The following is a 54,623-nucleotide window of genomic DNA, read 5'->3' as shown; positions in this document are numbered from 1 at the left end:
TCGCAGCCCAGGGCCGTGGCCAGCTCCAGTTGCGGGGTGAAGCCGTAGCCGACCGCGACCGCGTCCACCACGACCGTGCGGGTCGACGCGACCGTCCAGTCCGGACGGAGCTTCGCGACGGTGGCGGCCTCCACCCGGTCGGTGCCGTGCACGGCGACGATGGCCTGCCCGTAGCGGACGAGGGTGCCGTGCCGGGCCAGGACGGCGTTGTAGCGCGCCGCCTCGGCCAGCTTCGCGGGGACCCGCAGGAGATCGGCCGGCCGCCGCAGCCAGCCGCCGGCGATCCGGTTGGCCTCCAGAACCCCTTCGAGGTGTACGCCGGCGGCCAGCAGCCCCGCCGCGACCGGCAACAGGAACGGCCCCGTCCCGCCGACGAGCATCCGCGCGCCCGGCCGGACCCGCTGCCCCTTGACCAGCGCCTGGGCGGCCCCGGCGGTGTACACCCCGGGCAGGTCCCAGCCGGGGAACGGCACGGCCCGGTCGTACGCGCCCGTCGCGAGCACCACCGTGGGCGCGGTGACCGCGCCGCCGGACCGGCCGTCGGTGAGCAGGTGCAGCACGTGTCCGGGGTGCCCGTCCGGCCGGCCGGACGCGGGCTCGGCGGCCCAGACCGTGGTGTTCGTCCGGTGCTCGATCCGGCTGTGCGCGACGATCCGGGCGATCAGGTCGGCGGCGGCCCGCTGGTCGGGGTGCGCCCGTTCGGGGTGCGCGGCCCGGAAGCTCCCCGGCAACTGCCGGTGGTACTGCCCACCGGGCCGGGCGTGGGCGTCCAGCAGCAGGACGCGGGCCCCGGCGTCGGCGGCGGCGAGCGCGGCGTGCAGCCCGGCCGGCCCGGCCCCGACCACGACGACGGTGTGGCCGAGCGCGGGGGAGCCGCTCGACGCCGTGTCCGGTCCGACCGCGGTCGACACGGCAGGAGGGGCTGCGCTGTCGGAGTGCGAGGGGGCAGAGGCCGCCGGGGTGCCGGCGACCTGCGGAGTGGTGGCCTGGCCGGAGTGGGTCCGGATCGCGTCGCCGTCGGAGACCGAGCGCAGGCAGGCCCGCACGTCCGGTTCGTCGTTCACGGTGACCAGGCAGTCGAAGCACGCCCCGATCCCGCAGAACACGCCCCGGGGCCTCCCGCCGAACCGGGTGCTCCGCCAGGCGGCCCGACCGTCGGCGATCAGGGTCGCGGCGACGGACTCGCCGTCCCGGGCGACCACGGGCGCACCGTCCACGGTGACGGTCACCGCCGCGGCGTCCACCCCGACGGGATCGTTCGGGATCCGTGTCACGCGAACCTCCCGGGGGCGAAGGGGGCCGGGTCGACGGTCGGGGTGCCGCCGGTCATCAGGGCCGCGAGCAGCGCGCCGGTGGCCGGGGCCAGGCCGATGCCCGCGCCCTCGTGCCCGGTCGCGTACCACAGCCCCGGGTGCCGGGGGTCCTCGCCGATCACGGGCAGGTGGTCGGGGGCGTACGGCCGGAAGCCGCCGTAGGCGCGCATCACGCGTACCCCCGAAAGGGTCGGGAAAAGGGAGACCGCGCCCTGGGCGAGCACCCGCAGCGCCGCCACCCGGATGGTCGCGTCGAAGCCGATCCGTTCGCGGGTGGAGCCGATCAGGATCGGGCCGGCCGGGGTGCCCTCGACGACCGCCGACGCCTGGAGCCCCGCGTCGTCGCTGGCGACGGCGGCGAGGTAGCTGGCGTCGTAGACCTTGTGGCGCACGAGCGCGGGCACCGGGGCGGTGACCAGGACCATGCCGCGCCGGGGCTGGATGGGCAGGTCGGCCCCCGCGAGCGCGGCGACGGCGCCCGACCAGGGGCCGGCGGCGACGACGACCCGCGCGGTGGAGAGCGTGCCGAGGGTGGTGTGCACCGCGCGCCCCGGCTCGATCCCGGTGACCGCGGCCCCGGTCAGCAGGACCGCGCCGAGGCGGCGGGCGGCGGTGAGCAGGGCGGCCGTGGCGAGCACGGGCTGGACCTGGCAGTCCTGCGGGTAGTGCGCGGCGCCGGCGACGTCGCGGGTGAGGTGCGGTTCACGGTCGGCGAGTTCGTCGGCGGTGATGTCGCGGGCGTCGACCCCGACCTCGCGGTGGGTCTTCGTCAGGTGTCCGAGCGCGGTGGCGGCCTCGGGGGTGCGGGCGACGAGGATGCCGCCCTTGTCCTCGAGTTCGACCTCCGGGCCGAGGTCGAGGGCGTGCCAGCGGGTCAGGGAGTCGCGGGCCAGGTCCAGCTCCGGGCCGGGCGGCTTGTCGGAGACGAGGAGGTTGCCCTCGCCGCCGGACGTGGTGCCCCCGGCGAGCGCGCCCCGGTCGACGACGGTGACGGACAGCCCGAGCCGGGCCAGCTCATACGCCGTCGCGGCGCCGATGATGCCGGCCCCGATGATGACGACGTCGCTGTTCACCGTTCTCCTGTTCGCTACACCGAACGCTGCGTTCGACACAGTATGCCTGTCACATGTACTACGTCAAATATTACCGGCCGACGGGCGTCCGGTCACCCGTGCGCGCGGGCGACGGCCATACGCCAACTTATGGGACGCGGGGACCACCCGGACGCGCAAAGCGACAACTTCGCCCTCAGGGCCTGGGATCGCTTCTGTTCTTGATCTGACGTCTTGGCCCGCTGAGGGCCGGGAGCCGAAGGCGGAGGTGCGTCCGCATACCGGACGTGCCGACAACGCGCGGATCGTCGCCCTCAGCGGGCCCCACCCACTAAGAGGAGTGCTGGAGGATCAAGGTCGACAGCACGGGCCCGTCCACCGCCTCGTAGCTGTGCGGAATGCTCGCAGAAAAGCACACATAGTCACCGGCCCGCAGCTCGAACGGATCGTTCGGCGGCCCCACCCGCAGCACCCCGGACACCACGTGGATGTGCTCCAGCCCCGGGTGCCCCTCCGAGTGCTGGACGGCCCCGGGGCGCACCCGCTGCTCGTACACCTCGATGATCGTTCTTCCGGCGTCGAGCCGGTGCAGCAGCCGCAGCTCGACCGCCGCCCCGCTGATCTTCGTGCCCTCACCGGCCCTGACCAGGGCGATCGCGCTGCGCTCGGCCTCGCTGACCAGTGCCGAAACCGGGACGTCCAGGGCGCGCGACAACGAGAACAGGGTCTCGATCGTCGGGTTCCCGCCGGGCCCCTCCAGCTGGGACAGCGTCGCCTTGCCGATGCCGGAGCGTCTGCTCAGCTCCGACAGGGAGATGTTGCGGGCGGCGCGCAGGGTGCGCAGGTTCGCGGCGAGGACGGCTTGCATCGTGGACACGCTCAGCAGCGTAGCGGGACGCCGTGACAGGATAGGGAGCATGTGTGGACTGCTCACCTTCGTCAGCGCTCTCGGAGCGGCACCCCTGCAGCAGGCGGCGTTCACCGCGGCCCTGGACACGATTCAGCACCGTGGCCCGGACGAGACCGAGGTCACCCGGGCCGGGCACGACGTCCTGCTCGGCTTCCAGCGCCTGTCGATCATCGACGTGGAGAAGAGCCACCAGCCGATCTGGTACGACCACGACCGGTACGTGATGACCTTCAACGGCGAGATCTACAACTACATCGAGCTGCGCGAGGAGCTGGTCAAGCAGTTCGGCGCGGAGTTCCGCACGGACGGCGACTCGGAGACCATCGTCGCGGCGTACCACTACTGGGGCCCGCAGGCCGTCAAGAAGCTCCGCGGCATGTTCGCGTTCCTGATCTGGGACACCCAGTCGAAGACGGCGTTCGGCGCGCGCGACCCGTTCGGCATCAAGCCGCTGTTCTACACCCTCACCGAGGACGGGCTGTACGCGGCGAGTGAGAAGAAGGCGCTCATGCCCTTCTCGGCCGCCGCCCGCAACGGGGACGCGGGCATCGACGGGGCGAACCTGTCGCACTACCTGACCCTGCAGTACGTGCCGGAGCCCGGCACCATGACGAAGGGCATCTCCCGGCTCGGCTCGGGCGAGTGCTTCACGTACCAGCCGGGCGGCTCGATGGAGGTCATGCGGTACTGGAAGGCGGAGTTCCGCCCGACCCCGGTCACCGACACCGAGCGCAAGTACGCGCAGATCCGCGAGGCCCTGCGGGAGAGCGTCCGGATCCACATGCGCTCGGACGTGCCGGTCGGCGCGTTCCTGTCCAGCGGCATCGACTCCACGGCCGTCGTCGCGCTGGCCCGGGAGTTCAACCCGAACATCCTGACCTTCACCGCGGCGCTCGACGTCGAGGGCTACTCGGAGCTCGACGTCGCGCAGGACTCCGCCCGGCACCTGGGCGTGAAGACCTACCCGGTGGTCGTGACCGCCCAGATGATGATGGACGCGCTGCCGAAGATCGTCTGGCACCTCGACGACCCGGTCGCCGACCCCGCGCTCGTCCCGCTCTACTACGTCGCCAAGCTCGCCAGCGAGCACGTCACGGTGTCCCTGTCCGGCGAGGGCTCCGACGAGTTCTTCGGCGGCTACACGATCTACCGCGAGCCGCTGTCCCTGCGCTCCATCACGGGCCTGCCCGACGGGGTGCAGAAGGGCCTGCGCGCCGTCTCGAAGGTGATCCCCGAGGGCGTGAAGGGCAAGAGCTTCCTGGAGCGGGGTACGACGCCCCTGACCGAGCGGTACTACGGCAACGCGAAGATCTTCACCGAGGACGAGAAGCGCGACCTGATGCGCCGCTACGACCCGGCCGTGCGCTACACCGACGTCACCGACGGGATCTACACCGAGGCCGCGCACCTCGACGACGTGACGAAGATGCAGTACATCGACCTGTACACCTGGCTGCGCGGCGACATCCTCGTCAAGGCGGACCGGATGTCGATGGCCAACTCGCTGGAGGTCCGCGTCCCGTTCCTCGACTACGAGGTGTTCGCCGCCGCCGCCGACCTGCCGGTGGACCTGAAGCTCCCGCCGCGCTCCACCGACACGAAGTACGCGCTCCGCCAGGCCCTGCGCGGGGTCGTCCCGCCGGAGATCGTCAACCGGGTCAAGCTCGGCTTCCCCACCCCGATCCGGGTCTGGCTGAAGACCGAGATGTACCAGTGGGCCAAGGACATCTTCGCGTCCTCGGGCGCCGGCAGCCTCGTCGACCTCGGCTACGCGCAGCGCCTGCTCGACGCGCACCGGGCCGGCGAGGGCGACCAGAGCCGCAAGGTGTGGACGATCCTGGTCTTCTGCCTCTGGTACGCGATCTACGTCGACCACACCCTCGACCCGGGCATCGGCCACAACGCCTCCCAGCTCAAGCTGAAGCCCCGGGTCGACCGGGTCGTCGCGTAGCCCGATGACACTCAGCGCGGCCGGTCGGCGCGGGCCCGGGTCCTGCCCGACCGGGTTCCGGGCCGACCGTGCCGCGCTCCGTCAGGGGGCCGGCCGGTGATCCGGGTCATGGTGGTCGACGACCATCCCATGTGGCGCGACGGCGTGTCCCGCGACCTCACCGCCGCCGGCTACGACGTCGTCGCCGCCTGCGGCGAGGGCCGCCAGGCGGTCAGGATCGCCCCGGCCGTCCGCCCGCAGGTCGCCGTCCTGGACCTGCAACTGCCCGACCTGTCCGGGGTGGACGTGGTGCGCGGCCTGCTCGCCGTCGATCCCGAGATCCGGATCATGATGCTGTCCGCCGTGGACGAGCGCCAGGCCGTGCTGGACGCGGTGAAGGCCGGCGCCCTGGGCTACCTGCTCAAGTCGGCGCACACCGCCGAGTTCCTGGAGGCGGTCCGGGCCACCGCCGCCGGGGAGGCCGTGTTCTCGCCGGGGCTGGCGGCGCTGATCCTGGGGGAGTACAAGCAGCTCTCGGCGGGTGGGCCGCAGCTCACCGACCGGGAGACCGAGGTGCTCCGGTTCGTCGCCAAGGGCCTCAGCTACCGGCAGATCGCCGAGCGCCTCGTGCTGTCGCACCGCACCGTGCAGAACCACGTGCAGAACACCCTCACCAAGCTCCAACTGCACAACCGCGTCGAACTCGTCCGGTACGCGATCGAGAACGACCTCTACGACTGAGTACGGGGGCTCAGGCGTCCGCCGACCGGTTCCGCGAGGCTGGACCGATGAGCAGCGCAGCGCGTGGCACCCCCGATCGGGCGTGCCCGCCCCGGAACCTGGGTACCTTCGACCTCATGGCCGACAACGACCCGACCCCCTCCTCCGGGGTGTCCCGGTGATCCGGCAGCTCGCGACCTGCGCCGCCGTCGGCATCGGCGCGGTGGTGCTCTGGTTCGTCGGCGGCTGGGGCGTCGGCACGCTGATCCCGTGCGAGATGGAGGGTTTCGGCTGCCTGGGCACGTTGCTCACGACCCTCGTCCTCGCGGTGCCGGTCACCATCCTGGTCAGCTGGATCGCGCTCCGGCTCCTGAAGGTGCGCGGTCCGGCCGCCGTCGCCCTGCTCGGCCCGGTCCTGACCGTGGCGATCTACTTCGGCGCCGACTGGCTGCGGCTGTGGGAGCTGGCGCGGCTGTCGCCGGTGTCCGAGGTGTCGCAGCTGGTGCCGGCGTACGTGGCCGGCGTCGGCTACCTGCTCGTCGGCTGGGTCACGTTCGAGGTGACCGCTCGGCGCGACGCGGCACGCGGAACTCGATTTCGGTCCCCTGATCCGGGGCCGTGACCAGGGACATCGTCCCGCCGAGGCCCTCGGCCCGCCCGCGCATCGACTGCGCGACCCCCAACCGGCCGGCCGCCGCCGCCCGGTCCACCTGCTCGGCGGTCGCGCCCAGCCCGTCGTCGCGGACCGACACCAGCACGTCGGCGCGCTCCTCCTCGACCGTCACCCAGGCCCGGGCCCCGGGGCCGGCGTGCCGGGTGACGTTGTCCAGCGCGGCGCCGACGGCGGCGACGAGTTCCGTGGCCCGGTCCGACGGCAGCAGGACCGGACCGGCCGGGCCCGAGACCGACACCTGGGTGGACGCGAAACCGGTGAGCAGCGCGCACAGGTCCGCCTCCCCGCCCGGGGCCACCGGCCCGTGCACGCCGAGGACCAGCCCGCGCAGGGCCGCCTCCTGCTCGCCGGCCAGCCGGGCGATCTCCGCCCCGTCCGGGCCCAGGTCGGGGCCCCTGCGGTGCACGAGGGTGAGGACCTGGAGGACGCCGTCGTGCACGATCCGGGCGAGCCGTTCGCGTTCGTTGACGGCCGCCTCCCGCTCCGTCATCAGGGTCATCCGCCACTCGGCTTCCCGGAGCAGCTGGGACACCAGGCCGACGACGCCGCCGCCCATCAGGAGCATCACGACGTCGTACAGGGTGTTCTGGCTCGGCGGGACGCCCGGCAGCACCATCGTGATCACGATGATCACCAGGCTGGCCGCCATGCCGCGCCACGGGCCGCCGAGGATCGCGCAGGCCAGCACCGACGCGGACACCCACGGGCCGGTGACCGTCGCGTCCGGGTCGCCGCCGTCGAGGACGTAGAAGGTGCCCAGCAGGAGTACGGCGCTCACGGCCAGGTCGGCCAGGCACACCGCCCACCGCCGCCCCCGGTCGACCGCGTTGGCGGCGGTCATCGCGACCGTCCACAGCACCATCACGACGAACACGCCGAGGGCGAGCCGCCGGTCGGTGTACACCGGCCAGTAGTGCACGGTCTGCATCGCGGCGTAGCCCAGCAGGATCACGCGGTACGCGATCAGCGCGCGCCACAGCGGCGTCGCGAACCCCAGCGTCTTCACGCGCCCATCGTGCCACCCACCCGGCCCAACGTCAGCCCACCCGAGCCCCGGACAGCCCGCACCCAGCCACCCGCCCCGCACCACCACCCGCCCCGCCCCACCACCCCGTACGAACACAGGCCGGTGGGGTTGGGTTCGGAGGGAGTCAAAGGCTCTTCTCCCTCCGAACCCAACCCCACCGGCCTCCCCGCCCGCATGCCACGCCAGGAAGCAGCAACCAGCCCGCGCCCCCGCCCCATGCCAAACTCGGGAATGCAAACAGCCGTCCTCGTGACCACCGTCTACATCCTCTCCCCGGACGCCCGATCCGTCCTCCTCATGCACCGCGACAAGCTCGACCAGGACACCCACGGCGGCAAATACGTGGGTATCGGCGGCCACCTCGAACCCGGCGAGGACCCCGTCACCTGCATCCGCCGCGAAACCACCGAGGAATCCGGCCTCACCCTCGGCGACCTCACCCTCCGAGGCACCATCCTCTGGCCCAACTTCCGCCCCGACGGCCAGGCCGAACTCTGCTACATCTTCCGCGCCGACACCTTCACCGGGGAACATCACGGCGGCAACGAGGAAGGCACCCTCGAATGGATACCGCTGGCCGACCTCCGCGACTTCCCCATGTGGGACAGCGACCACGAATGGCTCCCCATGGTCTTCGACGAGGACCCGCGCCAGTTCCACGGCGTGATGCCGTACGCGGACGGGGAGATGGTCTCGTGGAGTTACCAGCGGATCTAGCCCCGCCCCGGAGTCACCGAGCGTAACGTCACAGGTGGCGATGGGGGGTCCGATGGATCAGCATGCCCTGGAGGTCATGGACCTGCGGTACGCGGTGCTGGAGTCGCCCGGCGCCACCGACCCCGCCGTCCGCGACGCCGCGCACTACGACATCCGGCTGCCCGAGCTGTGGGCGGCGTACGTGGCCCGGGTGCGCGAGGAGTCGTACCAGATGACGGATCTTGATGTTGAGGACTTGTTGGCCGCCGGGTGCACCGAGGACGCGATCTTCGAGATGACCCTCGCCGCCGCGGTCGGGGCGGCCACCCAGCGGCTCGACGCCGGACTGCGCGCGGTGCGGGAAGCGGACTGACGTGCGCCTCAGGGTCCTCGACCAGGGGCACCGGCCGCGCCAACGCCTGGCGCTGCGGGTGATGCGGCTCGTGTCCCGGACCCAGGTGGACCCGGTGGCGAAGGTGACGCTGTACCGGCCCGAGCTGTTCGGCCGGCCGTGGCTGCGGTTCGTGGAGTCGGCGATGCGCGGGCCGTCGGAGTGGAGCGAGGGGGAGCGGGAGCTGTTCGGGGCGTTCGTGTCCCGGCTCAACCTGTGCGGGTTCTGCGTCGGCGTGCACGAGCGGACCAGCGAGATGATCCTCGGCGGGGACGCCGGGGTCGACCGGCTCGGGCACTGGCGGGACGGCGGGTTCCCGCCGAAGGTGGCCGCGATGTTCGGGCTGCTGGAGAAGGTGACCCTGGAGCCGGACGCGGTGCGGCCGCAGGATGTGCGGGTCGTGCGGGCGGCGGGGGTGTCGGACACCGCGATCCTCGACGGGCTGTATGTCGGGTTCCTGTTCAACACGGTGAACCGGCTGGCCAACGCGTTGGACTTCCGGTGGGGGAGCGACGCGGACCGGCGGGGGATGGCGTCGCGCCTGGTGAAGAACCGCTACCACGTCCCGGACTTCCTCCTCCGCTGAGCGAGCGCCCCGGATCGGCTGAGCCCGGCCCCGTCCCGCTCGGCCCGCCCGGCCTGGGGCAGCGCGGCGCCCGCCGACCCAGACCAGCGGAGTCCGACGTCGACCACCACGGCCCCGAACCCCCACGGTCGACCTGCGCACCACCGCCCCCGCACGGCATGATCGGGACATGGCTCATCTCGGACTCGTGACCCTCGTCGTGCGCGCCTACGACGAGGCCATCGCCTTCTACGTGGACTCCGTCGGCTTCGACCTCACCGCCGACTTCGCCCTCCCCGACGGCAAACGCTGGGTCGTCGTCACCCCGCCCGGCGCCCGGACGGGCCTCCTCCTCGCCGAGGCCGCCACCCCGGAACAGTCCGCGAGGATCGGCGACCAGACCGGCGGCCGGGTCGGCCTGTTCCTCTACTCCGACGACTTCGACGCCGACCACGCCCGGATGACCGCCGCGGGCGTGAGGTTCCTCGAAGAACCACGCCGCGAGGGGTACGGCACCGTCGCCGTGTTCGAGGACCTGTACGGCAACAAGTGGGACCTCATCCAGCACGCCGCCTGACCCAGATTGCTCCAGAGTGGACAGCGGAAGAAATTGCCCACCGTAAAAGTGCAATGGTTGGTAACAATTGGCTCTCGGCCCATCGCGGGTGTGAACATGACTCGATGGCTGAGCTTTTCCGTGACACCGCCGTCGCGGCCGAGGTGCCGATCGCGGTCCGGGACTTCCGCGGCGACGGCCCCGACGTGGTGCTCCTGCACGGCGGCGGGCGCTCCCTGGAGGACTGGCGCTGGGTCGTGCCCCACTTCCAGAATGCCGGCCGCCGGGTCCTCGCCATCGACCTGCGCGGACACGGCCGGTCGGGCCGGGCCCCGTGGACCTGGGACGGCGCGTACGCGGACCTGTGCGCGGTGGTCGACCAGCTGGAGCTCGACCGGCCCACGATCGTCGGCCACTCCCTCGGCGGCATGCTCGCGGCCCTGTGGGCCTCCCGGCACCCCGAATGCCCGCTGGCGGTGAACGTCGAGGGCTTCGGCGCGCCCCGGAGCCCGGCGGACTTCGACCTCCCGGAGGACGAGGCGCGGGCGGCGCACGCGGCGGTCACCGGCTTCAAGGCCGAGCTGGCGGCGGACGGTGACCCGGAGTTCGCGCGCCTCCTCGACGCCATCGCGGAACTGGACGTGTGGGGCACGCTCCGCGCCACCCGTAGCCCCCTGTTGACCGTCGCCGGGGACCGCTGCGTCTACGACCAGCATCTGCCCGAGCCCCTGGTCGGCGCCATGGCGGCCCGCAGGACGACCATTCTCCGGGTACTGAACGAGCTGGCCGGTGACGTGCCCCTCCTGGAGACGGTGTCCCTGCCGGCGGGCCACGACGTGCACCTGGAGGAGCCGGCCCGCCTGGTCCGCACGATCCTGGCGGCCCCCGGAGACTGAATGGCCCCCACCAGGAGCGGGGCAGCGGGAACCGGGAGGTCCTCCTACCATCACCACATGGAGAACCCTCCGACCGCGTTCGTCGTCGCTTTCGTCGCCGTCGCCTTGGTGATGCTGGCCGTGCCGCTGCTGGCGATCGGCTTCGGCCTGCGCTCGCGTCGCCGGGCGCGCCAGTTCCGCAGCTCCGGTCGGCCGGCGACCGCGACCGTCGTGGACAACCAGATGACCTCGGGCGCGGGCGGCAGGCTCTTCTTCAGCCCCGTGGTCCGCTTCAGGACCGACAGCGGGACGGAGGTCACGGGCACGACGTCGCACCGGCCGACCTCGGCCATCGTGGGCTCGACGATGGAGGTCGTCTACGACCCGGAGAATCCGTCCCGGGTCGAACCGGCCGCTGGCGGCGGCGCGGCCGGGACGGCGGCGATCATCTTCGGCCTGGTCACACTGGCGATGCTGTTGGTGTTCTTCTTCCTCGCGGGGAGCATGTTCTCGTTGTTCCCCGCAGCGGAGACCGCCGACTGCCCGCCGAACCTCCCGGCGGATTTCCCCGGCTGCTGAGCGGGCCGGGCCAGCTGCCTCCCCTGAGTGGTGGTCGGGGAAGCCGACACACGACCGGCCCCGCTGGCGCCCGGAGTAGGTGACCGGCCGGCTTCCCGGTACCCGTCTAGGGGTTGTGGTCGGGCAGTAGGAGGGACGTGATCGTCGCGATCGAGGCGTCCGGCAGGTGCCAGGTCGGGGTCAGGTCCTCGGGCAGGGTCGGCCCGACGAACACCGACCGGCCCACGGCGCGCAGCATCGGCACGTCACCCCGGCTGTCCCCGACCGCCGCGACATCCGCCATCGCGATGCCCCGCCGGGCCGCGAACTCCGCCAGCAGCACCGGCTTCGTCCACGGGAACACGTGCCGGAAGCCGCGCCCGTGCGGCCGGGTGCCGATGAAGTCGACGACCCCGAAGCGTTCCGCGAACCACGACACCGTCAGCGTGAAGGTCAGGGACACGATCACGACGGGTACGCCCGCCGCGCGCAACGCCGCCAGCCCCTCGAACACCCCGGGCGCGAGCGGGATGTCCCCGAGCGGCCCGGTGATCCGGTCGGGGGCCAGCCCGGTGAGGATCGGCCACACCCCGGTCCGGGCGGCGCGGATCTCCGCCTCGGTCCGCGACGTCTCCCAGACGGCCATCCGCTCGGCGAAACCGTTCGCGGCGGCGATGCTCTCCAGGCAGCTCGGCCCCCGGGTCAGCGTCCCGTCCAGGTCGAACGCGACCAGCGCGGGCACCCCGGCGGCCCCGTCCCTGTGCCGCACCTTACGGTTGCCAGCCGCGCCCTGCGCCGCGCTCACGGGTTCGCCCGCGAGTACTCGGTCACCAGGCGGGTCAGCAGCGCCGCCGCCGGCCACGCCTGCCGCCCCGGCCGGGTCACCGCGTACATCCGGCGCACCGCCTCCACGCCCGGGATCGGCGTCAGCACCACCCCGGCCCGGGGCGTGAGGAAGTCCGGCACCAGGGCCACGCCCAGCCCGGCGGCCACGATGTCCATCACCAGCTCCAGGCTGTCGGCCCGGTGTGTGACCCGGGGCGCGAACCCGGCCAGCGCGCAGCACCGCTCCGCCAGCTCGGTGTCGTCCTCGCTGCGGGAGTTCGCCACCCAGGGCTCGCCGGCCAGGTCCTCCAGCCGGGTCGGGACCGGGCCTGCGGGGACGACGAGCACCATCGGGGTCGAGCACACGTACCGGGCGGTCTCGTCGTCGGCGAACCGGGGCACCAGGTTGTAGTCGTAGACGAAGCCGAGGTCGATCTCGTCGTCGGCGAGCAAGGCCGCCACCTCGGGGGGTTCGCGTTCCTGCAACTCGACGCGCAGGTCGGGGTGGCTGGCGGCGAGCGGGCGCACCACGGGCAGCACGAACCCGGTCAACGCGCTGGTGTACGCGGCCACCCGCAGCACCCCGCTCGGCGGGCCGTCGGGGCCCAGGGCGGCGTGCGCGGCGTCGATCGCGGCGAGGATGCCCTCCGCGTGCTCCACGAGCCGCCGGCCGGCGGGGGTGAACCGGACCGTGCGCCCGGTACGTTCGAGCAGGATCGCGCCGACCTCGCGCTCCAGGGTGGCGAGGTGCATGGAGACGGTCGACGTGCCGTATCCGGTGGCGTCGGCCACGGCCCGCATCGTGCCCCTGCGGTGCAGCTCGACGAGTACCCGAAGTCGATGGGTGTCCATGTTCTCGATTGTCCACGATTCATGGACAGTTAGTCCATGATCCTGCGATAGACATGAACGGTACGGCTGGGGTGCGATGGAGCCATGACCCCCGCGACCTCCGCCCCCGCTGTCGGCTACGCCCTCGCCTCGATGCTGATCATCCAGGTCGGCGCGGCGGTGTCCACCTCGCTGTTCGCCACGATCGGCCCGGCCGGCGCGTCGTGGCTGCGCCTGGCCTGGGCCGCCGTCATCTTCGTCGCGATCGCCCGGCCGAAGGTGTGGCGGATGCGCCCGGCCGACCTCGGGGTGGCCGCCGTGCTCGGCGTGGTCAGCGCCGGGATCACGCTGCTGTTCTTCGAGGCGGTCGCCCGGCTGCCGCTGGCCACCGCCGTGGCCGTCGAGTTCCTCGGACCGCTCGCCGTGGGCCTGCTCCGCCCGGGCGGCCGGACCTGGCCGGCGCTCGCGTTCGGCGGGGTCCTGCTCGTCACCCAGCCGTGGACGGGGACCGCCGACCTGGTCGGGATCGCCTTCGCGCTCGGGGCGGCGGCGTGCTGGGGGGCGTACATCCTGCTCACCCAGCGGGTCGCCGACCGGTTCTCCGGGCTCGACGGACTGGCCGTGTCGATGCCGGCGGCGGCCCTGGTGGCGACGTTCTTCGGCGCGCCGGCCGCGTGGCCGCACCTCGACTGGTCGCTGCTCCTCGTCGGGGTGGGGCTCGCGCTGCTGATCCCGGTGCTGCCGTACACCCTGGAGCTGTTGGCGCTGCGCAAGCTGACCACGTCGGCGTTCGGGACGCTGATGAGCCTGGAGCCGGCGTTCGCGCTGGTGGTGGGGGCGGTGCTGCTGCACCAGATCCCCGGGGCGCTCCAGGGGGCGGGGATCCTGCTGGTCACCCTCGCGTCGTTCGGCGCGGCCCGCACCGGCTCCCGCCCCGCACCGGCCGCGCCCGAGCTGGAGGTGGCGGTCAGTAGTCCGCGGTCTTCGTGACCTTGCCGAACCGGGGGAACACCGTCCCCACCGCCATCGCGTGCTCCTCCGCCGTCAGCCCCGACATCGCGTCCTCGACGAACTCCACCTCGAACCCGGCGTCGGAGGCGGCGCGCGCCGTGGACTCCACGCCCATCGTCGTCACCAGCCCGCCGAACACCACCGTGTCCACGCCGCGGGCCCGCAGGTCGGCCTCCAGCGTCGTACCGAAGAAGGCTCCGATCGTGTTCTTGACGATCTGCGTGTCACCGTCGCGCACGAGACCCTCGACGAACCCGCTGCCGGGCGGCTGTTCGGCGACGTTGGGCCGGTCGACCCGGACCAGGAACACCGGCCGGCCGGCCGCGCGGAACGCCGAAGCCAGCTGGAGGCACCGGTCGAGCACCTCGGGGCCGGTGTGCGGGGCGACCGGGAGCGCGACGATGCGCGGCATGAGGTCGATGAGGACGAGACCCGTTGTCATGATCGGAGGGTAGCGTGGCCGCCATGAGGCATATCGCGCTGTTGCGGGCGATCAACGTCGGCGGGCGGAACAAGGTGGCGATGTCCTGGCTGAAGGAGGCCCTGCTGGCGATGGGGTTCACCGACGTGGCCACGGTCGTGCAGAGCGGCAACGCCGTGTTCACCGGCGCGGGCGAGGATCTCGCGGGCGACATCGAGCGCCGGATCACCGCCGACCTCGGGCTCACGGTGTCGGTGCTGACCCGGACCCGCGACGAGCTGGCCGACGTGGTCGCGCGCAACCCGTGGCCGGACCGGGTGGCCGACCCGACGTCGGTGCACGTGGACTTCCTGTCCGAAACCCCGTCCCCGGCGAAGATCGCGACCCTCGACCCGGAGGCGCTGCGGCCCGACGAGTTCCGGGTCGACGGCACGGAGGCCTACCTGTGGTACCCGAACGGTTCCGGCCGTTCCAAGCTCACCAACGACCTGCTGGAGCGCCGCCTGGGCGTCGTCGGCACCGCCCGCAACTGGAACACCGTCACCAAGCTCCTCGCGCTGGCGGACGCGTGAGCGAGCTGCGCACGGGGGTCGACGTGCCCGGGGTGCCGGCGGAGCGCGCGCTGGCCGCGTTCACCGACCCGGACGTGCTGCGCGCCTGGTGGGGCGGGGAGCTGTTCATGGCCGACGGGATGTACGTGGTGAACTTCGCGCACCTGGGCCGGGTGCTCACCGGCCGGGTGCTGGCGCACGAGCCCGGGCATCTGGCGTTCTCCTGGCAGTGGGACGGGGAGGGCAAGGCGTTCCGGGTCGATGTGCGCGCGGACGGCGAGCGGCTGGAGCTGACCCACGGGCCGTACACGCCCGCGGACGCCGACGAGCGCACCGCGCACATCGCGGGCTGGGCGTTCTTCCTGCCCAGGCTGGCGAAGACGCTCCTCACGCCTTAACGGACGGTCCCGGCCGGGCGCTCCACGTGCGGCCGGGGCAGCGGATCCGGTGCCCCGCCCCCTAGTCTGTGGGCCATGGGAGCCTTGCAACCGGTGCACCTCGCCTTCATCCTCTGCCCGATCGTCCTGGCGGTCGCGGCCGTGATCGGGGTGGTCCTGTTCGTCTCGAAGGGCAAAAACCGCCCCTGACCCCAAATTTTTTTGGTACTCCGCGCGCACACCGATCGACAGGTGTGCGCGCGCCTTTTTCCTTGGCATACAAGGGTTTTCGGCATTCGCGTTGCCGGGCTGCCCCGCTGCTCCACATAGCAGCTGGTAGGCGTATTTACACGAATACATCACATGTGCAGATTTGTGAGTGCACTCTTATCACATGACTAGCGGTGTCTCAGCGAGCGGCGAACCGGCCCAGTTCTACTGGTGTCTGCGACACAACCGTGTGGAGACCGAAGGCAACGCGTGCGCCGGGGTGGATCGCCTCGGTCCGTACGCGACCGCGCAGGACGCGAGCCACGCACTACAGCAGGTGGCGGAACGCGAGGCGCGACTGGATGCCGAAGACGCCCGCTGGAAAGGAGAAACGGCCTGATCCGGTGCGATTTTTGCATACATATCAGTGCTAGCTCTCAAGGAGGAAACCATGGCCACGATGGCTAAGAAAGCCCCGGCCAAGAAGGCCGCGAAGAAGACCACCGCCGTGAAGGCCGCCGCCAAGAAGACGGCGACCACGGCGGTCAAGAAGACGGCGGCGAAGAAGACCGTCGCCAAGAAGACGGTCGCGAAGAAGACCGCGCCCGCGACGAAGGCGGTCGCCAAGAAGGCCCCGGCCAAGAAGGTCGCCACCAAGAAGGCGGCGGTGAAGAAGGCCGCCGCGAAGAAGACGACCACGGCGGCGAAGAAGGCCCCGGCGAAGAAGGTGGTGGCCAAGAAGGTCGCCGCGAAGAAGACCGCGCCGGCGAAGAAGGCCGCGACCAAGAGCACGGCCAAGACCGCCGTGAAGAAGGTCGCCGCCAAGAAGGCCAGCACCGTCCGCAAGGCGACGACGGCCGCGAAGAAGACGACGGCGAAGAAGGCGCCCGCCAAGAAGGTGGCCGCGAAGAAGGCGACGAAGACCGCGCCGACGAAGACGACGGCGGCCAAGAAGGCGCCGGCGAAGAAGGCGACGGTCAAGAAGGCGGTCAAGAAGGCCGCCGCGAAAAAGACAACAGCCCGCAAATCTACTGGTACGACCAAAAAGTAGTGCATCACGCGGGGCGGGGTCCGGGAACGGGCCCCGCCTCAGCGCGTCCGGGCGCAATGCCCGCGGGACCTGGTAGAAAGACCGCGTGACCCGGATCTCGAGTGCCCCCAGGATCGACTTCTCAGACCTGCGCCGCGAGCTGGACCTGCCCGGGGAGTTTCCCGCCCCGGCGCTCGCCGAGGCCGCCGCCGGCCCGCGCGACCTGCCCCGGACCGACCGCACCGACCTCGCCTTCGTCACCATCGACCCGCCGACCTCCATGGACCTCGACCAGGCCATGCTCCTGACCCGGCAGGGGGACGGCTACCGGGTGTACTACGCCATCGCCGACGTCGCCGCGTTCGTGGACCCCGGCGGCGCGCTGGACGCCGAGACCTGGCTGCGCGGCCAGACCGTGTACCTGCCCGACGGCAAGGTGCCGCTGCACCCGAAGGTGATGAGCGAGGGCGGCGCGAGCCTGCTGCCTGACCAGGACACCCCGGCCGTGCTGTGGACGATCGACCTGGCCGCCGACGGTACGACCACGCGCGTCGACGTCGAACGCGCGCTCGTCCGCAGCCGCGCCAAGCTCAGCTACGACATGGACCCGGCCACCCTGCCCGAGTCGATCGCCCTGCTGCCCGAGATCGGCCCGCTGCTCGTCGCGCTCGGCCTGGCCCGGGGCGCGATCAACCTGCCCATCCCGGAGCAGGAGATCTCCCCGGACGGCGACGGCTGGGCGCTGCACCTGCGCCAGCAGACCCCGCTGGAGCAGTACAACGCGCAGATCTCGTTGCTCACCGGGGCCGCGGCGGGCGCGATGATGCTCGCCGGCAAGGTCGGGCTGCTGCGCACCATGCCCCCGCCGGAGCAGGGCGCCGTCAACCGGCTCAAGACGTGCGCGAAGGCCCTGGGCATCGCGTGGCCGGCTGGCGCGAAGGTCGGCGAGGTGATCGCCACCGTGTCGCCGGGCGAACCGCGCGGGGCGGCGTTCCTGGACGCGGCGGCCGAGCTGATGCGCGGCGCCGGGTACACGCCGTTCGACGGGGCGGTGCCCGAGCAGGCCCAGCACGCGGGCATGGCCACGGCGTACGCGCACGTGACCGCCCCGCTGCGCCGGCTCGCCGACCGGTACGCCACCGAGGTCTGCCTCGCCCTGCACGCCGGTCAGCCGGTGCCCGACTGGGTGCGGGCGGCGCTCCCGGGGCTGCCCGAGGTGATGTCGAAGACCGACCGGCGGGCCAACGCGGCCGAGCGCGGCGCCGTCGACCTGGTCGAGGCCGTGCTGCTCGCCGACCGGGTGGGCGAACGCTTCGAGGCCGGGGTGCTCGACCTCGACGACCGGCGCGGTGTGAAGGGCGGCATGGTCGCGGTGGAGGAGCTGGCCGTGGTGGCGCGCTGCGAGGGGGTGCTGCCGCTGGGGGAGCGGGTCCAGGTGACCCTGGTGGAGGCGGACCCGAAGAAGCGGCGGGTGCTGTTCCGGGCCTAGAGGCGCACGTAGACGTTCAGGCCGTACGGGGTGTACCCGAGACGCTGGGCGATCCGCATGGCCGCCGGGCTGTCCACCAGGGCCCGGAACCGGGCGATCCCGTGCAGCCGGAGCGCGTGCGAACTGGCCGCCGCCGCCGTCCGGGTCGCCAGGCCCCGCCGGCGCGCCTCGGGCCGGGTCAGCAGGCCGACGTCGGTGGGCTGGCCGTTCCAGTTCGTCAGGTTCGCCGCCGCGAGCAGCCTGCCCTCGTCGAACGCGCCGAACAGCGCGCCCGGCTCGTCGGCGAAGCCGCCCTCCTCCCAGTCCTCCTCGGGGCAGGCGGAGCGCAGCTCGGCGAGCGCGAGGTGGTCACCGGGGTTGAGGCGGCGAATGGCCGAGTGCTCGGGGAGCCGGTCGGCGCTGGTCAGGTAGTGGTGCTGGCTGGGCCCGAGCACGGAAGCCTGCGGGAAGACCTCCGACCAGAACTCGGCCGTCAGGAGCGACTCCGGGCCGATCCCGTGCACGGCCATCACGGCGTCGGTGAGCTGTTCCGTGGGGACCGTGACCCGGACACAGCCCGGGGTGCCGAGCACGTAGACCCCGTGTCCACCCCTGCTGTCGGCCACGAGGTGCACGCCCGGGGTGGTGTCCCGGCCGAGCGCCCGATTCCAGTACTCCTCAACGACATTCAGCACCACGGAAGGGTGACATCGGTAACACCAAAGGGCAATAACCCATTCAGCCCAGTTGGTCTGTCAGAACGGTTGGCGCCTCGGCGAGAGAGGGGCCATACCAGGTCAGATGGCGGCCGGAGACAAACGCGGCGCGAAACTCAGGAAAGGCCTCCGGGCCGTCGCCCGGATGAAAAGCGTAGGGCTCGTCGGGAAAGACAATGATGTCCGGTTCCAGGGCGGTTGTTTCCTTCACCGACTTTTTCGGGTACCGCCCGGAATGGACCGTCGGGAAACCGAGTCTGGCGAGTACGTCGGCCGCGAAGGTGTCGTCTCCGACCCACATCCACGGCTTCCTCCAGATCGGCACCGCGACCCGGCGCGCGGGCGGCGGGGAGAAGTCCCACGCCGCGCGTGCCGTGCGCAGCCATTCCGGATCCGGACTGTCGAGCAGGACGCAGATGTCGGCGAGCGCGTCGAGGGCATCGGGCACCGTGCGCGGATAGGTGACGTGTACCCGCAGGCCGGCGGCGCGCAGCGCGAGCACGTCCTCCTCGCGGTTCTCCTCCTGGTTGGCGAGCACCAGATCCGGCTCCAGCGCGATGACGGCGGCGACGTCGGGCCACTTGGTGCCGCCGATCCGGGTCACGTCCAGGTCGGCCGGGTGGGTGCACCAGTCGGTGGCGCCGACCAGGGTCGCGGGCGCGGTGGCGGCGACGGCCTCGGTCAGCGACGGGACGAGCGAGACGACCCGGAGCGGGCCGGCGGCGCCGTCGAACCGGCGCGCTTCGGCCGGGTGGTCGGCGGGCGGGGCCGGGAACGGCGGGTCGCCCGCGTGCCGGCCCGGGCCCGGGTCAGACATCGGTGACGCGGATCCCGGCGTGCGCCTTGTACCGCTTGTTGATCGCGATCAGGTTCGCGGTCAACGCCTCCACCTGGTGCGCGTTGCGCAACCGGCCCGCCCAGATCCCGCGCATTCCCGGGATCCGCGCCGCGAGCGCCTGCACGACGGCGGCGGCCTCCCGGTCGTCCCCGAGCACCAGCACGTCGATGTCGATGCTGGCGACCTCCGGGTCCAGCAGCAGCGGCGCGCTGACGTGGTGGAACGCGGCCGTCACCCGGGAGTCGGGGAGCAGCGCGGCGGCCTGCTGGGCGGCACTGCCCTCCTCGACGGCGAGCGCGTACGGGCCCTGCTTGTCGAAGCCCAGCGGGTTCACGCAGTCGACCACGATCCTGCCGGCCAGCTCGGCGCGCAGCGACGCCAGCAGCTCGCCGTGCCCGGCCCACGGCACGGCCACGATCACGACGTCGGCGGCCGCCGCGACGGTGGCGTTGTCCCCGCCCTCCGCGCCGATCTCCGCCCCGGCGGCCCGGCCGCGCTCGGCGGTCCGGGAACCGATCAGCACCCGCTGGCCGGCCCTCACCAGGCGGACCGCGAGGCCCCGGCCCTGCTCGCCGGTACCGCCGAGGATGGCGACGGTCAGTGCGGAAACGTCAGGCAGGTCCATGCGCGCCATCCTACCCACGGGTAAAGGCTCTTGATCTGACGTCTTGGCCCGCTGAGGGCGGGGAGGCGAAGGCGGAGGAGGTTCCGCATACCGGTGTTGTATGCGGGGCCTCCGACAACGCGCGCATCGTCGCCCTCAGCGGGCCCCACCCACTAGAAGGTGTGGTCGATCGTGGGGAACTGGCCGCCGCGGACCTCGTCGGCGTAGGTCTTCGCCGCGTTCTCCAGCACGCCGGCCATGTCCGCGTACCGCTTCACGAACCGCGGCATCGGGCCGGTGCGCAGGCCGACCAGGTCCTGCCAGACCAGCACCTGCGCGTCGCAGTCCGCGCCCGCGCCGATGCCGACCGTCGGGATGGTCAGCTCCTTGGTCACCCGCGCGGCCACGTCGCCGGGCACCATCTCCATCACCACGGCGAACGCGCCGGCCTCCTGGACCGCGTGCGCGTCGGCGAGGATGTCGGCACCGGCGTCACCGCGGCCCTGCACCCGGTACCCGCCCATGGTGTGTTCGCTCTGGGGGGTGAAACCGATGTGCGCCATCACCGGGATCCCCGCGTCGACCAGGGTCCGGATCTGCTCGGCGCGCTTGCGGCCGCCCTCGAGCTTCACCGCGTGCGCCCCGGCCTCCTTCATGAACCGCACGGAGGTGTGGAACGCCTGCTCCGCGTTGAGCTCGTAGGAGCCGAACGGCAGGTCCGCCACGACGAGCGCGCGCTGGGTGGCGGTGACGACGGCGCGGGTGAGCGGGATCAGTTCGTCCACGGTCACGGGCAGGGTCGTGGAGTGGCCGAAGACGTTGTTGGACGCGGAGTCGCCGACGAGCAGGACCGGGATGCCGGCCGCGTCGAAGATCCCCGCCGTGTACTGGTCGTAGCTCGTCAGCATCGCCCAGCGCTCGCCGTTGTCCTTCGCGAGCTGGAGATCGCGGGTACGGATGCGCTTGGTGGCCGGGCCGCCATACAAAGACATGATCGGTCTCCTTGTCCCTCGAGGCCCTCGCGGGTCCCCGGGTGTTGAGAGGTTCTACGACCGATGGTCCCACCCGACCCGGCCCTTCCGGCAGGGTCGGGTGGACAATCTCACAGCTGGCCGAGGACGTCCGTCCGGCTGCGGTCGGAGTACATCGTGTAGGCCGTCTTCGCGGGGTCGCCCGGGGTCGGGGTCAGCTGGGCCAGCAGCTCACCGGTCCGCGGGTCGAAGATCAGGGTCGTCTGGCAGGACAGGTGCTGCGGCTTGCAGTCGACCCCGCCGGGCAGCGCCGTGGCGTTCGGGCCGAGCTGGTCGGCGAACGCGGTGACGGCGATCCCGGTCCGGCCCGAGGGATCGGACATCTCGCCCATACACCGCACCCCGGGGGTGTCGGCGAGCCGGTGCAGCATCGCCTTCCGGGCCATCCGGTCGAGGTGCGAGGCGGCCCGGCCCAGGTTGTCCACCTCGTCGAGCGCGGTCCTGCTCCGGGTGTACGTGATCCCGTCGGACACCGACCCGCCGGGTACAGCCGGTAGGTCGATCGCGTTGCCGCCGACGAACGCGACCCGCCCCGAGCCGTCGGGCGCGGTCCACTGGTCGGCGACCGTCACCTTCCACGGCTCCTGCCCCGTGACCTCGACCGACGGCCGGCCGTACTGGGTGATCCGCACGTGCTTGTACCGCCCGGTCTGGTCGTCGGCCGTCGACGGGCTGATCCCGTCGGCCAGCGCGGCCAGACAGACCGCCCCGGGGCCGGGCGCCGCCGTGGGCGCGGCGGGGGCGCCGCCGAGCTGGGTGACGACCGCCACCGCCCCGGCCACGGCCAGCACCGCCGCGAACGTGCCGGCCAGCGCCAGCCTCGGTGCCCGCCGGGGCCGCGGCACGGGCGCGCGGCCCTCCGGGGTGATGTCGTGTTCGGTCTCCAGGCACAGCCCGGTCGGGTCACCGGGCCCGACCGGCGCCGACAGCGCGGGATCGGCGGGTCCGAGCAGGTCCCGGACCCGTTGGACGTCTCTGTTCACAGCAGTGCTCCCGTTCGCTTCGCAGGGGCGGGAACGGCCCGGTCCAGGGCGGCGGTCAGCCGCTTGCGCGCCCGGTGCAGCCGGACGGCGCACACCGCCCGGTTGCAGCCCAGCACCGCCGCCGCCTCGCTGACCGACAGCTGCTCCCAGCCGACCAGGCGCAGCAGCTCCCGGTCGTCCTCGGAGAGCGTGGCCAGCGCGGCGCGGACGTCGAGCAGCTCGTCGACCCCGCCGGCCGGGGCCGGGGTCTCGACGAGCTCCACGAACGTCGGGCGGGTCCGCCGCCACTCGTTGGCCAGCAGGCGACGCGCGACCCCGTACAGCCACGGGAGTTCGTGGTCGGGGACGTCGTGCCTGCGTCGCCAGGCGGTCAGGAAGACCTCCTGGGCGAGCTCCTCGGCGGGACCGGACGCGCCGAGCCGGCGCAGGCCGTAGCGCACCACGGCCGGGTAGCACTCGGCGTACACGGCGCGGAACCAGGCCTCGTTGGGTTCCCTCATGCTCCGGTATGTGTCGCGGGAGGGCCGGTGATTACAGGCCTTCGCGGAACCGGTTCGTCATCGGCAGCCGGCGGTCCCGCCCGAACGCCTTGATCGAGATCTTCGTGCCGGGCGCGGACTGCCGCCGCTTGTACTCGGCGATGTCGACCATCCGCAGCACCCGGTCCACGAGCGCCGGATCGTGCCCGGCAGCCTTCAGCGCGGCGCTGCCCATGTCGAGGTCGATGTACCCGTGCAGCAGCGGGTCGAGGATCTCGTACGGCGGCAGGGAGTCCGTGTCGAGCTGGTCGGGGCGCAGTTCGGCGCTCGGCGGCTTGGAGATCGAGTTCTCCGGGATCAGCGGCGAGACCGTGTTGCGCCACCGGGCCAGCTTCCAGACCAGCGTCTTCGGCACGTCCTTCAGCGGGTTGAAGCCGCCGGCCATGTCGCCGTAGAGCGTGGCGTACCCGACGGAGAGTTCGCTCTTGTTGCCCGTGGACAGCACCAGGTGGCCGTGCTGGTTGGACAGGCTCATCGAGACCATGCCCCGGATGCGGGCCTGGAGGTTCTCCGCCGCCAGCCCGCTGAGCGTCATGTTGGCCATGAACGCGTCGAACATCGGCGCGATGGGCTGCACGCTGAAGTGGAACCCGCCGAGCTTGGCCAGCTCCTCCGCGTCGTCGAGGGAGTGCTCGCTGGAGTAGCCGCTGGGCATCGCCACGCCGTAGACGTTGTCCCCGCCGACCGCGTCCACGGCGATCGCGGCGACCACGGCCGAGTCGATCCCGCCGGACACCGCGAGGATCACGGAGCGGAACCCGTTCTTGCGGACGTAGTCGCGCAGGCCCGTCACCAGCGCGCCCCACACCTCGGCCTCGTCGCCGAGCCGGGGCTCGACCCGGGGCGCGACGGCCGCGCCGGTCAGCTCGGGCAGCGCCGGCAGGGCGGTGCGCGCGACGAGCATCTCGCCGAAGTCGCCGGTGTCGTCGGAGGTGGCCGGCGGCAGGTGCAGGTCCACCACGAGCAGCTCCTCGGTGAACTGCCCGCCGCGCGCCAGCAGCTCGCCGTCGGCCGACACGACCAGGGAGTCCCCGTCGAAGACCAGCTCGTCCTGGCCGCCGACCAGGTTCACGTACGCGACGGCGGCGTTGGCCTCGCGCGCCCGGCGGGCCACGAGCGGCAGCCGCACGTCGTCCTTGTTCAGCTCGTACGGCGACGCGTTGATGTTCACCACCAGGCCCACCTCCGCGCGCCCGGCCACCGCGAACGGGCCGCCCGGCTGCCAGATGTCCTCGCACACGGTCATCGCGACGTCCACGCCGTTGATCCGCACCACGGTCAGCGTGTCGCCGGGCACGAAGTACCGGTCCTCGTCGAACACGCCGTAGTTGGGCAGGTGGTGCTTGAAGTAGCGGGCGGCGACCCGGCCGCCGTGCAGGAGCGCGAGCGCGTCGCGGGGGCCCCGGTCGCGGGCGGAGTCCGAGCCGGTCCGGGCGGGGCCGTCGGCGTCGAGGTAGCCGACGATGACGGCCAGCTCGGGCGGGAGCTCGGTGGCGAGCTGGTCCACGGCGGCCCGGGAGGCGGCGACGAAACTCTCCCGGAACGTCAGGTCCTCCACCGGATATCCGGTGAGGGTCATCTCGGGGAACGCCACGATCTGGGCGCCCGCCTCCTGGGCGCGCAGCGTCCAGTCGCGGATCAGTGCGGCGTTGCCGGGGACGTCCCCGACAGTGGTGTTCACCTGGGCGAGAGCGAGGCGCAGTGTCGGCATGGCTCCTATCTTGCCCCCGAGGCCGTACGGTAGTCCTGACAGGTCATCTGAGGGGGCGTAACGGTGGATCGGCAACAGCAGTTCGTGCTGCGAACGCTGGAAGAACGTGATATCCGGTTTGTCCGATTGTGGTTCACGGATGTGCTCGGCACACTCAAGAGCGTGTCCGTCGCGCCGGCCGAGCTGGAGGCCGCGTTCGAGGAGGGCATCGGGTTCGACGGCTCCGCGATCGAGGGCTTCGCCCGGGTGTACGAGTCGGACATGGTCGCCATGCCCGATCCCACCACCTTCCAGGTCTTCCCCTTCGAGGGCGGCGCGTCCGGCGAGAGCGCCCGGATGTTCTGCGACATCCTGATGCCCGACGGCTCCCCGTCCTGGGCCGACCCCCGGCACGTGCTCCGCCGGGTGCTGTCGCGGGCCGCGGAGAAGGGCTTCACCTTCTACACCCACCCCGAGATCGAGTTCTTCCTGTTCAACGACCTGCCCGACGACGGCTCGGCCCCGAGCCCCGTCGACGCCGGCGGGTACTTCGACAACACCACCCACGCCGCCGCCCGCGACTTCCGCCGCCAGGCCGTGCTCGCGCTGGAACGGATCGGCATCTCCGTCGAGTTCAGCCACCACGAGGTCGCCCCCGGCCAGCAGGAGATCGACCTGCGGTACGCGGACGCGCTGACCACCGCCGACAACGTGATGACGTTCCGGCACGTGGTGAAGGAGGTCGCGCTCGGCCAGGGCGTGCACGCCTCGTTCATGCCGAAGCCGTTCAGCGACCAGCCCGGCAGCGGCATGCACACCCACCTGTCGCTGTTCGAGGGCGAGCGCAACGTCTTCCACGACCCGTCCGACCCGATGAAGCTGTCCAAGACGGCGCGCTCCTTCATCGCCGGGCTGCTCGTGCACGCGCGCGAGTTCACCGCCGTGACGAACCAGTGGGTCAACTCGTACAAGCGGCTGTTCCCGCAGCACGTGGAGAACCGGATCACCGAGTCGCCCGCCTATGTCTGCTGGGGCCACTCCAACCGGTCCGCGCTGGTCCGGGTGCCCGCGTACGGCAAGCCCAACTCGGCGCGGGTCGAGATCCGCTCGCCCGACACCGCCTGCAACCCGTACCTCGCCTTCGCCGTCCTGCTGTCCGCCGGCCTGCGCGGCATCGAGGAGGGCTACGAGCTCCCGCCGGGCGCCGAGGACGACGTGTGGGGCCTGTCCGACGCGGAGCGTCGCGCCATGGGCTACGCTGCGCTGCCGCAGAACCTGGCCGAGGCCATCGAGGTCATGGCCGGTTCGGAGTTCGTCGCCGAGACCCTCGGCGAGCACGTGTTCGACTTCTTCCTCGCCAACAAGCGGGCGGAGTGGGAGGAGTACCGACGACAGGTCACCCCCTACGAACGCCAGCGCTACCTCGGGATGCTCTAGTGGAACTCCTCGCGTCCGGCAGGGACGCCGACGTCTACGCCATCGACCGTGACCGTGTGCTGCGCCGCTACAAGGGCCAGCACAACTCGGCGGGCGAGAAGACCATCATGGCCAGGTTGCACACCCTCGGCTTCCCCGTACCCCGGGTCTACTCGGCCCGGCAGCGCGACCTCATCATGGAACGCCTCTACGGCCCCTCCATGGTCGAGGCGCTCGTCGCCGGTGACCTGGAGGCCGAGCGCGCCGGGCTGATGCTCGCCGAACTGCATCAGCGGCTGCACAAGCTGCCCGCGCCGGTCCCGAACAAGCCCGATCACCGGGTACTGCACCTGGACCTGCACCCCGGCAACGTGATCATCACGTCCAAGGGGCCGGTCGTCATCGACTGGCGCAACAGCCGCACCGGCGAACCCGGGCTGGACCGGGCCGTGACCGGGGTGATCCTGGCGCACGTCGCGGCCGGGGACAGCATCCTGGCGGCACCCGCGCGGGCGCTGCTCGCGGCGTACCGGGAGGCGCTGGGGGAGCCGCTGAGCCACGTCCGGGAGGCGATGGCGTTCCGGGCGGCCGACGGGAACCTGACCGAGGCGGAGCGCAACGAGTTGTCGCGCGCGGAGGCGTTGCTGGTCTAGTCGGGCCTTCGGGTCCGCACGGTACCGAGAACGCGAACGAGCCGCGCTGCCCACTTCGGCAGCGCGGCTCCGTTCGTCAGTGGGCTGCGGGGTTGGGCACCCGGGACTGGACCGGGCGGTGCGTGGCCCTGCGGAACAGCAGGAACGCCTCGCACCCCAGGCACAGGCCGAAGGCCGCGTTCAGGAAGGCGGCGGCCAGGGCGAACCCGGCGGCCACGGTACCGACGACGGGCGCGCCCGCCAGGTACCCCACGGTGGCGACCGCCGCGAAGCCGAGACCCACGGTCTGGGCGAACCGGAACGGCGCGGCGGGCTCCAGCTCCTCCGGCCGGCCGAGCCGGGGCGCGAGCAGGGCCCTGTAGACGAGGCCGTAGGGGGACAGCGCCGGGCGGAACGCGCTGAGAGCGAACACGACGGCCTGGGCCAGTGCCAGCCACCCGGAGCCGGTGATCAGGACGAGGACGAGCACGACGGTGGTGACCGCGGCGGAGAACCGGGGCCCACGGGGATCGAGCAGCATACGTAACAGCCTTCTCGGACGCGGCGGCGCCCGGACATTCTCGCAGATCAGACCAGGTCGGCGATAGCTGTCATCAGCTGTGACCTGGTCGGCAGCCCGCTGGCGCGCCGCACGATCCGGCCCGCGCCGTCGACCACGAGCACGGTCGGGGTGCGCCGGATGTCCAGCGCCCGGACGGTGTCGAGGTGGTGCTCGGCGTCGAGCTCGACGTGCGCGACGCCCGGGGTGCGCGACGCCACGTCCGCGCAGAGGGCGCGGGTGGCCCGGCAGGGCGCGCAGAACGCCGAGGAGAACTGCACGAGCGTGACCGGCAGGCTCAGGTCCAGGTCGAGGCCGGCGAGCGCCGGGTGCCCGGGAGCAGGGGGCTCGGCTCCGGAGGACGCGGCCCGGTCGGACGAGCCGGCCCGACTCTGGGCCCCGGGTCGGTCAGGGGACGCGGTGTGCCCCGAGGGGGGCTCCGGCACCAGCGGCCGGGCGGGAGCCGGGCCCGCCACGTCGCGCATCCGCCCGTTCGACCGCTGCCAGAGCAGGCCGAGGACAGTGGTCGCGCCGAGCACGGCCACCACGACCCACAGCCCGGGAGACATCCGTCTACGATCCCACGACCGGTACCCCGTTGAGCAGGTCCAAGGGGATGTCTAGTTGGTCACGTCCGAACTTGCGGGGCTGCACCGGATCGTCCAGCTGGTCGACGTCGAGGATCCGGTCGAGCCGGAACACCCGGGCGGCGTCGCGCAGCCGGCACCAGGCGAGCAGGTACCAGACGACCCCGCCCACGTACCCGATCGGCTCGACGACCCGCTTCGACTGCACCCCCTGTTTGTCCAGGTAGACGAGGCGTAGCGCCCGGCCGGCGGTGAGCGCCTCGGCCATGGCCCGGGGCACCGGGGTCGACGGCGGGCCGACCATGTACACCCGCTCGGCCAGGTCCCGGGTCGCCGAGACCTCGGCGGGCGGCATCACGGCCAGCAGCTTGTGCAGGGCGGCCCGTGCGGCCTCCTCGAACGGCGTGCCGCCGAGCTTGTGCAGAGCCACGGCCATCGCGATCGCCTCGCCGGGGGTCACGTTCACCGGCGGCAGGGTGTGGCTGCGGTCGAGCGCGTAGCCCCCGGTGCGGCCCGGCTCCGCGTAGATCGGCACCCCGGACTGCTGCAACGCCGACAGGTCGCGCTCCACGGTCCGGGTGGACACCTCGAACCGGGCCGCCAGCCAGCGCGCGCTGCGGGGGCGGGGCGCGACGGCGCGGAGCTCCTCGACGAGCGCGTAGAGCCGGTCGGTGCGGTTCATGGCCGCACCGTACCGGCGGGGTGTGACATCAATCTCCGACAGGACGTTGTCGCCGGGGCGGTCCACGCTGTCCCGATCGCAGCACCGCGACCGCGAACCCGCGGGCCGCGCACGCACACCGGGGGCCGCCACGACCGGTCCCCGGGAACTCACGGGAGACACGCATGTCCGAGTGGCAGAACGGGATCGGCTGGTTCGAGATCGGTACCGACGACGTCGGCGGCACGGAGGCGTTCTACGGCTCGGTGTTCGGCTGGCGGTTCTCCGAGCAGGCCCCGTACCGCAAGGTCAGCACGCCCGCCAAGCGGTCGATCGAGGGCGGGGTGTTCGCGACCGGGGGCCACACGCCCAACTACGCGACGTTCTACATCGTGGTCGACGACGTGCCCGCCACGTGCGCGGCGGCGGAGGCGGCGGGCGGCAAGGTCCTCGTCCCGGCCCAGGACGGCGACAACGGCCTGGTCTTCGCGCACCTGTCCGACCCGACCGGCAACCACATCGCCGTGTACAGCCCCCAGAACGGCAAGGACGTCTAGACGGGTACTGGGGGACCCCCGGCCCTCACCTCGCGGCCGGGGGTCCCGCCGGGCGGCGTGCTGGCTAGGCTGGCAGCGTGACGCGAACGCTGGTGATCGAGAACGACCCGAAGGACGACCTGCGCAGGCTCGGCGACTGGCTGACCGGTGGGGGGCTGGAGCTGGAGGTGCTGCGCCCGCACGCCGGCGACGCCCTGCCGGAGACCCTGGAGGGCTACGCCGCGTTCGTGGTGATGGGCGGCGCGCAGGACGCGTACGAGGCCCCCGACGGCACCCCGGGCGCGCCGTGGTTCCCGGCGCTGGAGCGGCTGTTCCGCAAGGCCGTCAAGGACCGGGTCCCGACCCTGGGCGTGTGCCTCGGGGCGCAGATCCTGGCCCAGGCCATGGGCGGCACGGTCGAGCGCGCGCACAACGGGCCGAACATCGGCGCCCGGTTCGTGGCCCGCCGCGACGCCGCCGAGCGCGACGCGCTGTTCGCGGAGATCCCGCTCGGGCCGGACGCGTTGCAGTGGCACTTCGACGAGATCACCGAGCTGCCGTTGAACGCGACGCTGCTGGCCGCCTCGCCGCGCTGGCCGAACCAGGCGTTCCGGGTCGGCGACCGGGCGTGGGGCCTGCAGTTCCACATCGAGTGCGACGTCGACATGATCCGGGTCTGGGCGACCAACGACGCGGAAACCCTCCAGGAGCTGGGTACGGACGCCGAGACCGTCATCGCCGGGTGCGCGGCCGTCATGGACGACGTCCGGGAGACGTGGCAGCCGTTCGCCGAGCGGTTCGCGAAGCTGGCCCAGGGGAAGAGCCCGGGGCCGCTGACCCTGATCGACCTGCCGCCCCGGTAATGCGCCCCGCGGACCCCGAGCTCGCCGCCCGGCAGCTCCAGCGCCTCGCCGAGGCGGGTGTGCCCGGCGTGCCCGCCCCGCGCCTCCTGGCGGTGCTGGGGGCGTCGTCGGCGCTCGGGGACCACCTGATCGCGTACCCGGAGGACATCTCCGCCCTTGACGGTCCTGTGCCGGTTCTGGGGGACCTCAAGCGCGACTACCGGCGGTCGCTGCTGCGGATCGCGGCCGACGACCTGGTGGGCGCGGCGGACACCGAGGCGACGATGCGCGCGCTGGCGGGCCTGGCGGACCGCACCCTCTCCGCCGCGTTGCCCCCGGGAGCCACGGACGCCACGGAGACCGAGCCGCCCGAAACCCAGCTTCCGCCCGCGGTCACGGCCGCCGCGGTCCTGCTCGCCGACGCCCCGGTGCTCGATCCCCGGTTCGCCACACCGCCCGCGCCCGCCCTGGTGACGCCGGCGTTCCAGCTGGCCGTGATCGCGATGGGCAAGTGCGGGGCGAACGAGCTCAACTACGTCAGCGACGTGGACGTCATCTTCGTCGCGGAGGGCGACCTGACCGCCGCGACGGCCGCCGCCGCCGACCTGATGACCCGGTGCGGGACCGCCGCCTGGCCGGTGGACGCGGGCCTGCGCCCCGAGGGCCGCAGCGGCCCCCTGGTGCGCAGCCTGGCCAGCCACGCCGCGTACTACCGCAAGTGGGCGCACACCTGGGAGTTCCAGGCCCTGCTCAAGGCCCGGCACGCGGCCGGCGACCCCGCGCTCGGCCGGGAGTGGCTCGACGACGTCACCCCGCTGGTCTGGCGGGCCGGCGACCGGCCGAACATCGTCGAGGACGTGCGCGCGATGCGCCGCCGGGTCGAGGCGCACAACCGGGCCGGCGAACGGGAGATCAAGCTCGGGCCGGGCGGGCTGCGCGACATCGAGTTCACGGTGCAGCTGTTGCAGCTGGTGCACGGCCGGGCCGACGAGTCGCTGCGCTCGGCGGGCACCCTGCCGGCGCTGCGCGCGCTCACGGCCGGCGGCTACGTGGGCCGGGCCGACGGCGAGATCCTGGAGCGGGCGTACCTGTTCCTGCGCACCGTCGAGCACCGGCTCCAGTTGCAACGCCTGCGCCGCACGCACACCGTGCCCTCCGACGCGCATGGGCTGCGCTGGCTCGCCGGTTCGTTGGACTGCACGGTGGAGGCGTTCGACGTCGAGTGGCGGCGGCACGCGCGGGAGGTGCGCCGGCTGCACGAGAAGCTGCTGTACCGGCCGCTGCTGGAGGCCGTCGCCAAGGTGCCGACGGAGGGGCTGCGGCTCACCGCGAAGGCGGCCGGCGACCGGCTGGGCATCCTCGGGTTCGCCGACCCGGCCGGCGCGCTCCGGCACATCGAGTCCCTGACCGGTGGCGTGACCCGCACGGCGGCGATCCAGAAGACCCTGCTGCCGGTACTCCTCGCCGAGTGGGCCGACGCGCCCTCCCCGGACCAGGGCCTGCTCGCCTACCGCCAGGTGTCCGAGAAGCTCGGCTCCACCCCGTGGTACCTGCGGCTGCTCCGCGACGAGGGACCCGTCGCGCTCCGGCTGGCCCGGCTGCTGGGCCTGTCCCGCTACGTCACCGACCTGCTGGCCCGCGACCCCGAGGCGCTCCGGCTGCTGGCGGACGACCGCGAGCTGGTGCCCAGTACCCCCGAAATGCTCCGGAGGGGGCTGGAGGCCGCCGTCGCCCGGCACACCTCGGCCGAGTCGGCGGTGCTGGCGATCCGCGCGCAGCGCCGCCGGGAACTGCTGCGGATCGCCTGCGCCGACATGCTCGGCAAGCTGGACCCGGCCGCCGTCGGCCGGGCGCTGTCGGACGTCACCGACGCGGTGCTCGACGCCACGGTCCGGGTCGCCGGGCCGCCCGGCCGGTTCGCGATCATCGGCATGGGCCGGCTCGGCGGCGCGGAACAGAGCTTCGGCTCCGACGTGGACGTGCTGTTCGTCTGCGACGACGGCGAGGAACAGCAGGGCATGTGGGTCGCCGAACAGGTCCGCAAGCTGCTCGGCGCGCCCTCGGCCGACCCGCCGCTGATCATCGACGCCGGGCTGCGCCCCGAGGGCCGGCAGGGGCCGCTGGTCCGCAGCCTGACGGCCTACCGGCAGTACTACGCCAAGTGGGCCCAGGTCTGGGAGGTACAGGCCCTGCTGCGCGCCCGGCCGGTGGCCGGCGACCCGGGGCTGGGCGCGGAGTTCGTCGCGCTGGCCGACAAGGTGCGCTACCCCGCGCAGGGGCTCACGCCGGCCCAGGTCACCGAGATCCGCCGGATCAAGGCCCGGGTCGACGGCGAACGGCTGCCCCGGGGCGCCGACCCGGCCACGCACGTCAAACTCGGCCGGGGCGGGCTCGCCGACATCGAGTGGACCGTGCAGCTGCTCCAGCTCCTGCACGGCGTCCGGGGCACGTCCACCCTGGCGGCGCTGGCAGCGCTCGACCTGGACGCGGGCGACGAGGAGGCGCTGCGCGAGGCCTGGTTGCTCGCCAGCAGGGTCCGCGACGCGCTGATGCTGATCCGGGGGAAGCCGGGCGACCAGCTGCCCCGCCACGGGGTGGAACTCGCCGGCATCGTCCGGGTCCTCGGCCGGTCCGGGGACCCGCAGGAGTTCGTCGAGGAGTACCTGCGCACCGCCCGGCACGCGCGCGCCGTCGTCGAGCGGCTGTTTTATCAGTAACTGTGCTGTGGTTGTCCTCTTTCGGGCTAGCTGGAGACCCTGAAGAGGCCCGGGCCGGGTACCTCCGCGGTGGTCCAGCCGCCCGGCCCGGGCGTCAACGTCCCGCCCGGCATCCGCAACCAGCGCGAGTACCGCACCCGGACCACGCGCCTGCCCGGGGCCTCGGCCGCGAAGGTGACACTCACGGCGTCGGCCTCGATGTACCCGGCGACGACCGGCTCGGGGTTCGCCACCGCGTACAGCCGCCAGTGCGCGTCGCGCCACACCTCCGTCAGGTACGGCAGACCGGATCTGACCAGGGCGGCCTCGGGGCGGGCCAGCCAGGACGGCTCCGCGTCGGACACCGCCACGTGGCTCACCGCGTTCTCCCGCAACCAGTCCCGGTAGTTGTCGGCGGTGAGCTTCGTGCCGCCGGGGAGGTTCTCGTACAGCAGCGGGTTGCGTTCCAGGTCGAGTTGCCGGAGCCAGCCCCGGGCGAGCGGGGCGACGTACGCGGCCTCCCAGTAGTCGCGGGTCGGCACGACCTCGGTGCGGGTGGCGCGGTGCGTGCGGAGGGCCTCGGTGAGGGGGGTGTAGAAGGACCTCTCGTTGGCGGGGTTGCCGGCGTCGCGCAGGTCGGCGACGACCACGGGGGGCGCGAGCCAGAACGCGACGGCAGCCGCCACGAGGAGTACTCCCCATCGGAGCCGGTCCGTGGTCCAGGGCCCCGTGGGGGCGGTGGTGCGGCGGCGGAAGGGGAGGTCGCCCGTCGCGGCCAGGATCGGGAGGGCGAACATCACGGCGAGGCGGGTCGCGTTCAGGCCCACCGGGGTGTCGATCAGGAACGCGGCCAGGACGCCCGCCGCCGACAGCACCGCGCCCACCCGGACCGGGCGGTGCACCGCGAACACGGCCACCAGCAGCGACGCGACCACGGCGCCCCGGGTGTCGCGGGCGCTGATGTTCATCACGCCGCCCTCGCCGAACAGCAGCCCCGTCAGGCCCAGGCCCAGCGCGCCGACGCCGGCGAGCACCGCCCCGGACCGGTGCCGGGTCACGAGCAGGGCGGTGCCGGCCAGGCCGACGAACAGGCCGGCGACCGGGCTGGTCAGGCCGGCGAGGAGGCCGGCGGTCGCGGCACCGCCGTACCGGATGAGGGGGTTCTTCGCGGTCAGCGCCAGGAGGGCGAGGAGGCCGAACGCGACGCCGAGGCCGTAGGTGACCCGGCCCGAGGCCAGGTTGCCCGCGACGCACACCGCGCCGACCACGCCGCCGAGCACCGGCCGGCGGACGTCCGCCCGGACCAACAGGGCCGCGAAGGCGAGCGCCGCCGTCAACAGGGACAGAACCGCGACGGTACCCGTGCCCAGCGCAGCCATCAGCGCCGGCGACACCAGGCTGTAGCCGAACTGGTCGATGCCGCCGTACCAGCGCAGGTCGATCGGGGTCAGACCGTGCGCGGCGAAGAAGTCGGCCCGGGCCACCTGCGCGGACAGGTCGGTCCCCAGGGGCGGGGCGAGCAGGTACGCCACCGACAGCGCGGCCGCCACTCCCACGGCGGGCAGCACGGGCCGCCAACGTGCGTTCATCGCCCCAGTCTGCCCGCCGCCGCTCCGGCGGGACGCGCGGCGTGCCCGGGGAGTGCGCGTGCTGTCCGGTTACGTCGTGGGGTGGTGCACGACCTGGCTGTCCGGACCGGCGTGCCCGGCGTCCCCCGTTTCCGGTCGTGACAGCATGATGCCCGTGCGGATCAGCCGATACACCGGAATGCTGGGGGCCGTGGCGCTGGCCGTGGCCGGGTACCTCGGCGGAGCCCTGCCGCACGCCGACCTGCGCTCGACCGTGCCGTCGATCCTCGGGCAGCCCCGCACGGCCGGCGCCGTCGCGCTGTTCGTGACGGGGGTCGCCCTGTTGTCCTGGTCCTGGCTCCGGCTCGCGCCTGTGACCCGGGCCGGCGCGGGCGCCCGGGACCTGACGGCGCGGGCCGGTGCCCCGGATCTCGCGGCCGGGGCCGTTGCGGAGACCCGAGGTGGTCGGGTGCGGTCCGGCGTGGCCGCGTTGTCCGTCCGGTGGGTGCTGGTCACCGCCGGGCTGTGGGCTCTGCCGCTGCTGCTGGCCCCGCCGCTGGCCAGCCGGGACGCCTACGCCTACGCCTGCCAGGGGGCGACATACGCGGCGGGCCGCAGCCCGTACGCCGAGGGGGTCGCCGCGTTGCCGTGTCCGTGGGTGGACACGGTGTCGTTCATCTGGCGGGACACGCCGGCACCCTACGGACCCGGGTTCGTGGTGCTCGCCGGGGCGGCGGCGGCCCTGGCCGGGGGGAGTCTGTTCGCGGCGATCGGCTGGCTGCGGCTCGTGGCCCTCGCGGGGGCTCTGCTGATCGCGTGGCGGGTGCCCGCCCTGGCCCGGGCCTGCGGCACCGACCCCGGGCGGGCGCTGTGGCTGGGCCTGGCCGCACCGCTCGTCGGGATCCACCTGGTGTCCGGCGCGCACAACGACGGGCTGATGATCGGACTGGTGGTGGCGGGGCTGGGGGCCGCGGTGGCGAGGGAACCGGTGACTGCGGCCGGAACCGTTGCCGGGCGGTCCGGGGCTGCCGGGTTCGGGACCGGCTGGTGGCGCGGGGTCCTCGTGGTCGGGGCGTTGCTGGGGCTGGCGCTCGCGATCAAGGTGACCGCCGTGGTGGTGCTCCCGTTCGCGGCCCTGCTCCTCGCGGGCCCGCTCCGCCGACCGACCGTCACCCGGGTGTTCGCTGTCGCCGCCGCCCTGGCTGTGGTGGCCGCCGCCGTGCTCGGGCTCGTCTCGCTCGCCACCACGCTCGGCTTCGGCTGGGTCGACGGCCTGGCGAGCAGCGGAGACTCCCGGCAGTGGACCTCCCTGCCCACCGGCGTCGGCTTCGCGATCGACTACCTGTTCCTGCCCCCGGGCCACACCTCGGTCCCGGTCACCCGGGCGGTCGGCATCGCGGTACTCGCCGTGGTCCTCGTGGTCCTGTTTCTCCGCACCGCGAACTGGCTCCCGCGCCGGGGACCCGGGGGGCTCCCGCACGGGGAGTCCGAGGGCCTCGACCGCACCCGCCGGATCGTCGCCGCCGCAGGCTGGGCCCTGGGCTGCACCGTGCTCCTGGCCCCGGTCTTCCACCCCTGGTACGCCCTCTGGCCCCTCACCCTGCTCGCCGTCGCGGACTGGCGCCGCTGGCTCGGCTGGGTGGCCACCGCGCTGGCGTTCCTCGTCCTCCCGGACGGCTTCAACCTCGCCCGGGTCACGAAGCTCCCGGGCGCCCTCCTGATGCTGGCGCTGGCCCTGTTCCTGCTGTGGCGGATGTTCCGACTGTGGCGCACCCGGCAAGCCCCCGGGAGCCCCCCGGCGTAGCCGGCACCCGGCCGAGCCCCGGCACCGTGCCGCCTGCGGACCGTACCGCTCCGGCCCCGAGTGTCTCCGCACCCGGGCCGGATCCCACCGTCATCAGAGAAAGCTCTTAGTCCTGTGGGGTTTCGACGGCCGTCGACTCGTCGCGCACCCAGGACAGGTAGTCCGGGTTCCCGGCGACGATCGGCACGCAGATCACCTCGGGCACGTCGTACGTGTGCCCGGACCGGATGTGGTCCTCGAGGTCCTGGTAGCGCTCGACAGTGGTCTTGAACCAGATCACGTACTCCGGCGCGGACTCCACGCTGTCCAACCACCAGTAGATGCTCGTGATGGGCCCGACGATCTGGGCGCACGCGGCGAGCCGGCCCTCGACGGCGCTGCGGGCCAGCTCGGCGGCGGCCTGCTGGGAGGCGACCGTGGTCGACACCTGGACGAACTCGAGAGCCACGGACGTCTCCTAGAAAGTGGGGTGCGGAAACCCTATCGGGTGGCCGGAGCGGCGGTCACACCCAGTTCCGCCTGGACGCGCCGGCGGATGTCGGCGACGGTGCGGGAATCGGTGAACGCCCGGGTCACGCCGATCAGCCACGCCGCCTCGGACTCCACGGTGGGCCCGACCTCGTGCGGGGGCGCGGGGGAGGCGAGGTAGCGGTGCCCGGCCGCGTGCGCGACGAGCGCGGCGGCGACCCGGGCGGCCTCGGCCACGGTCGGGTCCTGGCCCCGGACCCAGGCGGACACGTCGGGGTGGAAGTAGCCGCGCAGGGCCAGGTGCGCGTCGCGGATCTCGATCACCCTGCGGTACAGCGCGAACCCGGCGTCCCACGGCAGCCGGGAGGTGGACCGTTCCAGCGCGATCTCCGGGAACTCCGCGTGCAGCGCCGACCACAGTGGACCGAGCGCCCGGTAGCCGTGCAGGGCGCGCAGCCACCGGTACGGCCGGACCAGGGTGCTGCCCCACGCGCTCAGGGTCGCGCCGAGCGCCCACAGCAGCACGGCCATCGCGCCCAGCAGCGTCGACACCGGCGGCGGGTGCTCGATGTGCGGGTGGTACTGGAGCATCCGGCCCACGGCCCGCGCGGCCGTCCACGCGACCCACGCCAGGCCGAACAGGGTGCCCGACGCCACCACCCGCAGCCCGAACCGCAGCACCGGTTCCTCGGCGTGCCGGAGGTAGTGCCCGATGAGCAGGAAGAACGTGGACATGCCCCAGCCGATGTAGCTGAGGCAGATGACGGTGGCGATCGCGATCGCGGGCCGGTCGCCGTAGAGGTCGCTGAAGTGCGTCGTCGACTCCGTCGTCTCCGAGTACACGAGCACGATCATCACGGTGTACGAGACGAGGAACGCCAGCAGCGGCACCAACGGCTGCCGCGAGCCGGCCCGGCGCGAGTGCTGCACGGTGCGCGACAGCAGCGCCAGGCACAGGCTCGCGCCCATGATCAGCCCGTTGCCGACCATCAGGCTCGTGTGCGGGACGACCTCGTAGCGGGTGGTCAGCACGACGGTGTTCGGGGCCAGCACGGCCGCGGCGGCCCCGGAGCAGACGATCGCCCCGCACAGGTACCGCAGCCCGGCCACCCCGCCCCCGCGCACCAGCTTGTACCCGGACGCCAGCAGCGACACCACGAACGCCACGTACGGCACGGCCACGATCATCGGTGCTCCCGGGACTCGAACACCGACCGCAGCCGGGCCAACCCGTCGGCGACCGTGACGTCCCGCGGCTCGGCGGGCCCGTCGGTCCGGCGCCGGTGCACCCGCCGGGCGATCAGCGACGCGATCAGCTCCGCCTCCTGCTCCTGGGTCTCCGTGTACCCGCCCCGGCCCAGTACCCGGCGGACCAGCTCGGCCGACAGGCTGGGCAGCAGCGCGCCGACGCCGTCCAGCGCCGTGGTGCCGACGTGGCCCCGGACGAGGTGGCCCACCTCGTGCAGCAGGATGTGCTCCCGGTGCAGGGGGGTGGTGTCCTCCGGGTAGCAGATGTAGTCGGTGTGGTCCGTGCTCACCAGCAGCCCGCAGGCCGAGCCCGTGGGCGCGCGGACGGGCACCAGTTCGATCGGCCGGCCGCGTTGCGCCGCGAGTCCGTCGAGGAACTCGCCGACGTCGAACGGGTCGGGGATCGCCAGGTGGGAGACGGTGTCCCGGCAGCTACGCCACAGGGCGCGGTTACGCCGCACCGGGGTGCCGGCTGGCCTCGCGCCGCCCGATGGCCTCGATCATGTCACTGATCGTGCCGAGCCCCTCGGGAGACAGGGTGACAGCGCGTAACGCGACCTCGCGGACGGCCGCGTCGCGGAGGGCGCCCAGCAGGGCCAGTTCCTCGGCGATCCGGGCCCCCTGCTGGTCGTCGAAGAAGTACGCCGGGGGGACCTGGAAGAACTGAGCCAGGGCCTCCAGATGCCGCTTGGTGGGGTTGTCGCGCCGGCCGGTGCGCAGCTGCCAGAGATACGTCGCGGAGAATGTCTCCCCGGTCGCCTCCCGGCACGCCCGCGCGACCTCCTCGTGGCTGTACTGCTCACGGTTCGGCCTCCGGACGATGTCGAAGAGCCGATCGATCTTTTCTGCCAGCGTCGACACTTCTGTCACCGCCCAACCTCCCCTGCCCGTCGTGGGGATCCATGCTAGTTGACTTCCCGCGTCGGGTCATCTCCCCTGTTCAGCCCCCATGGGTTATGGTGGGGCCAGCGCGTACCAGGACGCCACCCGCCCGCGGCAAGCACCGAGTGCACCTGGATTCCCCCTCACTCTGCGTTGCCACGCGCCTGTCCCGTCGCGCCCGGCCGCAGCGGGCCCGGGTGACGACTGGAGGACGCATGACCAGGACCATTCCCGACAACGCCGACCTCGGACAGCTCCGGGCCCAGGCCAAGGAACTGCGCCGCGCGGCCGGCAACGGCAACCCGGCGGCGCTGGCCCGGGTCCGCGCCGTGCTGCCCGGGGCCGGCCCCGAGCTGTCCCTGCGCGACGCCCAGTTCACCGTGGCCCGCGAGTACGGGCTGCCCGGGTGGCGCGAGCTCGCCGCCGCCGTGGTCGCCCAGCAGAGCGGCGGCAAGGACCTGCACCGCTGGTTCGGCGTCGAACTCAACAACGGCACCTGGGACGTCCTCGACGGCGGACTGTCCGAGCACAGCCCCGTCGCCGACCGCGAGCAGGCCCTCTACGCCGCCTACGCCTCCACCTACCACTGGATGCAGATCGGGACGGTCGCCAACCAGGGCCGGGGCGAGTACATGATCGCCAGCGTCGCCGCCGCCGTCGGACTGGTGGACGTCGCCGCCCGGCACGCGGCCCGGTACGCCGAACTGATCGACGCGCACCCGGCGGCCTTCGCGGACTGGGACCGGGCGTTCGCGGCCGAGGGGCTGGCCCGGGTGGCGGCCCGGTCCGGTGCCGGGGACGCGGCGGCGCTGCGGGACGAGGCGGAGAAGCTGGCCGGGGAACTGGCCGACCCCGAGGACATCCGGATCGTGCGGGAGCGGCTCGCGCGCGGGCCGTGGGAGCGGGTGGCCACGCCCACCGGGCAGACCGGGGCCGGCGTGGGAAGTAGTGGACAAGTCCAGTAGGTGAAGGCGCGCGCGGGGGTCGAGCGGCCCCCGCCCGCCGCATCCTGGGGTGGTCGTCTTCGACCCTCCAGGAGGACATCCATGAGTTCCACCCTCGCCCGGCTCGGCATCGCCGGTGCCGCCCTCGTGGCCGCCGTCGGCCTCGGCGCGGCCCCGGCCCAGGCGGCCGGCCCGCTCAACGTCGCCGCGCACTGCGCGGACACGCCGAACTACGTGACCAACTGCGCGGTCTGGTCCATCACCGGCGGCACCGCGCCGTACACGGTGCGCTGGGACCGCAACTACGCCTACCAGCCCGGACTCGACGGCGTGTACGACTTCTCGTACCAGTGCAGGAACACGTCGTACCACTGGACCGTGCGGGTGACCGACGCGAACGGGACGACGAAGGCGGTCGGACCGCTGCGGGCGCCGTGCACGCTGAACCCGACCTGATCGGGGCAACGAGGAAGGGCTCCCCGGAATCCGGGGAGCCCTTCCTCATGGAGCGGGTTCTTGCGACGGGTGCGCACGTCGCGGTTGACGCAGTCACTGTGTTGCCGCTACGACTGCTTCCGCTTCGCTTCAGCAACCCGCTGTGGTTGCGGGGGCCTGCGGTGGTCGCAGGTTCCCGCAGTCGCTGTGCCGCCGCTACGACTGCTTCCGCTTCGCTTCAGCAGTCGTAGTACATCGCGAACTCGTGCGGGGTCGGCCGCAGACGAACCGGGTCGATCTCGTTGGTCCGCTTGTACTCGATCCACGTCTCGATCAGGTCCGGCGTGAACACGCCGCCCTCCAGCAGGTACTCGTGGTCGGCCTCCAGAGCCTCGAGCACCTCCTCCAGCGAACCGGGGACCTGCTTGACCTGCGCGTGCTCCTCCGGCGGCAGCTCGTAGAGGTCCTTGTCGATCGGGGCCGGGGGCTCGATCTTGTTCTTGATGCCGTCGAGGCCGGCCATCATCATGGCCGCGAACGCCAGGTACGGGTTCGCCGACGGGTCCGGCACCCGGAACTCGACGCGCTTGGCCTTCGGGTTGGTGCCGGTGACCGGGATCCGGGTGCACGCGGAGCGGTTGCGCTGCGAGTAGACCAGGTTGACCGGGGCCTCGTAGCCGGGCACGAGCCGGCGGAACGAGTTGATGGTCGGGTTGGTGAACGCCAGCAGCGACGGCGCGTGGTGCAGCAGGCCGCCGATGTACCAGCGGGCCAGGTCCGACAGGCCGCCGTAGCCGGCCTCGTCGTAGAACAGCGGCTCGCCGCCGAGCCAGAGGCTCTGGTGGGTGTGCATGCCCGAGCCGTTGTCGCCGAACAGCGGCTTCGGCATGAACGTGACGGTCTTGTTGGCCTGCCACGCGGTGTTCTTGATGATGTACTTGAACAGCTGGACCTGGTCGCCCGCGTTCAGCAGCGTCGAGAACCGGTAGTTGATCTCGGCCTGGCCGCCGGTGCCCACCTCGTGGTGCGCCCGCTCGATGACGAAGCCGGCGTCGATCAGGTTCGTCGACATCGCGTCGCGCAGGTCGGCCTGGTGGTCGACCGGGGGCACCGGGAAGTAGCCGCCCTTGTACTTGGTCTTGTAGCCGAGGTTGCCGCCCTCCTCCTCGCGCCCCGAGTTCCACGCGCCCTCTTCGGCGTCGATGTGGTAGTACCCGGAGTGCGCGTTCGTGTCGTGGCGGATCGAGTCGAAGATGTAGAACTCGGCCTCCGCCCCGAAGAACGCGGTGTCGGCGATGCCGGAGGAGGCCAGGTACGCCTCGGCCTTCTTCGCGACGTTGCGCGGGTCGCGGCTGTACGCCTCGCGGGTGAACGGGTCGTGCACGAAGAAGTTCAGCGCGAGGGTCTTCTGCGAGCGGAACGTGTCGATGAAGGCCGTCGTCACGTCCGGGAGCAGGAGCATGTCCGACTCGTGGATCGACTGGAAGCCGCGCACGGACGAGCCGTCGAACGCGAGGCCGTCGGTGAACACCGACTCGTCGAAGGAGGCGGTGGGCACGTTGAAGTGCTGCATCGTGCCCGGAAGGTCGCAGAACCGGACATCGACAAACTTTACGTCCTCGTCCTTGAGGTAATTCAGCAGTTCTTCCGGGTTGGCGAACACAGCAGTCCTCCGTATACGAGCCAGGGGGCTTGACTGCCTGTGACAGTATGACCTGCTCGTTGCCCCGCCATGTCCCAAATGTTTCGGGCGTGTTACACGGGCGCCGTGCGCCGGGGGCGGCCCCGGACCCGGCGGGTACGCTGCGGAATCATGGCAGAAGATACCCCCGTCGAACTCGCCTCGATGAACCAGCGGTTCGGCGCCCTGCTGATCGACTGGCTGCTGTGCCTGCTGATCGTCTGGCCGTTCAGCCAGCCGGGCTGGATGGGCACGTGGGCGCTGCTGGTGCTGGTCGCGGAGTACACCTTCTTCGTGGGGCTGTTCGGTCAGACCCCCGGGATGCGGGTGCTGCGGATCCAGTGCGCGCTGGTGCCCGACGGCGGCCCGATCGGCATCCCGCGGGCGCTGGCCCGGGGCGTGCTCCTCGCGCTGCTGATCCCCGCCGTGATCATGGACGACTACGGCCGCGGCCTGCACGACCGCTGGGTCGGCTCCATCATGATCAAAGCCTAGACGGGTACGCGCGCCGCGTACCCGTCGAAGGGTTGGAAAAAGGGGCCACCCGATCGCCGGGCGGCCCCTTTCCTGTGTCCTGCTACCGGCCCCGGGTCGCCCCGCGCGGCGGCTTCATGTTCTTCGGGATCGGACCCTTCGGCATCGCCGGCCGGCCCGCGCCGAGCGCCGTCAGCCGGGTCTCCAGGGCGTTGACCTGCTTGCCCGTGATGTTGCGGGGCAGCTTCATCATCGACATCCGCAGCTTGCGCAGCGGGACGGTGTCCGCCTCGTTGCCGACGATGAAGTCGTAGACCGGGGTGTCGCCGACGACCCGGCCGAGCTTCTTCTTCTCCTGGGCGAGCATGCTCTTCAGCCGCGCCGGGGCGCCCTCGGCGACCAGGATCACGCCGGGCCGGCCGATCACCCGGTGCACGAAGTCGTTCTGCGTGGTGAGCTGCACGGCCGGGGTCACCCGCCAGTCGCCGCGCATCATCTCCAGGATCTGGGCGGCCGCCCCGGGCTGGCCCTCGGCCTCGGCCATCATGGCCGTGTTGGACCGCAGGTTCAGCACGAGCATCACGCCCAGCAGCGCGAGCAGGACGCCCGTCGGCGCCCACAGCCACGAGTCCAACAGCCACACGAGCAGACCCGCGATGAGTACGGGGACGAGCACCGCGACGGCGACGAGCGGAACGAACAGCTTGTCGCGCTTCGCGGTGAACGCGAAGACCATCCCGATCTGCTTCAACCGGTCGCGGAGGGAAACTTTTTGGGTTTGTGGGGCCTTGGCCATGCCGAGAGTCTAGTTCCCGATCACGGAGCGGGTGAGGTGGCCCGGGGCCGCTACAGTCTCGGGCGTGAATCACCCGCCACCGCCCTATGGATATCCGCCTCCGTACCCGGTTTATCCGGGCCGGCCGCCGCGCCGCCGGTCCCGGGCCAGCGGCAGCGTGCTGCTGCCCATCCTCGGCGTCAGCCTGGCGGCCCTCGGCGTGCTCGCCCTGCCGTGGAGCGAGGGCGTCTGGATCTACGACATCATCGGCGAGGTCAGCGCGGAGACCCGCCCCGGCGTCGGCCTGTCCTACGCGGTCGCGTTCGCCATCCCGTCGCTGTTCTTCGGCGCGATGCTCGCCTTCGCCGCGAATCTGGACTCGGCCGTCCTGCGCTGGCTGAACTTCGGCATCGGCGCGGTCATCGTCTGCGGGTTCGGCGGGCTGGCCATGTTCGTCTCGGGCGTGGGCGAGGCGGTGGTGGCCTCCAGCGGCAGCGAGTACTCCACCAACGGCGCCGTCACCGGGATCATCGCCGGGGTCACGATCATCTGGTTCCTGCTGCTGCTCGGCTTCGCGTTCATCCGGGGGCTGGCGCTGCGGATCATCGGCGGCCTGATGCTGCTGGGGTACGCGCTGTTCGCCGCCCTGGCCATCACGGACCTGTACGCGGACGGCTCGGCGGACCCGTACCCGTGGGCGTTCCTGCCGGCCCTCGGGTGGCTGCTGTGCGCGATCGGCGCCTTCAGTGGCCCCAAGTACTACTACGCCTGAGTGGGTGGGGCCCGCGGAGGATGGCGACGCGCGTCCGCCCCGCCCTCAGCGGGCCAAGGCGTCAGATCAAAAACGAGAGCCGGAGCGCATGCGCTCCGGCTCTCGTGTAGCTAGGTGGTTCAGGACGTGACGCGCGCGTCCAGCGCCTGCTGGAACAGCCGCCCGGCCCGGTAGCTCGACCGGACCAGCGGCCCGGACATGACCCCGGCGAAGCCCATCTGCAGGGCCTCCTCCTGGAGCTCGACGAACTCCTCCGGCTTCACCCACCGGGTGACCGGGTGGTGCTTCGGCGACGGCCGCAGGTACTGCGTGATCGTGATCAGCTCGCACCCGGCGTCCACGAGGTCGCGGAGCGCCTGGGTGATCTCCTCGCGCTCCTCGCCCATGCCCAGGATCAGGTTGGACTTGGTGACCAGGCCGGCCTTGCGCGCCTCGGTGATGACGCTCAACGAGCGGTCGTACCGGAACGCGGGGCGGATCCGCTTGAAGATCCGGGGCACGGTCTCCAGGTTGTGCGCGAGCACCTCGGGCCGGCTGTCGAAGACCTCGGCCAGCTGGTCGGGCTTCGCGTTGAAGTCGGGGATCAGCAGCTCGACACCGCAGCCGGGCATGAGCTGGTGGATCTGGCGGACGGTCTCCGCGTACAGCCAGGCGCCGCCGTCGGGCAGGTCGTCGCGGGCCACACCGGTGATCGTCGCGTACTTGAGTTCCATCTGGGCGACGGACTCGGCCACCCGGCGGGGCTCGTCGGCGTCGAAGTCGGCCGGCTTCCCGGTGTCGATCTGACAGAAGTCACATCGCCGGGTGCACTGGTCGCCACCGATGAGGAACGTGGCCTCCCGGTCCTCCCAGCACTCGTAGATGTTGGGACAGCCGGCCTCCTGGCAGACTGTGTGCAGGCCCTCACGCGTGACAAGATTGCGAATCTGGGTGTACTCGGGACCCATCTTCGCCTTGATCTTGATCCACGGAGGCTTGCGCTCGATCGGGGTCTCGGCGTTACGGGCCTCGACCCTCAAAAGGCGTCGTCCTTCTGGGCTCACCACAGTCACGTCGGTCAGCCTACGCCCGGCCAACCCCCACCTGAACGGGCGTGTTACCGGGCTCACCACGGCGTGTCTTATGTCCTTGACAACACTCCGCGTCCGTTCGCTACTCTCTGTGGCGCAGGGTGCCAGCGACTGACAACCGCCCCTGGCCCTGCCGTCCGGCCCACGCACGGGCCGACTGAGGCCGCCACGAGGCGGCGAAGGTGTGGTGGTACCGCGAAGCGCCCCATCGCCCACACCTCCGGGGAGTAGTTCCCACAGGAGGTGTCATGCAACGCGTTCTCTCGTCCCAACTCGCCGCCCACGTGGGCCAGCGGGTCAGGATCGCCGGCTGGACCCATCGCCGCAGAGTACTCAAATCAGTCGCTTTCCTCATTGTTCGGGACCGTGAGGGCCTCGCCCAGGTGGTCGTGACCACCCCGGGCGCGCTCGACGGGTTCGGCGAGGAGACCGTGGTCGGGGTCGTCGGCACGGTCACCGCGAACCCGTCCGCCCCGGGCGGCGTGGAGCTCACCGAGCCGGAGATCGAGCTGCTGTCGGAGCCCGTCCGCGAGCTGCCGGTGGAGCTGTTCCGGCCCGAGTTGGGCGTCACCCTCCCGACGCTTCTCGACCATGCCGCCGTCACCCTCCGTCATCCCGGCCGTCAGCGGATCTTCGAGCTGTCGGCGGCCGCGATCCGGGGTTTCCGGCGGGTGCTGGACGCCCAGGGCTACACCGAGGTCTGCACGCCCAAGATCGTCGGCTCGGCGACCGAGTCCGGCGCGAGCGTTTTCAAGATCGACTACTTCGGGGGTACGGCCTACCTCGCCCAGTCGCCCCAGTTCTACAAGCAGACGATGGTCGGCGTGTTCGAACGCGTCTACGAGATCGGCCCGGTCTTCCGCGCCGAGCCGCACGACACGTCCCGCCACCTGGCCGAGTACGTCTCGCTCGACGTCGAGCTGGGCTTCATCCAGGACCATCGCGAGGTGATGGCCGTCCTGCGCGACGTCGTCGCCGGCATGGTCGCCGAGGCCGACGGGCTCGGCTTCGACCTGCCCAAGGTGCCCGCCGAGATCCCGGTCCTGCACTTCTCGGAGGCCCTGGCCATCGCGGGCGCGGACCCGTCGGAGCAGGACCTTTCCCCGGCCGACGAGCGCGCCGTGGGGGAGTGGGGCCTGCGCGAACACGGCTCGGACTTCGTGTTCGTCGAGGGCTACCCGACCCTCAAGCGCGCCTTCTACACCCACCCGGAGCCGGGCCGGGCCCCGTACTCGCGGGGCTTCGACCTGCTCTTCCGGGGTCTGGAGCTGGTCAGTGGCGCCCAACGCCTGCACAAGTACGCCGACTACGTCGCCACCCTGGCCGAACGCGGCGCGGACCCGGCCCCGTACGAGAGCTACCTGGAGGTGTTCCGCCTCGGGATGCCCCCGCACGGCGGGTTCGCGATCGGGCTCGAACGGTTCGTGATGCAGCTGATCGGCGCGTCCAACATCCGCGAGGTCACCCTGTTCCCGAGGGACCTGCACCGCGTGACGCCGTAGCCGGACGGTGGTGGTGGCGGCCCGGATTTCCCGGGGTCGCCACCACCGCTGACCGGGACGCGGCCGGTGGTCGGGGAGCGCGCGGCCCGCTCCGGGGCCGGGAGGCGCCCCGTGGCCGGGTCAGAACCGCCAGCCGCGCGTGACCGACCGCAGCCCGGCCCGCGCCGGACCGGCCAGGTCGGCGGCGATCGAGCGGACCAGGGGCACGGCCAGGTAGACGAACGCGACGGCGATGTACACGATCGCCACCCAGCCCCGCCAGTCCGGCCCCTGGTGGAACACGAGCGGGTACCACAGCGCGGAGAACTCGGGCGTGTAGTGGCAGAAGGCCTCGTACGCCATCGTGTCCCGCGAGCACTGTTCCGGGTACGCGGCCGAGATGAACGCCGCCCCGCACACCGCCACCCAGCACGACAGCGCCCACGCGCCCAGCGTCAGGAGCCGCACCCACAGCGCGGCGCCGAGGTCCCAGAGCCGCACGGCCAGCGCCAGGGACGCGGGCAGCGAGGCGAACAGCAGGAACCTCGGGCCCCAGGTCAGGCCGCCGTACCAGGCCCACCAGGGCGCGTACACCAGGATCAGGCCGGCGAGGAAGAGCAGCCACCAGCCGTACAACCGGAACAGGGTCGTGTCGGGGGACAGGGTGAAGCGGCGCATGGCGGACCGCACCGGCAGCAGCAGGCCGGGGGCGAAGAACACCAGGCCCTTGCCGAAGGAGAGCAGCAGGGACAGCAGGCCGAGGAAGAACGGATAGCTGAAACCGGGCAGTCCGGAGTACGGCATGATCGTCCGGTAGCCGGCGTTGCCCTCGTAGCCGCTGGCGAACGGGGAGCCGCGCCGCGCCCAGCTCTCGGCCAGCATCAGCGCGGCGGCGGCGACCAGCACCAGCGCGTACCGCAGCCGCCGGGTCTCCAGGCCGCGCCGGGCCAGCACCAGGCCCAGCCCGAGGGCCGCCGCCGGGGTGTTGACGACGCCGAGCACGGCGGCCGTCCAGCCGAAGGCGATCCCGGCGCGCACGGCCACCGCGACCAGGCCGATCCCGACGCCCATCGACGTGTACACCTCGGCGTTGAAGCCGGTGACGTGCGCCGAGTACATCGAGCCGGCGATCAGGACCAGGAAGAACCGGCGGAGCAGCGCCCCGGGCAGGTGGTCGCGGAGCAGCAGCCACGCGGCGAGCAGCCCCAGGGCGAACAGCAGCGTGTTGTACGCCTGGGTCCACGCCGCCGCGTGCCCGAGCAGGTGGCCGATGAGGAACAACTGGCCGGAGAACAGGGGGCCGACCAGCGAGTACTCGTTGCCGATCAGGTCGCCGCGCAGCACCAGGGCGGTCAGCGCCTCGTACCGCTTGGAGGCGTCGCCGCCGATGTTGTGCGGCAGGACGAACAGGAACCCCGCTAGACCGAGGACGATGAGGACCGTCTCGGTGACCGCCAGGATCCGCGTGCGCCGCATTCTTTGAGAATCTAGGGCAGCAGCATGCCCAGGTGGCGTTCCACGACGGGCAACACTTCGGAAACTGTCACGTCCCGCCCCAGTTCCTGGGTGAGGGAGGTGACACCGGCGTCGCGGATGCCGCACGGCACGATCTTGTCGAAGGCCGTCATGTCCGGGTCGCAGTTGATCGAGAACCCGTGCTGGGTGACCCCGGAGGCGACCCGGATCCCGATCGCGGCGAGCTTGCGGTCGGGGCCGCGCTCGTCCTCGAGCACCCAGACGGCGCCCCGGCGTTCCTTGCGCTCGGAGATGGTCGCGGTGGCCACGCCGAACTCGGCGAACACGGCGACGAGCATGGCCTCGACCCGGTGCACGTACGCGATCACGTCGAGCCGGGTGTCGAGCTTCATGATCGGGTACCCCACGAGCTGGCCGGGGCCGTGCCAGGTGATCTTGCCGCCCCGGTCCACGTCGATCACGGGGGTGCCGTCCACGGGGCGGTCCCAGGGCTCGGTGCGCTTGCCCGCCGTGTACACGCTGGGGTGTTCCAGCAGCAGGATCGTGTCGGGGGTCGAGCCCGCGACCACGGCGTCGTGGATCCGGCGCTGCTCGTCCCACGCGGTCATGTAGTCCACGACCCCGGCGCGGACCACGGTTATCGGCGCTGTCTGTGTCACGGACGAAGCCTATCGCGCGCCACCGCCAGTCCATTATCTGTACAACTCGGCACGTCTAACCGTTCCGTCCCGGGGGGCGTGCTTGTACATTTACATGCATGACTGCCTGACCCGGACCGGGGGCAGGTGAGCGTCGGCGGGTGGTGGCACACAGGTGCCGTCGACGCGATCCGGAGAGGAGTGCTGCGTAACTTTTGTCCGGCTGGTACGTTCCTTATTGAAAATGGGTATCACTACCGGAGTACACAATGAAGATCGCCTTCGTGGGGAAGGGCGGCAGCGGCAAGACCACCCTGGCCGCGCTCTTTTCCCGCTACCTCGCCCACACCGGAGCACCGACCCTCGCCATCGACGCCGACATCAACCAGCACCTCGCCGCGGCCCTCGGGTCCACGGAGGAGGAGGCCGTGATGCTCCCGGCGATGGGCGACGCGCTACCCGACATCAAGGAGTACCTGCGGGGCGACAACCCCCGGATCAGTTCCGCCGCCGCCATGGTCAAGACCACCCCGCCCGGGCGTGGCTCGCGACTCCTGCGGATCTCCGAGGACAACCCGGTCTATGACTCACTCGCCCGCGCTGTCGGGGGCGTACGGCTCATGGTCACCGGACCGTTCGCGACGGAGGACCTCGGGGTGGCCTGCTACCACTCGAAGGTCGGCGCCGTCGAACTCGTGCTCAACCACCTCGTCGACGGGGCCGGGGAGTACGTGGTCGTCGACATGACCGCCGGGGCCGACTCCTTCGCGTCGGGGCTGTTCACCCGGTTCGACCGGACCTTCCTGGTCTGCGAACCGACCCAGCGCAGCGTCGGCGTGTACCGGCAGTACGCCGGCTACGCCCGCGAGTACGGCGTGCGCGTCGACGTCGTCGGCAACAAGGTCGAGGACGCCTCGGACGTCGAGTTCCTCCGCGAGAACGTCGGCGGGGACCTGCTCGGCTGGCTCGGCCGCTCCCCGTACGTCAAGTCCGCCGAACGCGGCCACCCCCAGCCCATCGAGTCCCTGGAGGAGGCCAACCGCGCCGTCCTCGCCCGACTCAAGGGCGCGGTGGACGCGACGGAGAAGGACTGGGCGCGCTACAGCGACCAGGCCACCGAGTTCCACCTGCGCAACGCCTCGGCCTGGGCCAACGCGAAGACCGGCGAGGACCTGGCACACCAGATCGACCCGGACTTCGTCCTGGGTTTCACCGTCAACGAACGATAAGGAGCACGTTATGTCCCTTGATGTCCCCGCCGCCCTGCTCGAGCGCGCCGAGTCCGGCGCGGTCACCGACGCGGAGTTCGTCGACTGTGTCCGGGTCTCCCTGCCCTACGCGTGGGAAATCGTCAGCGGCGTCGTCGCCGACCTCGGGCTCAGCGAGGCCGAGATGGCCGACCACGAGATCCCGCCGCCGAGCGAGGCCGAGCGCGGCCAGCTGCTGCGCGCCCTGGCCTCCGACGCGATCCGGGGCGGCCTGGAGCGGCACTTCGGCGTGAAGCTGGCGTTCCAGAACTGCCACCGGGTCGCCGCCTTCCGGCCGTCCGCCGTGGACGGTGCCCGGTACCAGGCGTTCGTCTCGCCGCGCGGCCAGCTGCTCAACCAGTCGCCGGAGCTCCGTGACTGCTGATCGTCCGTCCACCCCGGGGGCCGTCCCCGGGGTGGACATCTTTCTGCTGGCCGGGCAGTTTCCCGGCCAGAGCGCGCGGGACGCCCTCGACAACTGCGTCCGCTACGCGCTCGCGGCCGAGCGGGCCGGCTTCGGCGGCGTGTGGCTGGCAGAACACCACTTCATCCGGTACGGCCGGTGCGCCTCCGCCCCCGCCCTCGCCGGCTACCTGCTGGGCCGCACGTGCACGATCGCCCTCGGCGCCGCCGCCGCGATCCTGTCCAACCGGCACCCGGTCGCGCTCGCCGAGGAGGCGCTGCTGCTCGACGCGGTGTCCGGGGGGCGGTTCCGGTTGGGGGTGGCCCGGGGTGGGCCGTGGGTCGACCTGGAGGTGTTCGGCACCGGACTGGCCCGGTACGAGCGCGGGTTCCCCGAGGCGCTGGACGTGCTGCTCGACGCGCTCGGCGGGAAGGTGGCCGCAGCGGGTGAGTTCTTCGACTTCCGGCCGGTGGACCTGGGGCTGTCGGTGGGCGGGGGAGTGGCCGGGGCGGGTGCTGTGAGGGGGACCGCCGGAGTGGCCGGGGTCGCCGGGGCGGGTGCCGTGGCCCGGGAGGGTGCGGTGGCCCGGGAGGGTGCGGTGGCCCGGGCGGGTGGCGCGCCGGTGTGGGTCGCGGCCACCTCGCCGGGGACCGTGGCGCTGGCGGCGGCGCGGGGACTGCCGCTGCTGCTCGGCGTACACGACGATGATCTTTCGAAGGTCGCTCTTCTGGAGTACTACCGCGCGGCCGGTGGGCCCGACGACGCCCCGCACGCGTCGGCGCACCTGGTCGGGGACCCGAACCTGCTGCGGAAGTCCATGCCGGGCTGGCTGGCGTCCACGGCCGACTATGTCCGCCTGGTGCCCGGCACCGGACGTGATCCGGCGGCGTACCTGGAGCACCTGCTGGCGATCAGTCCGGTGGGGACGGCGGAGGAGTGCGCGGCGCGGCTCCGGGCGAGCGCGGCCGTGACAGGGGTGCGCAGGCAGCTGCTGCTCGTCGAGGGCGCGGGCGCGCCATCAACCGTTCTGGCGACCATCGAATCCCTCGGTTCATTGCTTTCTTCGAATTGATCCGATACTCAGGCAATCGCCGAGTTGTAGAATCGCGGTGTCAGGTCACATTTCTCGTGCACGCGAATCGAGATGACGATGACCGCGATCGGAATACGGCACGTTGTCGTGCTGTCCTGCGCCGCACTGCTCAGTATGGGATTCGCCGCGCAGGCTGTCGCCACAGCCGCGAATCAGCCCTCGGCCGCCGTCGCCGCGCCAGCGGCGACCAAGGCCCCAGCTCAGCCGCCACCCAGCATCGGCACGCCGGTCAGGGACGGCAAGTTCGAGTTCGTCGTCAAGAAGGTCGAATGCGGAGTGGGCGAGGTCGGCGGCGAATATCTCAACAAGCGGGCCCAGGGGCAGTTCTGTCTGGTGACCCTTTCTGTGAAGAACATCGGAAACAAGCCCCAGACGATGTCCGACAGCAACCAGAAGGGATTCGGAGCGAACAACGCGCGCTATTCAACCGACTCCTCCGCCAGCCTCTACGCCAATTCCGATGGCGACTCGGTGTGGTACACGGAAATCAATCCGGGCAACGAGGTCGCCGGAGTCATCGTCTTCGACATTCCCAAGGACGGCCAACTGCTGAGCCTGGAACTGCACGACTCGCTGTTCTCCGGCGGAGTCAAGGTCAAGCTCCAGTAGGTCCCGAGTCGCCCAAAGCCCAGTGCAGCGCGGACGGCAGCGTCGTGTGCTCGAACGTGTAGCCGGCCGTCGTCAGGGCCTCCGGCATCGCCCGCTGGCCGGTCAGCACCTCGGAGCTGAACTCGCCCAGTACCAGTCGGAGCCCCACCGACGGGGCGGGCAGCACCGCCGGCCGGTGCAGCGCGGCGGCCAGCTCCTTCGTGAACTCGGCGTTCGTGACGGGGGCCGGGCCGACCATGTTGACCGGGCCGTGTACCGCCGCGTCCAGCAGGAACGTGGCCGCGCCCAGCCAGTCCGCCAACGTGATCCACGGCATGTACTGCTTCCCCGAACCCAATCGGCCCCCGACCCCGGCCCGGAACAGCGGCAACATCCGGGGCAGCAGCCCGCCGTCCCCCGACAGCACCAGCCCGGTCCGCAGGTGCGCCACCCGCACGCCCGCGTCCTCGGCCGGCCGGGTCGCCGCCTCCCAGGCCCGGCACACCTCCTGGAGGAAGCCCTCGCCGAGCGGGGAGTCCTCGGTGACCAGCCGGTCGCCGGTGTCGCCGTAGAAGCCGATCCCGGAGGCGCTGAGCATCACCTTCGGCGGCACGGGGGCGGCGGCCACGGCGCGGGCCAGCACGGCCGTCGGCTCGACCCGGCTGTGCCGGATGGTGTGCTTGTAGGAGCGGCTCCACCGGCGGTCGCCCACGCCGGCGCCGGACAGGTTCACCACCGCGTCGGGGGTGCCGAGGTCGAGCACCTCCGCGTACGGGTCCCAGCGCGACTCGTCGGGCGCCTGCACCGGCCGGCGGACCAGCCGGGTCACCTCGTGGCCGTGCGCCGTGAGGTGGTGTGACAGGGCCGTGCCGAGGAAACCGGACGCGCCGGACATGAGTACCCGCATGCGGCCCATTGTCGCACCGCCCGACCGGGACCGGACCGTCTCCGGCCAGGCCGGACCGTCCCCGCCGGGCTAGCGGACGGGTTCGGACTCCACGACGCTGGTGCCCGAGCCCTCGCGCGACTCCCACGCCCACTCCTCGTGCAACCGGAGCCGGCCGTCGGGGAGCGCCTCCACGCGGGCCACGCAGTGTCCGGCGTCGGTGCGGCCGTCGGTGGTCAGCTGGCTGTACCGGAAGTCCAGGGTGTCGCCGTCGCGGGTGCCGACCAGGTGGCCCAGGCGGATCGAGCCGCCCGAGTAGCGGGCCCAGACGAGATCGCCGTCCTGGTGGTACTCGAAAACGGTGTCCGTGCCGACGTCGCCGCCGACCACGTCCGCCACGGCCCGGAACACCCGCCCGTCAAGATCCATCATCCGAGCATAGAGAAGCGGCGGGCCCCGTGGGACCCCGAGCACGCGGAAGCGGCGGGTCCGGTGGGACCCCGAGCACGCGGAAGCGGCGGGCCCCGAGTGGGACCCGCCGCTTTCCGTGGTTCAGGTGGCACGGCGGGTGTGCCGCCGTGCCAGGTTCGGGAGCGGACCCCCGAGCCGGGTACTACAGACCGAGGTCCGCCTCGAAGTTGCCGGCCTCCAGCCGCTCCTTCATGGTCACCAGGAACCGGGCCGCGTCCGCGCCGTCCACCAGGCGGTGGTCGTAGGACAGGGCCAGGTACACCATCGACCGGGGCACGATGATCTCGCCCAGGTCCGGGTCGGTCACGACGACGGCGCGCTTGACGACGGCGCCGGTGCCGAGGATCGCCGACTGCGGCTGGTTGATGATCGGCGTGTCGAACAGCGCGCCCCGGCTACCCGTGTTGGTCAGCGTGAACGTGCCGCCGGACAGTTCGTCCGGGGTGACCTTGTTGGAGCGGGTCCGCTCCGCGATGTCGGCGATCCGGCGCGCGAACCCGGCGAGGTTCAGGTCGCCCGCGTTCTTGACCACCGGGACCATGAGGCCCTTCTCGGTGTCCACGGCCATGCCGAGGTGCTCGGCCTCCGGGTACGTGATGGTGCCGGCGGCCTCGTCGATCTTGGCGTTGACGACCGGGTGGATCTGGAGCGCCTCGACGGCGGCCAGCGAGAAGAACGGCAGGAACGACAGCTTCACGCCGTGCCGGGCCTGGAACTCGGCCTTGGCCTGCTGGCGCAGCTTGGCGATCCGGGTGACGTCCACCTCGACGACCGTGGTGAGCTGGGCCGCGACCTGCAGGGACTCGACCATCCGCTTCGCGACGAGCGCGCGCAGCCGCGACATCTTGACCGTGCTGCCCCGCAGCGGGCTGGGGGCGGCGACGGGCTTGGACGCCTGGGTACCGGCGGCCGGCGCGGCGACAGCGGCTGCCACCGGGGCCGGCGCGTTGGCCTTGGCCTTCTCGATCGCGTCCTGCACGTCCTGCTTGCGGATCCGGCCGCCGACGCCGGTGCCCGACAGCGACGCCAGGTCGATGCCGTGCTCGCCGGCCAGCTTGCGGACCAGCGGGGTGACGTAGCCGTTGTTGCTCTCGTCCGCGCCGTTCTGCGCGGCGGGCGCGGGCCGGGCCGGAGCCGGAGCGGACGCGGCGGGAGCAGCCGGAGCGGCCGGAGCCGGGGTGGCCGCGACCGGGGCCGGGGCGACCGGGGCGGGCTGGACCGGAGCCGGCGCCACGGGGGCCGGAGCCACCGGGGCGGGCGCGACCGGCGCCGGGGTGGCGACCACCGGGGCGGGCGCGGGAGCCGCCGGAGCGGGGGCGGCCGGAGCGGCACCCGCCGCGCCGATGACGGCGAGCACGGAGCCGACCGGCACCGTCTCGTCCTCCTCGACGCGGATCTCCAGCACCGTGCCGGCGACCGGCGACGGGATCTCGGTGTCGACCTTGTCCGTGGAGACCTCGAGCAGCGGCTCGTCGGCCTCGACGGTCTCGCCGACCAGCTTCAGCCAGCGGGTGACCGTGCCCTCGGTGACGGACTCGCCGAGCAGCGGCATCGTGACCTCGGTGCCCTGCGCCGGAGCGGCGGGGGCGGCCGGGGCCGCGGGAGCCGGGGCGGCGACCGGCGCGGGGGCCGCGGCCGGGGCCGGGGCCTCCGCCACGGGGGCCGGGGCGGCAGCGGCGGGGGCCGCCGGGGCGGCCTCGACCGTCTCGCCGTCCCCGGCGATCACAGCGAGCTCGGCGCCGACGGGGACGGTCTCGTCCTCGGCGACGACGATACGGGCGACAACCCCGGCGACCGGGGAGGGAATCTCGGTGTCGACCTTGTCGGTGGACACCTCGAGCAGCGGCTCGTCGGCCTCTACCCGCTCCCCCTCCTGCTTCAACCAGCGGGTGATGGTGC

General features: G+C 72.3%; 60 protein-coding genes (2 of these 60 cut by a window edge). 30 read left to right on the top strand and 30 right to left on the bottom strand.

Annotated elements, in window-relative coordinates:
* The 3 genes from AB0M43_RS20455 to AB0M43_RS20445 form a co-directional block, all read right to left on the bottom strand.
* Positions 1-1,274 carry the 5' portion of a 2Fe-2S iron-sulfur cluster-binding protein gene (locus tag AB0M43_RS20455; protein ID WP_363726851.1) on the bottom strand. The gene continues 622 nt to the left of window position 1, outside the view, so only the first 1,274 of its 1,896 coding nucleotides appear in the window; it begins with the start codon at positions 1,272-1,274; the stop codon falls past the left edge of the window.
* Complete coding sequence (locus AB0M43_RS20450; protein ID WP_363726850.1) at positions 1,271-2,386, bottom strand: FAD-dependent oxidoreductase; 1,116 nt, start codon at positions 2,384-2,386, stop codon at positions 1,271-1,273. Before AB0M43_RS20450 ends, AB0M43_RS20455 begins: the two co-directional genes overlap by 4 nt.
* A gap of 310 nt (positions 2,387-2,696) precedes the next feature.
* Positions 2,697-3,233: an XRE family transcriptional regulator gene (locus AB0M43_RS20445; protein ID WP_363727008.1), complete on the bottom strand. Its 537-nt coding sequence runs from the start codon at positions 3,231-3,233 to the stop codon at positions 2,697-2,699.
* A gap of 49 nt (positions 3,234-3,282) precedes the next feature.
* Between AB0M43_RS20445 and asnB the strand changes: the two genes are divergently transcribed.
* The 3 genes from asnB (at position 3,283) to AB0M43_RS20430 (ending at position 6,547) form a co-directional block, all read left to right on the top strand.
* The gene (asnB, locus tag AB0M43_RS20440) at positions 3,283-5,226 is read left to right on the top strand and encodes an asparagine synthase (glutamine-hydrolyzing) (RefSeq protein ID WP_363726847.1); all 1,944 of its coding nucleotides are present in this window, start codon (positions 3,283-3,285) and stop codon (positions 5,224-5,226) included.
* 108 nt (positions 5,227-5,334) lie between these two features.
* Entirely contained in the window at positions 5,335-5,946 is a 612-nt protein-coding gene (locus tag AB0M43_RS20435) for a response regulator transcription factor (protein WP_363727006.1), read from the top strand.
* 157 nt (positions 5,947-6,103) lie between these two features.
* Positions 6,104-6,547, top strand: coding sequence for a hypothetical protein (locus AB0M43_RS20430; protein ID WP_363726845.1), 444 nt, complete (start codon positions 6,104-6,106; stop codon positions 6,545-6,547).
* On the opposite strand, the gene AB0M43_RS20425 is transcribed toward AB0M43_RS20430, so the two are convergent.
* Entirely contained in the window at positions 6,474-7,604 is a 1,131-nt protein-coding gene (locus AB0M43_RS20425) for a DUF5931 domain-containing protein (protein ID WP_363726843.1), read from the bottom strand. The two genes, AB0M43_RS20430 and AB0M43_RS20425, sit on opposite strands and share 74 nt — an antisense overlap.
* 252 nt (positions 7,605-7,856) lie before the next feature.
* On the opposite strand from AB0M43_RS20425, the gene AB0M43_RS20420 reads away from it, so the two are divergent.
* The 6 genes from AB0M43_RS20420 (at position 7,857) to AB0M43_RS20395 (ending at position 11,287) form a co-directional block, all read left to right on the top strand.
* On the top strand, positions 7,857-8,342 hold the full coding sequence (locus tag AB0M43_RS20420; protein ID WP_363726841.1) for an 8-oxo-dGTP diphosphatase: 486 nt from the start codon (positions 7,857-7,859) through the stop codon (positions 8,340-8,342).
* 52 nt (positions 8,343-8,394) lie between these two features.
* Complete coding sequence (locus AB0M43_RS20415) at positions 8,395-8,694, top strand: hypothetical protein (RefSeq protein WP_363726840.1); 300 nt, start codon at positions 8,395-8,397, stop codon at positions 8,692-8,694.
* Position 8,695: 1 nt separating this feature from the next.
* Positions 8,696-9,298, top strand: coding sequence for a hypothetical protein (locus tag AB0M43_RS20410; protein WP_363726838.1), 603 nt, complete (start codon positions 8,696-8,698; stop codon positions 9,296-9,298).
* A 169-nt stretch (positions 9,299-9,467) separates the two neighbouring features.
* Positions 9,468-9,854: a VOC family protein gene (locus AB0M43_RS20405; protein WP_363726836.1), complete on the top strand. Its 387-nt coding sequence runs from the start codon at positions 9,468-9,470 to the stop codon at positions 9,852-9,854.
* A gap of 104 nt (positions 9,855-9,958) precedes the next feature.
* Positions 9,959-10,729: an alpha/beta hydrolase gene (locus tag AB0M43_RS20400; protein WP_363726834.1), complete on the top strand. Its 771-nt coding sequence runs from the start codon at positions 9,959-9,961 to the stop codon at positions 10,727-10,729.
* A 57-nt stretch (positions 10,730-10,786) separates the two neighbouring features.
* Positions 10,787-11,287, top strand: a complete 501-nt coding sequence (locus AB0M43_RS20395; protein ID WP_363726832.1) for a DUF3592 domain-containing protein — start codon at positions 10,787-10,789, stop codon at positions 11,285-11,287.
* Positions 11,288-11,393: 106 nt separating this feature from the next.
* Here AB0M43_RS20395 and AB0M43_RS20390 read toward each other — a convergent pair whose 3' ends face one another.
* Positions 11,394-12,035 (bottom strand): haloacid dehalogenase-like hydrolase, encoded by a 642-nt coding sequence (locus AB0M43_RS20390; protein ID WP_363726830.1) that lies wholly within the window; start codon positions 12,033-12,035, stop codon positions 11,394-11,396.
* Between the two features lie 32 nt (positions 12,036-12,067).
* Entirely contained in the window at positions 12,068-12,943 is an 876-nt protein-coding gene (locus AB0M43_RS20385) for a LysR family transcriptional regulator (RefSeq protein WP_363726829.1), read from the bottom strand.
* Positions 12,944-13,027: 84 nt separating this feature from the next.
* Between AB0M43_RS20385 and AB0M43_RS20380 the strand changes: the two genes are divergently transcribed.
* Positions 13,028-13,912, top strand: a complete 885-nt coding sequence (locus AB0M43_RS20380; protein WP_363726827.1) for an EamA family transporter — start codon at positions 13,028-13,030, stop codon at positions 13,910-13,912.
* Here the strand turns inward: AB0M43_RS20380 and AB0M43_RS20375 are convergent.
* A complete protein-coding gene (locus AB0M43_RS20375; protein WP_363726825.1) occupies positions 13,890-14,375 on the bottom strand; it encodes an isochorismatase family protein in 486 nt (161 codons plus the stop codon). The two genes, AB0M43_RS20380 and AB0M43_RS20375, sit on opposite strands and share 23 nt — an antisense overlap.
* Positions 14,376-14,398: 23 nt before the next feature.
* Here AB0M43_RS20375 and AB0M43_RS20370 point away from each other — a divergent pair, with 23 nt between their 5' ends.
* The 5 genes from AB0M43_RS20370 to AB0M43_RS20350 all read left to right on the top strand — a co-directional run bounded on the left by AB0M43_RS20370 (position 14,399) and on the right by AB0M43_RS20350 (position 18,011).
* On the top strand, positions 14,399-14,926 hold the full coding sequence (locus tag AB0M43_RS20370) for a DUF1697 domain-containing protein (protein WP_363726823.1): 528 nt from the start codon (positions 14,399-14,401) through the stop codon (positions 14,924-14,926).
* Positions 14,923-15,303: an SRPBCC domain-containing protein gene (locus tag AB0M43_RS20365; RefSeq protein ID WP_363726821.1), complete on the top strand. Its 381-nt coding sequence runs from the start codon at positions 14,923-14,925 to the stop codon at positions 15,301-15,303. The genes AB0M43_RS20370 and AB0M43_RS20365 overlap by 4 nt, the downstream gene beginning before the upstream one ends.
* 373 nt (positions 15,304-15,676) lie before the next feature.
* Complete coding sequence (locus AB0M43_RS20360; RefSeq protein ID WP_363726819.1) at positions 15,677-15,892, top strand: hypothetical protein; 216 nt, start codon at positions 15,677-15,679, stop codon at positions 15,890-15,892.
* 51 nt (positions 15,893-15,943) lie between these two features.
* Entirely contained in the window at positions 15,944-16,543 is a 600-nt protein-coding gene (locus tag AB0M43_RS20355) for a hypothetical protein (protein WP_363726817.1), read from the top strand.
* A gap of 85 nt (positions 16,544-16,628) precedes the next feature.
* Complete coding sequence (locus AB0M43_RS20350) at positions 16,629-18,011, top strand: RNB domain-containing ribonuclease (protein WP_363726815.1); 1,383 nt, start codon at positions 16,629-16,631, stop codon at positions 18,009-18,011.
* Here the strand turns inward: AB0M43_RS20350 and AB0M43_RS20345 are convergent.
* The 7 genes from AB0M43_RS20345 to AB0M43_RS20315 form a co-directional block, all read right to left on the bottom strand.
* A complete protein-coding gene (locus AB0M43_RS20345) occupies positions 18,008-18,685 on the bottom strand; it encodes a GNAT family N-acetyltransferase (RefSeq protein ID WP_363726813.1) in 678 nt (225 codons plus the stop codon). The two genes, AB0M43_RS20350 and AB0M43_RS20345, sit on opposite strands and share 4 nt — an antisense overlap.
* A gap of 43 nt (positions 18,686-18,728) precedes the next feature.
* Positions 18,729-19,523, bottom strand: a complete 795-nt coding sequence (locus AB0M43_RS20340; protein ID WP_363726811.1) for a helical backbone metal receptor — start codon at positions 19,521-19,523, stop codon at positions 18,729-18,731.
* Positions 19,516-20,169, bottom strand: coding sequence for an NADPH-dependent F420 reductase (gene npdG / locus AB0M43_RS20335; protein ID WP_363726809.1), 654 nt, complete (start codon positions 20,167-20,169; stop codon positions 19,516-19,518). Before npdG ends, AB0M43_RS20340 begins: the two co-directional genes overlap by 8 nt.
* 152 nt (positions 20,170-20,321) lie before the next feature.
* Complete coding sequence (gene panB / locus AB0M43_RS20330; protein ID WP_363726807.1) at positions 20,322-21,140, bottom strand: 3-methyl-2-oxobutanoate hydroxymethyltransferase; 819 nt, start codon at positions 21,138-21,140, stop codon at positions 20,322-20,324.
* 110 nt (positions 21,141-21,250) lie between these two features.
* Positions 21,251-22,162 carry a hypothetical protein gene (locus AB0M43_RS20325; protein ID WP_363726805.1) on the bottom strand — a complete coding sequence of 304 codons (912 nt, stop codon included), beginning with the start codon at positions 22,160-22,162 and terminating at the stop codon, positions 21,251-21,253.
* Positions 22,159-22,662, bottom strand: coding sequence for a sigma-70 family RNA polymerase sigma factor (locus tag AB0M43_RS20320; protein ID WP_363726803.1), 504 nt, complete (start codon positions 22,660-22,662; stop codon positions 22,159-22,161). The genes AB0M43_RS20325 and AB0M43_RS20320 overlap by 4 nt, the downstream gene beginning before the upstream one ends.
* A gap of 31 nt (positions 22,663-22,693) precedes the next feature.
* Positions 22,694-24,412 carry an NAD+ synthase gene (locus tag AB0M43_RS20315; RefSeq protein WP_363726801.1) on the bottom strand — a complete coding sequence of 573 codons (1,719 nt, stop codon included), beginning with the start codon at positions 24,410-24,412 and terminating at the stop codon, positions 22,694-22,696.
* Between the two features lie 63 nt (positions 24,413-24,475).
* Here AB0M43_RS20315 and glnA (AB0M43_RS20310) point away from each other — a divergent pair, with 63 nt between their 5' ends.
* Both glnA (AB0M43_RS20310) and AB0M43_RS20305 read left to right on the top strand, forming a co-directional pair.
* Positions 24,476-25,828: a type I glutamate--ammonia ligase gene (glnA, locus tag AB0M43_RS20310; RefSeq protein ID WP_363726799.1), complete on the top strand. Its 1,353-nt coding sequence runs from the start codon at positions 24,476-24,478 to the stop codon at positions 25,826-25,828.
* Positions 25,828-26,460 (top strand): phosphotransferase, encoded by a 633-nt coding sequence (locus tag AB0M43_RS20305; protein WP_363726797.1) that lies wholly within the window; start codon positions 25,828-25,830, stop codon positions 26,458-26,460. Before glnA (AB0M43_RS20310) ends, AB0M43_RS20305 begins: the two co-directional genes overlap by 1 nt.
* 76 nt (positions 26,461-26,536) lie before the next feature.
* Here the strand turns inward: AB0M43_RS20305 and AB0M43_RS20300 are convergent, their stop codons facing one another.
* From AB0M43_RS20300 to AB0M43_RS20290, 3 genes are read right to left on the bottom strand one after another with little or no spacing between them, the layout of a single operon-like run.
* Entirely contained in the window at positions 26,537-26,980 is a 444-nt protein-coding gene (locus AB0M43_RS20300) for a DUF4395 domain-containing protein (protein ID WP_363726795.1), read from the bottom strand.
* A 47-nt stretch (positions 26,981-27,027) separates the two neighbouring features.
* A complete protein-coding gene (locus AB0M43_RS20295) occupies positions 27,028-27,567 on the bottom strand; it encodes a thioredoxin family protein (RefSeq protein ID WP_363726793.1) in 540 nt (179 codons plus the stop codon).
* Between the two features lie 4 nt (positions 27,568-27,571).
* Positions 27,572-28,267 (bottom strand): YafY family protein, encoded by a 696-nt coding sequence (locus tag AB0M43_RS20290; RefSeq protein ID WP_363726791.1) that lies wholly within the window; start codon positions 28,265-28,267, stop codon positions 27,572-27,574.
* Positions 28,268-28,431: 164 nt separating this feature from the next.
* Here AB0M43_RS20290 and AB0M43_RS20285 point away from each other — a divergent pair, with 164 nt between their 5' ends.
* The 3 genes from AB0M43_RS20285 (at position 28,432) to AB0M43_RS20275 (ending at position 32,341) form a co-directional block, all read left to right on the top strand.
* The gene (locus tag AB0M43_RS20285) at positions 28,432-28,803 is read left to right on the top strand and encodes a VOC family protein (protein ID WP_363726789.1); all 372 of its coding nucleotides are present in this window, start codon (positions 28,432-28,434) and stop codon (positions 28,801-28,803) included.
* A 77-nt stretch (positions 28,804-28,880) separates the two neighbouring features.
* Positions 28,881-29,645 carry a type 1 glutamine amidotransferase gene (locus tag AB0M43_RS20280; RefSeq protein ID WP_363726787.1) on the top strand — a complete coding sequence of 255 codons (765 nt, stop codon included), beginning with the start codon at positions 28,881-28,883 and terminating at the stop codon, positions 29,643-29,645.
* Positions 29,645-32,341: a bifunctional [glutamine synthetase] adenylyltransferase/[glutamine synthetase]-adenylyl-L-tyrosine phosphorylase gene (locus AB0M43_RS20275; RefSeq protein ID WP_363726785.1), complete on the top strand. Its 2,697-nt coding sequence runs from the start codon at positions 29,645-29,647 to the stop codon at positions 32,339-32,341. Before AB0M43_RS20280 ends, AB0M43_RS20275 begins: the two co-directional genes overlap by 1 nt.
* A gap of 26 nt (positions 32,342-32,367) precedes the next feature.
* On the opposite strand, the gene AB0M43_RS20270 is transcribed toward AB0M43_RS20275, so the two are convergent.
* Positions 32,368-33,909: a hypothetical protein gene (locus tag AB0M43_RS20270; protein WP_363726783.1), complete on the bottom strand. Its 1,542-nt coding sequence runs from the start codon at positions 33,907-33,909 to the stop codon at positions 32,368-32,370.
* A gap of 148 nt (positions 33,910-34,057) precedes the next feature.
* Between AB0M43_RS20270 and mptB the strand changes: the two genes are divergently transcribed.
* Positions 34,058-35,692, top strand: a complete 1,635-nt coding sequence (gene mptB, locus AB0M43_RS20265; RefSeq protein ID WP_363727004.1) for a polyprenol phosphomannose-dependent alpha 1,6 mannosyltransferase MptB — start codon at positions 34,058-34,060, stop codon at positions 35,690-35,692.
* Positions 35,693-35,798: 106 nt separating this feature from the next.
* Here mptB and cutA read toward each other — a convergent pair whose 3' ends face one another.
* The 4 genes from cutA to AB0M43_RS20245 are packed head-to-tail and all read right to left on the bottom strand — an operon-like array spanning position 35,799 to position 38,278.
* On the bottom strand, positions 35,799-36,140 hold the full coding sequence (cutA, locus tag AB0M43_RS20260) for a divalent-cation tolerance protein CutA (protein WP_363726781.1): 342 nt from the start codon (positions 36,138-36,140) through the stop codon (positions 35,799-35,801).
* A 32-nt stretch (positions 36,141-36,172) separates the two neighbouring features.
* On the bottom strand, positions 36,173-37,348 hold the full coding sequence (locus AB0M43_RS20255) for an MAB_1171c family putative transporter (protein WP_363726780.1): 1,176 nt from the start codon (positions 37,346-37,348) through the stop codon (positions 36,173-36,175).
* Positions 37,345-37,869 (bottom strand): hypothetical protein, encoded by a 525-nt coding sequence (locus tag AB0M43_RS20250; protein ID WP_363726778.1) that lies wholly within the window; start codon positions 37,867-37,869, stop codon positions 37,345-37,347. Before AB0M43_RS20250 ends, AB0M43_RS20255 begins: the two co-directional genes overlap by 4 nt.
* Complete coding sequence (locus AB0M43_RS20245; protein WP_363726776.1) at positions 37,859-38,278, bottom strand: XRE family transcriptional regulator; 420 nt, start codon at positions 38,276-38,278, stop codon at positions 37,859-37,861. The genes AB0M43_RS20250 and AB0M43_RS20245 overlap by 11 nt, the downstream gene beginning before the upstream one ends.
* Positions 38,279-38,505: 227 nt before the next feature.
* On the opposite strand from AB0M43_RS20245, the gene AB0M43_RS20240 reads away from it, so the two are divergent.
* A complete protein-coding gene (locus AB0M43_RS20240) occupies positions 38,506-39,255 on the top strand; it encodes a hypothetical protein (RefSeq protein ID WP_363726775.1) in 750 nt (249 codons plus the stop codon).
* 81 nt (positions 39,256-39,336) lie between these two features.
* Positions 39,337-39,690, top strand: a complete 354-nt coding sequence (locus tag AB0M43_RS20235; protein ID WP_363726773.1) for a hypothetical protein — start codon at positions 39,337-39,339, stop codon at positions 39,688-39,690.
* A gap of 217 nt (positions 39,691-39,907) precedes the next feature.
* On the opposite strand, the gene glnA (AB0M43_RS20230) is transcribed toward AB0M43_RS20235, so the two are convergent.
* Positions 39,908-41,332 carry a type I glutamate--ammonia ligase gene (gene glnA / locus AB0M43_RS20230; RefSeq protein WP_363726771.1) on the bottom strand — a complete coding sequence of 475 codons (1,425 nt, stop codon included), beginning with the start codon at positions 41,330-41,332 and terminating at the stop codon, positions 39,908-39,910.
* A 150-nt stretch (positions 41,333-41,482) separates the two neighbouring features.
* On the opposite strand from glnA (AB0M43_RS20230), the gene AB0M43_RS20225 reads away from it, so the two are divergent.
* A complete protein-coding gene (locus AB0M43_RS20225) occupies positions 41,483-41,845 on the top strand; it encodes an RDD family protein (RefSeq protein ID WP_363726769.1) in 363 nt (120 codons plus the stop codon).
* An 82-nt stretch (positions 41,846-41,927) separates the two neighbouring features.
* Here the strand turns inward: AB0M43_RS20225 and AB0M43_RS20220 are convergent, their stop codons facing one another.
* Entirely contained in the window at positions 41,928-42,620 is a 693-nt protein-coding gene (locus AB0M43_RS20220; RefSeq protein WP_363726767.1) for a DUF4191 domain-containing protein, read from the bottom strand.
* Between the two features lie 64 nt (positions 42,621-42,684).
* Here AB0M43_RS20220 and AB0M43_RS20215 point away from each other — a divergent pair, with 64 nt between their 5' ends.
* Positions 42,685-43,371 carry a hypothetical protein gene (locus tag AB0M43_RS20215; protein ID WP_363726765.1) on the top strand — a complete coding sequence of 229 codons (687 nt, stop codon included), beginning with the start codon at positions 42,685-42,687 and terminating at the stop codon, positions 43,369-43,371.
* A gap of 119 nt (positions 43,372-43,490) precedes the next feature.
* On the opposite strand, the gene lipA is transcribed toward AB0M43_RS20215, so the two are convergent.
* Positions 43,491-44,423 (bottom strand): lipoyl synthase, encoded by a 933-nt coding sequence (lipA, locus tag AB0M43_RS20210; RefSeq protein ID WP_363726763.1) that lies wholly within the window; start codon positions 44,421-44,423, stop codon positions 43,491-43,493.
* Between the two features lie 266 nt (positions 44,424-44,689).
* Between lipA and aspS the strand changes: the two genes are divergently transcribed.
* Positions 44,690-45,943: an aspartate--tRNA(Asn) ligase gene (gene aspS / locus AB0M43_RS20205; RefSeq protein ID WP_363726762.1), complete on the top strand. Its 1,254-nt coding sequence runs from the start codon at positions 44,690-44,692 to the stop codon at positions 45,941-45,943.
* A gap of 120 nt (positions 45,944-46,063) precedes the next feature.
* Here aspS and AB0M43_RS20200 read toward each other — a convergent pair whose 3' ends face one another.
* Together AB0M43_RS20200 and lipB are read right to left on the bottom strand one after the other, a co-directional pair.
* Complete coding sequence (locus AB0M43_RS20200) at positions 46,064-47,398, bottom strand: hypothetical protein (protein WP_363726760.1); 1,335 nt, start codon at positions 47,396-47,398, stop codon at positions 46,064-46,066.
* Positions 47,399-47,409: 11 nt separating this feature from the next.
* Positions 47,410-48,057, bottom strand: coding sequence for a lipoyl(octanoyl) transferase LipB (lipB, locus tag AB0M43_RS20195; RefSeq protein WP_363726758.1), 648 nt, complete (start codon positions 48,055-48,057; stop codon positions 47,410-47,412).
* Between the two features lie 248 nt (positions 48,058-48,305).
* Here lipB and AB0M43_RS20190 point away from each other — a divergent pair, with 248 nt between their 5' ends.
* From AB0M43_RS20190 to AB0M43_RS20175, 4 genes are all read left to right on the top strand, one after another.
* Positions 48,306-49,265, top strand: a complete 960-nt coding sequence (locus AB0M43_RS20190) for an ATP-binding protein (RefSeq protein ID WP_363726756.1) — start codon at positions 48,306-48,308, stop codon at positions 49,263-49,265.
* Between the two features lie 10 nt (positions 49,266-49,275).
* Positions 49,276-49,668: an SCO5389 family protein gene (locus AB0M43_RS20185; RefSeq protein WP_363726755.1), complete on the top strand. Its 393-nt coding sequence runs from the start codon at positions 49,276-49,278 to the stop codon at positions 49,666-49,668.
* Positions 49,658-50,758: an LLM class flavin-dependent oxidoreductase gene (locus AB0M43_RS20180; protein WP_363726753.1), complete on the top strand. Its 1,101-nt coding sequence runs from the start codon at positions 49,658-49,660 to the stop codon at positions 50,756-50,758. Before AB0M43_RS20185 ends, AB0M43_RS20180 begins: the two co-directional genes overlap by 11 nt.
* Positions 50,759-50,836: 78 nt before the next feature.
* Positions 50,837-51,388 (top strand): DUF4352 domain-containing protein, encoded by a 552-nt coding sequence (locus AB0M43_RS20175; RefSeq protein WP_363726751.1) that lies wholly within the window; start codon positions 50,837-50,839, stop codon positions 51,386-51,388.
* Here AB0M43_RS20175 and AB0M43_RS20170 read toward each other — a convergent pair.
* From AB0M43_RS20170 to sucB, 3 genes are all read right to left on the bottom strand, one after another.
* On the bottom strand, positions 51,375-52,274 hold the full coding sequence (locus AB0M43_RS20170; protein WP_363726750.1) for a TIGR01777 family oxidoreductase: 900 nt from the start codon (positions 52,272-52,274) through the stop codon (positions 51,375-51,377). The two genes, AB0M43_RS20175 and AB0M43_RS20170, sit on opposite strands and share 14 nt — an antisense overlap.
* 69 nt (positions 52,275-52,343) lie before the next feature.
* Positions 52,344-52,682, bottom strand: coding sequence for a hypothetical protein (locus AB0M43_RS20165; RefSeq protein ID WP_363726748.1), 339 nt, complete (start codon positions 52,680-52,682; stop codon positions 52,344-52,346).
* A gap of 184 nt (positions 52,683-52,866) precedes the next feature.
* Positions 52,867-54,623, bottom strand: partial view of a 2-oxoglutarate dehydrogenase, E2 component, dihydrolipoamide succinyltransferase gene (sucB, locus tag AB0M43_RS20160; RefSeq protein WP_363726746.1) — the 3' portion only. 49 nt of this gene lie beyond the right edge of the window; 1,757 of the gene's 1,806 nt are visible here — the last part of the coding sequence; its start codon lies beyond the right edge, outside the window; it ends in the stop codon at positions 52,867-52,869.

Source organism: Longispora sp. NPDC051575 (genome assembly GCF_040681875.1).
Classification (GTDB): Bacteria; Actinomycetota; Actinomycetes; order Mycobacteriales; family Micromonosporaceae; genus Longispora.
The sequence above is the reverse complement of the archived record's forward strand: the minus strand, read 5'-3'. Positions and strand labels throughout refer to the sequence as shown.

Excerpts from the sequence above, each read along its gene's own strand:
- AB0M43_RS20445 (WP_363727008.1), bottom strand. The coding sequence starts at position 3,233 with ATGCAAGCCGTCCTCGCCGCGAACCTGCGCACCCTGCGCGCCGCCCGC.
- asnB (WP_363726847.1), top strand. The coding sequence starts at position 3,283 with ATGTGTGGACTGCTCACCTTCGTCAGCGCTCTCGGAGCGGCACCCCTG.
- AB0M43_RS20435 (WP_363727006.1), top strand. The coding sequence starts at position 5,335 with ATGGTGGTCGACGACCATCCCATGTGGCGCGACGGCGTGTCCCGCGAC.
- AB0M43_RS20420 (WP_363726841.1), top strand. The coding sequence starts at position 7,857 with ATGCAAACAGCCGTCCTCGTGACCACCGTCTACATCCTCTCCCCGGAC.
- AB0M43_RS20415 (WP_363726840.1), top strand. The coding sequence starts at position 8,395 with ATGGATCAGCATGCCCTGGAGGTCATGGACCTGCGGTACGCGGTGCTG.
- AB0M43_RS20405 (WP_363726836.1), top strand. The coding sequence starts at position 9,468 with ATGGCTCATCTCGGACTCGTGACCCTCGTCGTGCGCGCCTACGACGAG.
- AB0M43_RS20400 (WP_363726834.1), top strand. The coding sequence starts at position 9,959 with ATGGCTGAGCTTTTCCGTGACACCGCCGTCGCGGCCGAGGTGCCGATC.
- AB0M43_RS20395 (WP_363726832.1), top strand. The coding sequence starts at position 10,787 with ATGGAGAACCCTCCGACCGCGTTCGTCGTCGCTTTCGTCGCCGTCGCC.
- AB0M43_RS20385 (WP_363726829.1), bottom strand. The coding sequence starts at position 12,943 with ATGGACACCCATCGACTTCGGGTACTCGTCGAGCTGCACCGCAGGGGC.
- AB0M43_RS20380 (WP_363726827.1), top strand. The coding sequence starts at position 13,028 with ATGACCCCCGCGACCTCCGCCCCCGCTGTCGGCTACGCCCTCGCCTCG.
- AB0M43_RS20375 (WP_363726825.1), bottom strand. The coding sequence starts at position 14,375 with ATGACAACGGGTCTCGTCCTCATCGACCTCATGCCGCGCATCGTCGCG.
- AB0M43_RS20370 (WP_363726823.1), top strand. The coding sequence starts at position 14,399 with ATGAGGCATATCGCGCTGTTGCGGGCGATCAACGTCGGCGGGCGGAAC.
- AB0M43_RS20360 (WP_363726819.1), top strand. The coding sequence starts at position 15,677 with ATGACTAGCGGTGTCTCAGCGAGCGGCGAACCGGCCCAGTTCTACTGG.
- AB0M43_RS20355 (WP_363726817.1), top strand. The coding sequence starts at position 15,944 with ATGGCCACGATGGCTAAGAAAGCCCCGGCCAAGAAGGCCGCGAAGAAG.
- AB0M43_RS20340 (WP_363726811.1), bottom strand. The coding sequence starts at position 19,523 with ATGTCTGACCCGGGCCCGGGCCGGCACGCGGGCGACCCGCCGTTCCCG.
- npdG (WP_363726809.1), bottom strand. The coding sequence starts at position 20,169 with ATGGACCTGCCTGACGTTTCCGCACTGACCGTCGCCATCCTCGGCGGT.
- panB (WP_363726807.1), bottom strand. The coding sequence starts at position 21,140 with ATGTCTTTGTATGGCGGCCCGGCCACCAAGCGCATCCGTACCCGCGAT.
- AB0M43_RS20320 (WP_363726803.1), bottom strand. The coding sequence starts at position 22,662 with ATGAGGGAACCCAACGAGGCCTGGTTCCGCGCCGTGTACGCCGAGTGC.
- AB0M43_RS20315 (WP_363726801.1), bottom strand. The coding sequence starts at position 24,412 with ATGCCGACACTGCGCCTCGCTCTCGCCCAGGTGAACACCACTGTCGGG.
- AB0M43_RS20300 (WP_363726795.1), bottom strand. The coding sequence starts at position 26,980 with ATGCTGCTCGATCCCCGTGGGCCCCGGTTCTCCGCCGCGGTCACCACC.
- AB0M43_RS20295 (WP_363726793.1), bottom strand. The coding sequence starts at position 27,567 with ATGTCTCCCGGGCTGTGGGTCGTGGTGGCCGTGCTCGGCGCGACCACT.
- AB0M43_RS20290 (WP_363726791.1), bottom strand. The coding sequence starts at position 28,267 with ATGAACCGCACCGACCGGCTCTACGCGCTCGTCGAGGAGCTCCGCGCC.
- AB0M43_RS20285 (WP_363726789.1), top strand. The coding sequence starts at position 28,432 with ATGTCCGAGTGGCAGAACGGGATCGGCTGGTTCGAGATCGGTACCGAC.
- AB0M43_RS20275 (WP_363726785.1), top strand. The coding sequence starts at position 29,645 with ATGCGCCCCGCGGACCCCGAGCTCGCCGCCCGGCAGCTCCAGCGCCTC.
- AB0M43_RS20270 (WP_363726783.1), bottom strand. The coding sequence starts at position 33,909 with ATGAACGCACGTTGGCGGCCCGTGCTGCCCGCCGTGGGAGTGGCGGCC.
- mptB (WP_363727004.1), top strand. The coding sequence starts at position 34,058 with ATGCCCGTGCGGATCAGCCGATACACCGGAATGCTGGGGGCCGTGGCG.
- AB0M43_RS20255 (WP_363726780.1), bottom strand. The coding sequence starts at position 37,348 with ATGATCGTGGCCGTGCCGTACGTGGCGTTCGTGGTGTCGCTGCTGGCG.
- AB0M43_RS20240 (WP_363726775.1), top strand. The coding sequence starts at position 38,506 with ATGACCAGGACCATTCCCGACAACGCCGACCTCGGACAGCTCCGGGCC.
- AB0M43_RS20235 (WP_363726773.1), top strand. The coding sequence starts at position 39,337 with ATGAGTTCCACCCTCGCCCGGCTCGGCATCGCCGGTGCCGCCCTCGTG.
- AB0M43_RS20225 (WP_363726769.1), top strand. The coding sequence starts at position 41,483 with ATGGCAGAAGATACCCCCGTCGAACTCGCCTCGATGAACCAGCGGTTC.
- AB0M43_RS20220 (WP_363726767.1), bottom strand. The coding sequence starts at position 42,620 with ATGGCCAAGGCCCCACAAACCCAAAAAGTTTCCCTCCGCGACCGGTTG.
- aspS (WP_363726762.1), top strand. The coding sequence starts at position 44,690 with ATGCAACGCGTTCTCTCGTCCCAACTCGCCGCCCACGTGGGCCAGCGG.
- AB0M43_RS20200 (WP_363726760.1), bottom strand. The coding sequence starts at position 47,398 with ATGCGGCGCACGCGGATCCTGGCGGTCACCGAGACGGTCCTCATCGTC.
- AB0M43_RS20190 (WP_363726756.1), top strand. The coding sequence starts at position 48,306 with ATGAAGATCGCCTTCGTGGGGAAGGGCGGCAGCGGCAAGACCACCCTG.
- AB0M43_RS20185 (WP_363726755.1), top strand. The coding sequence starts at position 49,276 with ATGTCCCTTGATGTCCCCGCCGCCCTGCTCGAGCGCGCCGAGTCCGGC.
- AB0M43_RS20175 (WP_363726751.1), top strand. The coding sequence starts at position 50,837 with ATGACCGCGATCGGAATACGGCACGTTGTCGTGCTGTCCTGCGCCGCA.
- AB0M43_RS20170 (WP_363726750.1), bottom strand. The coding sequence starts at position 52,274 with ATGCGGGTACTCATGTCCGGCGCGTCCGGTTTCCTCGGCACGGCCCTG.
- AB0M43_RS20165 (WP_363726748.1), bottom strand. The coding sequence starts at position 52,682 with ATGGATCTTGACGGGCGGGTGTTCCGGGCCGTGGCGGACGTGGTCGGC.